Genomic DNA, 57671 nt, shown 5'->3' with positions numbered 1-57671 from the left:
GACGGCGACAGCTCCAACAACCGCGGCGGCAGCCAGCACGAGCGGTCCGGCAACGCCGACTACGACGACCCGATGTTCCGCGGCGACTTCAAGGGCCTGATCGAGAGGCTCGACTACATCAAGGGCCTGGGCTTCTCCGCGGTGTGGATCACCCCGGTGGTGCTGAACCGGTCGGACTACGACTTCCACGGCTACCACGGCTGGGACTTCTACCGGGTCGACCCCCGCCTCGAATCGGCGGGCGCCTCGTACCAGGACCTGATCAACGCGGCGCACGCCAAGGGCATGAAGATCTACCAGGACGTGGTCTACAACCACTCCTCGCGCTGGGGCGCCAAGGGGCTGTTCGTGCCCACCGCCTACGGGGTCCGGGACGAGCAGTGGAGCTGGCTGTACGACGAGCCCAACGAGGACTTCGCCTACGACGGGCTGACCGTGGAGCCCAAGTCGGGGAAGTCGTACTGGAACGGCGACCTGTGGTCCACCCAGGAGCCCAGCGGCAACACCTGCGTGGACTGGGGCAAGCCCACCCCGCACACCAGCCCGGAGGGTTACCGGATCTACAACTGCCAGTGGCCGAGCCCGACCTCGGAGATGTTCCCCGAGGAGTACTACCACCAGTGCTGGATCGGCAACTGGGAGGGCGAGGACTCCCGCAGCTGCTGGCTGCACGACGACCTGGCGGACTTCAACACCGAGAACCCCGCCGTGCAGAACTATTTGATCGGCGCCTACAACAGGTACATCGACATGGGCGTGGACGGCTTCCGGGTGGACACCGCGGTGCACGTCCCCCGGGTGATCTGGACCCGGCACTTCCTGCCGGCCATCGAGCAGCGGGTCACCCAGCGCTTCGGCGCGGAGAAGGCGCGCAACTTCTTCGTGTTCGGCGAGGTCGCGGCGTTCGTCAACGACAAGTGGAACCGCGGCTCGGTCAATCACTCGGCGCAGTTCTTCACCTGGCAGCCCCGGGCGCAGTACAGCGCGGACGACGCGACGGCGGCGCTGGAGGAGTACGAGCACGAGAACGGGCTGGGCCCGGCCGGGCAGCCGGTCTCGGCCAACGCCTTCCTGGACGGCAACAGCTACCGCACGCCGGACCACAGCCGGTTCTCCGGCATGCACATCATCGACATGCGGATGCACATGAACTTCGGTGACGCCCGCAACGCCTTCCACAACGGAAAGGACTCCGACGACTCCGTCAACGACGCGACGTACAACGTGGTGTACGTGGACAGCCACGACTTCGGCCCGAACAAGAGCCACGAGCGGTACACCGGCGGCACCGACGCCTGGGCGGAGAACATGTCGCTGATGTGGACCTTCCGCGGCATCCCGACGCTGTACTACGGCTCCGAGACCGAGTTCCGGAAAGGCGCGCAGATCGACTGCGGTCCGAGCTGCCCGCTGGAGACCACCGGGCGCGCCTACTACGGCGACGAGATCGCCGGCAGCGTCACGGCCTCCGGCTTCGGCACGGTCGCCGAGGCGAGCGGCCCGGTCGCGCAGACCCTGCAGAAGCCGCTGGTGAAACACGTGCAGCGGCTCAACCTCATCCGCCGGGAGATCCCCGCCCTGCAGAAGGGGCAGTACTCGACGGAGGGAGTCAGCGGGGAGATGGCGTTCAAGCGCCGCTACACCGACGCGGCAAGCGGCGTGGACAGCTTCGTGCTGGTGACCGTCTCGCACGGGGCGACCTGGTCGGGCATCCCGGACGGAACCTACCGGGACGCGGTCACCGGCGACGTCCGGACCGTGACCGGCGGATCCCTGTCGGTGGGCGCGCCGGGCACCGGCAATCTGCGGGCCTACGTCCTGGACCTGGGCGGGTCGAACGACGCGCCCGGGAAGATCGGTTCGGACGGTCCCTATCTGAGGTAGGCCCCGGCGGCAGGACAGGGCGCGCCGGGGAGTGCCCCGGGGGCGGCGGATGCGCGGATGCGCGGTCCGCCGCCCCCTCTTCTCGGCGACTCGTGCGCCGGGCGTACGCCCCTCTTATGCAACCGGCCAGTATCGGGTAGTGACTGTCGGTCGCTGCCCGTATGCTCTTCTCATGTCCGCAACCCCCGTCCGCGTCCCGTCGCGTCAGGATGCTGCCGCCGCGAACGAGGCGATCCGCCGGTATGTGCGCCTGCACGGCGCCCGGCCCTGGGGTCCCGCCGAGCGCGCGGAGCTGGACCGGCTGCGCACGGCGTGGCTGCAGGCCATGCGGCCCGCAGGCGCCCGCGGATTGGTCCCCGCGGCGGAGGAGACCGAGCGGCGGCCCGAGCCGTCCGCCGCTCCGCCGGCGCCGGCGCGCGGCAGCCGGCGCACGGTGCGTCCGGCGGCGTCGCGGACCCGTCCGCAGCGCGCCCGGCGCCGGCGCGCGAAACTGGCCGGGCCCCGCGTCCGGGTCGCCCGCGCCGCCCGCCGGGCGCTGCCCGCCCGGAAGACCTGACACCGGCGGCACGATCCGGCGCGCACCCGGCGCGTCGCCGGCCGTCGTGCGCTCGGCCGTCCGGCGGGACGCGGAGAACGGTTCCCGGCCGGATCCGCCGTACTCCTAGGATGGCCGGATGAGTGACCTGGAGAACGGCCGTGCACCGGGTGAAGCTCTGGACGTGCTGCGGCGTGTCTTCGGCTACGACTCCTTCCGCGGCGAACAGCAGGAGATCATCGAGCACGTGGCCGCCGGCGGCGACGCGCTGGTCCTGATGCCCACCGGCGGCGGGAAGTCGCTGTGCTACCAGATTCCCTCGCTCGTCCGTAAGGGCACCGGGGTGGTGATCTCCCCGCTCATCGCCCTCATGCAGGACCAGGTCGACGCGCTGCGCGCGCTGGGCGTGCGGGCGGGTTTCCTCAACTCCACGCAGGACTTCGACGAGCGCCGCGTCACGGAGGCCCAGTTCGCCGCCGGGGAGCTGGACCTGCTCTACCTCGCCCCCGAGCGCCTGCGCTCGGACGCCACCCCCCGGCTGCTGGACCGCGGGGACGTGGCGCTGTTCGCGATCGACGAGGCGCACTGCGTGGCCCAGTGGGGGCACGACTTCCGGCCCGACTACCTCATGCTGTCGGCGCTGGCCGAGCGCTGGCCCGACGTGCCGCGGATCGCGCTGACCGCGACGGCCACCGAGGCGACCCACACCGAGATCGCCTCCCGGCTGAAGCTCCAGGACGCCCGCCACTTCGTCGCCGACTTCGACCGGCCCAACATCCAGTACCGCATCGTGCCCAAGCAGGAGCCGAAGAAGCAGCTGCTGGACCTGCTGCGCTCGGAACACGCCGGCGACGCGGGCATCGTGTACTGCCTGTCGCGGTCCTCGGTGGAGAAGACGGCCGAGTTCCTCACCCGCAGCGGCATCGAGGCGCTGCCGTACCACGCGGGGCTGGACGCCCGCACCCGCGCCGCGCACCAGTCGCGGTTCCTGCGCGAGGACGGGCTGGTGGTGGTGGCCACCATCGCGTTCGGCATGGGCATCGACAAGCCCGACGTCCGCTTCGTCGCGCACCTGGACCTGCCCAAGTCGGTCGAGGGCTACTACCAGGAGACCGGCCGCGCGGGCCGGGACGGGCTGCCCTCCACCGCCTGGCTCGCCTACGGGCTCCAGGACGTGGTGCAGCAGCGCAAGATGATCGAGGGCTCCGAGGGCGACGACGCGCACCGGCGCCGGCTCGGTGCCCATCTGGACGCCATGCTGGCGCTGTGCGAGACCGTCGAGTGCCGGCGGGGCCGGCTGCTGGCCTACTTCGGGCAGCGCGGGCGGGCCGCGGACCGCTGCGGCAACTGCGACACCTGCCTGACCCCGCCCGAGACCTGGGACGGCACGGTCGCCGCGCAGAAGGTGCTGTCGGCCGTGGTGCGGCTGCACCGGGAGCGCCGCCAGAAGTTCGGAGCGGGGCACATCATCGACATCCTGACCGGCAGGAAGACCGCCAAGGTCATCCAGCACGATCATGACGCGCTGAGCGTCTTCGGTGTCGGCGCGGACCTGCGGGAGACCGAGTGGCGGGGCGTGGTGCGGCAGCTGCTCGCCCAGGGCCTGCTGGCCGTCGAGGGCGAGTACGGCACGCTCTCGCTCACCGATGCCGCCGGGGAGGTCCTGCGGGGCGACCGCGAGGTTCCGCTGCGCAAGGAGCCCGAGCGGGCGAAGAAGCCGGCGAGGACGGCGGGCGGTGCGGCATCCGGAACCGGCCGCCGGGCAGCCCCGGTGGAGCTCCCGGAGGAGGCCCTGCCGGTGTTCGAGCGGCTCCGCGCGTGGCGGGCGGCGACGGCGCGCGAACAGGGCGTGCCCGCCTACGTGATCTTCCACGACGCGACCCTGCGGGAGATCGCCGTGTCCGCCCCGGCGGCCATGGAGCAGCTCGCCGCCGTCAACGGCGTCGGCGAGAACAAGCTGGCCAAGTACGGTCAGCGGATCCTCGACCTGCTCGCCGGGCCCCCGGAGGGGGCGGCGGAGCGGAGTTCGCCGGAGACGACACCGGAGACCGCGTCCGAGACGGGGACGGCCCCCGCGCCGGACGCGGAATGGCCCGAGGAGCCGGACTGGGCGGACGAACCGGAATGGAGTGAGGAGCACGGGCCCGGAGAGCCGGAGGAGACCGTCGGGCCCGGCCGGGACGGCGACGGGCTGTCCGCCGCCGTTCCGGCCGGAGAGGGCTCCTGACAGGCTCGTCAGCCGAGCATCAAGCCGTGCACGCTCAGGATCTGTACAGCCGGCAGCACGAAGGTGGTTCCGCCGCTTATGCAGCTGCCGGAGCCGCCGACGACGACACCGACGAGCCGGCCGGACGCCAGGACGGCACCCCGGCTGTACGGGTCCGGGCACATGGTCGTCCGGATCAGCCCGTAGACGGTGCCTTGGGGGTAGTTGACCGTCTGGTTCAGGGCCTGCACGGTGCCACAGAGCCAGCCGGTCGACGACCCGAACCGGCAGACCTGCTGGCCCACCGCAGGGTTGATCACCTGGTTGACCGTGATGACGGTGCCGCCGGCGTTGATCTCCGGAGGGTAGGTGAAGTCCGAGCTGGTGTAGCGGATGAGCGTGTAGGCGGGCGTCGTCGTGACGGTGACCGCCACCGGCACGGTCTGCTGGGAGTCGGCGAACCACTGGGTGCCCACCTGCCCGCAGCCCGAGGGCATCGCGGCGTAGTTCCGCGCACCGCCGCGGGCGTTGAAGCTCACCGCGCACCAGCCACCCGCGGTGTACAGGACATCACCGCCGCGGATGGGGGTGGAAGCCGGTGCGGGCCGGCTGGTGTCGGCGGCGGGGGCCGCGTCGGCCGCCGCGGCGGCGGGAGCGGCGGCGAGCCCGAGCGCCGCGAGCACGGCGCACATCAGCCCCACCAGTACGGCACGGGCGCGGTGCCTCCCCGCCGCGGGCTGTCGTGAGCTGTGCGGTTGCGAGGGGTGCGGGGGAGTTCCAGGTCTCATGTGCCCTCCGTGGGGATGTGGTGCGGCCGGGGGTCACCCGGCCGCGGGGCTCCGTCGGGGTGGTGGAGCGGTCTTCTCGCTCGGCAGACGCGTTCCGGCACATCGTGTGCCGCGATGCCGCCGTCAGTGGCCGACACGCAGTCCGGCCATCGACAGGACCGGAGTGATGCGCAGGTAGGAGGTGGTGCCGCCGGTGGCGCAGGTGCCGGAGCCGCCGACGATGATGCCGACGGCGGAGCTGCCCTGGAAGGCCGGGCCGCCCGCGTCGCCGGGCTCGGAGCAGATGTCCGAGCGGAAGTCGTGGTCAGGGTCGACCGGCGGGATGCCCGGGCCGAGGAGGGCACCGCACCGGTGGCCGGTCGCACCGCCGACGTGGCAGATCCGCGTCGAGGATGCCGGTTCCCGGGCGTCCTCGATGCGCACCACCCGGCCGTCGGCGTTCACCTCGCTGGGGTAGGTCAGGGACGTGTTGGTGTAGGTGATCAGGGAGTAGTTGCGGGTGGGGAACCACGACCGGGTGGTGGTGCCGACGGGGATCCTTCGCTCCGGGTCCGCGAACCAGGTGGTTCCCGGCGCACCGCAGAAGCCGGGCAGGATGCCGAAGTGACGCGCACCGTCGGTCGCGTTGAAGCCGAGCGTGCAGCGGTGCCCGCTGCCGCTGTGCAGCACGTCTCCCCCGCGCAGGACCGTCACCTCCGNGGCCCGGCCGGGGCCGAGGTGAGGACGAGCGCTGCGAGCAGGCCGGCCACGGCACCCGCCAGAGCCGCGCGCAGGCGCCGTCCGGCGCGCGGGGACGCAGGCCGGACGGGCGGGACGGGCGGCACGGGACGAGTGCCGGCGGTGGTGCGTCGGGGTCTCACAGGCGCCTCCGGGGGTGGGGCGGCCGGGCGCTGCCGGCCGGACGGTGCCCGCCATTGTGGAAGACCGCTTCCCTTGATCAGAAGACCACCGAGAGGCACAACTCCGTTACGGGTCAAGCGAGTTGTTGCCGGAGGCAAGGTCGCTCCCGGCTCGGCGGCCGGGTGTGCCGTTGTTCCGGCACCGCCCCGGCCGCCGGACCGGCACGCTGCGCCGGGAACCGGTGCCCTCCGGATCCCCGTCTGCGGATCGGCCGTCCGGATGCGGGCCGGGGCTGCATAACCGCGCCCGCAGGGGAGACCCGGACCGAGGACATACCGGAGCATATTGCCGGACCAACGCACGAAAGGACGTGAGTGACGTGAAGGTCGCCTTTCTCGCGGCGCCGGAGGGCGTGGAGCAGATCGAGCTGACCGACCCCTGGGAGGCGGTGACCGGAGCCGGCGGCACGGCCCGGCTGGTGTCCACCGAGGGGGGCAGCATCCAGGCGTTCCATCACCTGGACAAGGCCGGCACCTTCCCGGTGGACCAGACCGTCACCGAGGCCTCGGTCCCGGAGTACGACGGGCTGGTGCTGCCCGGCGGCGTGGCCAACCCCGACTTCCTGCGGATGAACGAGCGGGCCGTGGCGTTCGTGAAGGAGTTCTGCGAGGCGGGCAAGCCGGTCGCGGCGATCTGCCACGCGCCCTGGACGCTGGTCGAGGCCGACGTGGTGCGCGGCCGCACCCTCACCTCGTTCCCGAGCCTGCGCACCGACATCCGCAATGCCGGCGGCACCTGGGTGGACCAGCAGGTACAGATCTGCGAGGCCGGCCGGTTCACCCTGATCACGAGCCGCAGGCCGGACGACCTCAAGGCCTTCGACGAGGCGTTCCTGCGGGAGTTCTCCAAGGTTTCGGCCTGACCCCTCCGGCCACCTGACGGCCCCGCCCGGCCGCGCGCCACCGGACCCCGGCGGCGCGCGGCCGGTTCTTCGGCCGGCCGATCCGGTGCGCCGCGGCGGGGACCGCCCACCGCCGGTGACCCGCGCACCGGCGCACAACGGGTGAGCATCCGAGCGCCCGCCATGCCCACTGCTGCCCCCATTCGGCGGACAGTACGATCACCGCGGCTGCCGGTTTCCGCCGGCGGCCCATTCATCGAGGGCGAGGGCAAGGCGATATGCAGCGTCATCAGCTGGTGGGCGGACTCCTGGCGGCGGTCGTCGGGGCGACCGCGCTCACGGGGTGCGGCCTGGAGGAAGAACTCGGGCTGGACGACGGCGCGACCCCTCAGTCGCCGTCCGCGCCGTCGGGCACCGTCGGGGATCTTCCCGGTCTGCCGACTCCCGCGGAGGCCACGGAACAGCTCTCCGCGCTGAAGGTGGCCCCGCCCGGCTCGATGGCGGGCTACTCCCGGGAGGAGTTCCCGCACTGGGCGAGCCAGGACGGCTGCTCCGTCCGGCAGACCGTGCTCCTGCGGGACGGCGAGAACGTCGAGGTCAACGACGACTGCCAGCCGGTGGCCGGTGAGTGGTACAGCGCCTTCGACGGCGTCACGCTGACGGACGCCTCCGACATCGACATCGACCACATCGTGCCGCTGGCCAACGCCTGGCGTTCCGGGGCGGACTCCTGGGACCGCGAGCGGCGCCGGGAGTTCGCCAACGATCTGGAGAACCCGCAGCTCATAGCCGTCAGCGCCCGGTCGAACCGGGAGAAGGGTGACCAGTCGCCCGACCAGTGGGAGCCGGTCGAGGAGTACTGGTGCACCTACGCTCTCGCCTGGACCGGCGTGAAGCACGCCTACGGGCTGTCCGTCACCGAGGACGAGCATGAGCGGCTGGGCGAGATGATCGGTACCTGCGCCTCCTGACGCGGGGGTCACAGAGGCAGGACCATCTCCGGCTCACGCCCTCCCGGGGCCGGCGGGCAGGGGGTGGTCCTTCCGGTCGCCCGGAAGCCGCGGCGCCGGTAGAAGGCAACGGCCCGCGCGTTGCTCTCGTGCACCTCCAGCAGCATGCGGCCGGCGCCCCGCTCGGCGCGCGCCCAGTCCAGGACGGCGTCCAGCAGCAGGCCGGCCACTCCGGGGCTTCCTGCCCGTCGGGCAGACGCGCCCCGCCGGACGCCCGTCACAGCCTGGGACGGTAGTTCTCCGCCTTGTCGAGGATCGCGGTGAAGCGCTCCCACTGGGCCGCGGCCTCCGCCGTGGGCCCTACGGTGAAGTCCTCCGGGTCGAGAAAGTCCAGACGCTCCCGCGTGGCCGGGTCCAGATCCCGCCACGCCGCCTCATCCTGCGGTGACCGAGCCACAGTCGTCGCACACCCAGTTGCCGTTGTTCAGTCGTCTTCCGTTCTCCGAGCCGCACGAAGGACACTCCACGGGCCCGCCCCCTCACGCCGCACCAGCTTCCCGGAGGATCAGACTGTAGCGCGCCGGGGGCTGCCCGGGGCAGCCCCGTGTACGGCGTGCCGGTGCGCGCCCGCACCCCCGGTCATCCGGGAAAGTGCGGGCGCGCGGCGGTCGGCGTCACCTCACGCGGGTCACCCGGGCCCCGATCCCGGGCTCGGTCAGCTCCTCACCGAGCACCACGGGGACTTCCACCCGGCCGGCGCCACTGCCGACGGTGAGGCTGCCCACCTCGGTACCGGAGTCCGCGCGTCCGGGGATCTCCTCGCCGCCCTCGGTGAGCCGCAGCCTGACCTCCAGACCCGGCCAGCCGACCGCCTCGACGTCCTCCGTCAGCACCACGGGGGTGCGGCCGCCCAGGCCGTCGTCCACATGGCCGACGACCTGGCCGGCACTCAGCACCCCGGCCGTCAGCAGCTGTTCCTGAGCGAACCGGATCAGCTGGTCGCTCGCGGTCAGGGCACCCGTCAGGATCGAGTTGTCCGAGGGGTGCGGCGGCTGGGACAGCACGGCGCCGATGATGAGCTGGGTGGTGCCCTCCACCTCCCGCTCGGCGGCGAACAGCAGATTGCCGCCGGCCGCGGTCGTGGTGCCGGTCTTGATGCCGACGACGCCGTTGAGCGGCACCAGGTGGTTCCAGTTCCCGTGCTGCCGGCCCCGGCTGTCCTCGTAGCTGGGCATTCTGACGACCTGCCGGAACAGCGGGTCCTTCATCGCCTCCCGGGCCAGCAGCACCTGGTCCTCCGCGGTACTGACCGTCTCGGCCGACAGTCCGCTCGGGTCGGTGTAGGTGGTGTTCTTCATGCCCAGCTCGGCCGCCGTGGCGTTCATCTTCCCGACGAACTCCTCCTCCGACCCGGCGTCCCAGCGGGCCAGCAGCCGGGCGATGTTGTTGCCCGAAGCGATCATGATGGCCTGGACGGCCTCCCGCTGGCTGATGGTGTCACCGGCCCGGACCTCCACGGTGGACTCGCCGACATCGCTCAGCGCCGCCTCGTCCTCGGCCAGCTGATCGACCGGGATCTCCACACCGTCCTCGCCGTCGAGCACGGGATGGTCGCGCAGGATGATGTAGGCGGTCATGGTCTTCGCCACGCTGGCGATGGGCACCGGCTCCTGCTCGCCGAACGTCCCGAAGGACCCCAGGCCGGACACCTCCAGCGCGGCCTGACCACCGGCCGGCCACGGCACCTGCGGGGCCTCGCCCTCGAAGGTGTAGGTCCCGGCAGCTGTCAGCTCGAACTCCGGAGCGGGCAGCGGCCGCAGCAGCTGTGCCACCACAAAGGCGATCATGAGCAGGACGACGAGCGGCGTCCAGATCTTGACCCGGCGCAGGAAGATCCGAAGCGGGGTGGGCGGCGGGGCGGGCTTGTTCGTCAGCTCGGCGAGCAGATCGAGCGGCGCGCGTTCCGTCTCCGGCTCCGCAGGCGCGGCGGGGCCCGGCCGCGCGGGCGCCGGAGCAGCGGGACCGCGAGCGGCGGCGATCTCCTCGTCCGTCTTCAGCGCGACGAACTTGCTGGTCGCGGCGACGCCCTCGCCCTGCCCGGCCGGCTCGCGGGGGAGCTTCAAGGCGGCGGTGGGCCGATCCACCGCCGCGGATCCGCCGTCCTTGCCGGCGTCGTCCTTGCCGGCGTCGTCCGTTGCCGAGCGGGGCAGCTTCAGGGCGGTCGTGGGCTGATCCACCGCCCGCCCGGCCGAGGGCCGGTCCTCGTCGACGGCCGCGCCACCGGGGCCGTCCACGGGGTCGTCATCGAGGCCGTCCTCGGGGCCGTCCTTGCCCGAGCGGCCCCCGGAGGGAGGCAGCTTCAGTGCCGTGGTGGGCTGGTCCACCGCCTTCGCGGCGGTCGCGGCGCCGTCCTCGCTCTTCCCGGCCTCCGGCCCCTCCCCCGGATCGTCCGCCTGCACCGGCTCCGGCTCCGGCTCCGGCTCCGGCTCCGGCTCCGGCTCCGGCTCCGGCTCCGGGGATGCTCCCTGCCGTGAGGCCGCCTCCTCGTCGCGGGCCGGTGCGGCGTCGCGGACCGCAGCAGCGTCGCTCGCCGCCGTGCCCGCCGCTCCGGCTTTGCCGGCGCTCCCGCTGCCCCCAGCGTTCACGGAGGCGGCGGACGACTCGTCCTCGGGCCCCTCCGGCGTCTTCACGGGCTTCCCCGCGGGCTCCGGGGCGGACGGCTCCGCCCCGGCGGGCTTCTTCTTCGCCGGCGGGTCCTCCTCGTCCCCCGGGTCGGCATCCGGCTCGCCGGCGCTCACGGAGGCGCCGCGAGTGTCCGCGCCGGCGATCCTCGGGTCGGGGACGCCCGGCCGGGCCCGGCCCGGCTTCTTCCCCGGCTTCTTCTTCCCCGGCTCTTCCTCCGGCTCAGCTTCGTCGAGGCTGTCGGGCTCTTCTGCCCGCCGCTCCTTGGCAGGGGCACTGCCGGACTCGCGGCTCTCCGCCGACCCACGGGGCCGCGGCTCCTCTCCGTCCTGCTCCCCGCCCGACGGGGCAGCGGCACGGGCACCGTCCTCCACGTCGGTGTCGTGAGGCTCGCCCTCGCGCTTCCCGCCTGTGTCCTCGCGCGGCTCGTCGGCCCGGCTTTCACGAGCTTCCGTGTCCTGGGGAACCTTTTCCGGCCCTCCGGACGTCTTCTCCGATGACTCCGCCCCCAACTCCTGCTCCCGATCCCGTTCCGAAATGTCCGGGGCCTTGCCCACCACCCGCGTCTCCTCACCACTCGTCATCCGTGCGCCGCACGCGGTACCAGTCTGCCGGTTCAGGAGCACCGCCTCCGCGCACACCGGATGCGGCGGAATCGCACCGCCGGTCCGAAGAACGAGAACGACATATCTACGGGTTCCCTTACAAAAGGATCACGCACTCTCGACAGAACAATGTGAGAGGGGTCACCCTGTCTGTCATCCACGCGGGGAGGCATGGATGAGCAGGAGTCGTAGAACCATTCCGGAGGAGTTGCTGCTTCTGGCTCTGGACCCGACCACGGGTACCACAGCACAGCCGCAGTCGCTCGACCTCGGCCTGGCCGGGGCCCAGCTCGTCGAGCTGGCTCTCGCAGGACGGATAGCCCCGGACGGGGATCGCATCGCCGTGGTACTTCCACGGCCTACCGGAGACCCGACGCTGGACAGCGCCCTGGAGCTGCTCCGCCGTCGGGGCAGCCCGGTACGCGCGGTCAACTGGATAGGCGGGCCCCGGCTGGGGCTGCGCCAGACGTACCTCACGCACCTGGAACGCTGCGGCATGGTCCACGCCGTGGAGAACCAGATGTGCGGGGTGCTTCCGACGACCCGGTACCAGGCGACAGAAACCGCGGTGAGCCGCCAGATCAGAGCCAGGCTGGACACCGCCATACGAACCGGCACGCCACCGGACGCGCGGACAGCGGCACTGGCCGCGCTCGCCCACGCGGTCGGTCTGGGCAAGCATCTCTATCCCGGGAACGAGGGCCGTTCCTCGCGTTCCCGGCTGCGGGATCTCATCCGGCACGACCCGATGGGCGGACTGGTGGCCCATGCCGTGATGGATGTCCAGAACGGCGTCGCCGGACAGCAACGCCGCGCGGCGGCCAGTGCGCGCGGTCGCAAGCAGGCGCACACCACGGCGCCCGCGCCGATCGGGTCGGCCCAGCCTGTTCCCGACCAGAGCAGGCGCCGGGGAGTCGCCCGGACCATGGTCCGGACCTCCGTGTCGTCGCACTAGACCGCACCGGGAGCCGCACAGCGCAACGGGGTGCGGTGGCGGCCGTCGCGTGACGGCCTCCACCGCACCCCTTGCCCGCGTTCCGGCACCCTCTGTGGTCATTTCGCAGCGCGCGGACACCGGGAGATGGCAGGCTGCTTGGCAGGAGTCGTACCGACCAGTTTCCGGAGGTGCACAGTCCGTGGCGGGCAATGTCAATCCCACCGTCCGGCGGCGCAGGCTCGGCCAGGAGTTGCGCCGCCTGCGGGAGGACCGCGGCATGACGGCCGAGGAGGTCGCCGACCGGCTGCTGGTCTCCCAGTCCAAGATCAGCAGACTCGAGAACGGGCGCCGCAGCATCAGCCAGCGCGATGTCCGGGACCTGTGCCGGGTCTACGAGGTCGAGGACAAGCGGCTGGTCGAGTCCCTCATGCAGATGGCGAAGGAGTCCCGGCAGCAGGGCTGGTGGCACGCCTTCGCCGAGCTGTCCCCGACCTACAGCGTCTACATCGGGCTGGAGATGGACGCGTCGTCACTGCGGGTCTACGAACCCCAGGTGGTCCCGGGGCTGCTCCAGACCCCGGCGTACGCCGCCGCGGTGATCTCCGGCGCTCTTCCGGAGGTCGCCCCGGAGGAAGTGGCCAGCAGGGTTCAGGTGCGGTTACGGCGCCAGCAGCGCCTCAGCGACACCAGGAATCCGCTGCGGCTGTGGGCGGTGGTGGACGAGGCGGCGCTGTGGCGGGCCGTCGGCGGCCACGACACCATGACCGAGCAGCTGAAGCACCTCGTGGAGGTTTCCCGGCTGCCGCACGTCACACTCCAGGTGATGCCGTTCTCCGCCGGCGCGCACCCCGGCGTGAACGGCCAGTATTCGATAATGGAGTTCCCGGAGACCACCGATTCGACGGTCGTCTACCTGGAGGGCATCACCAGTGATCTCTATCTGGAGAAGCCGCACGAGGTGCAGAACTACAGCGTCATGTACGAGCACCTGCGGGCCCAGGCGCTCAGCCCCGAGCAGACCAGGGACCGCATCACGGTGATCGCCGAGGAGCACCTCAATTCCTGAGCTTCCCCGCCCTCCCGGAACCGGGCGAACGGAGAACCATACACCCGGTGACGCAGTCGAATGCGTGAGTTGCTGAGGCGTCATTCGGTCGGGTGAAACTGCGCGTCGGGAGTCGTTGCGGGCTAGTACGGTCGCCCCCGACACATCGCAGAGAGCCGGAGCAGCTATGGCCATTGAGCACAGAATGACCACCGACTGGATCAAGTCGTCCCACTCCGCGGGGAACGGTGCGTGCGTGGAGGTGAGGTCTCCGGAGGCGGGAGCCCTCGCCGTGCGCGACTCGAAGAAGCCGGCCGGGCCGCGGCTGGGCTTCCCCGCGGCGGCGTGGTCGCGGTTCGTGGGAGCGGTGGACCAAGGTCGCCTCGACCGCTCCTGAGCGGGCTCCGCCGCGCGGCGTCCGCGCCGCGCGGCACTTCGCTCCCCGTCCGGGGATCAGGCCCTCGGATAGCGTTCCAGCCAGCCCGCCACCGAGCCTCCGGGACTGTGCAGGGCCGGGCCCTGGGTGATCTCCATGGCGAAGTCGTCGGCCAGTTCCAGGATGGTGGCCCGCCCCTCCAGCTCGGCCAGCCAGCCGGGCGGCAGTGCCGTCTCGCCGTGCAGGGCGCCCAGCAGGTTCCCGCAGACGGACCCGGTGGAGTCGGAGTCCCCACCGTGGTTGACCGCGAGCAGCAGCCCGTGCCGGATGTCCTGGGCCACCAGCGCGCAGTACACCCCGATGGCCAGTGCCTCCTCCGCGGTCCAGCCCTCGCCCAGCGCCTCCACCCGCTCCGCACCGGGGAGCCCCTGCCGCACCGCGCCCAGCGCCTGTCGCAGGGCGTGGGTGGTCTCCTCGTGGCCGGGATGGACCGCCAGCAGCGCCAGTGCCTTCTGCACCGCCGTGTCCAGGCCGTCGCCGCGCACCAGTGCGTGCACGATCACCGCGAACGCTCCGGCCGCCAGCCGCCCGGTGGGGTGGCCGTGGGTCTGGACGGCGCACTCGACACCGAGCTGGAACACCAGCTGCGGGTCCCAGCCGACCAGCAGCCCGAACGGTGCCGAGCGCATCACTGTTCCGCAGCCCTTGGAGTCCGGGTTCTTGGGCCTGTCCACGGTGCCCATCACCGGATCTCCCAGACCGCTCAGGCAGGCCCGGCCGGGGGCCCGCCGGGCGTAGAGCCACTCCTGGCGGGCCAGCCATCCGTCCTCGGCCCGCCGCTCGTCGGGGCCCCAGTCCTTCTGGGTGACGTACCAGCGACGGTAGGCGGCGTGCACGTCGGTCGGGGGGTGCCAGGCACCGGTGTCGCGCCGCACGTGGGCGCGGATGAGCCCGTCCACGGTGAACAGCGTCATCTGGGTGTCGTCGGTGACCGCGCCGCGCCGGCCGTAGGCGGGCACGTAGTCGGTGATGCCGTGCGGGCCGTGCTGTTCACGGATCTCCTCCAGGGTGTCGAACTCGACGCCCGCGCCCAGCGCGTCACCGATCGCCCCGCCCAGCAGGCAGCCGCGCACCCGGCTGCGGAAGTCCTGCTGCTCGGCGCGGCCCCACAGGCCGCCGCCACCCGCGCTCACTCCTGTATCCCGGCGATCGGCAGCAGTTCGGGAAGGTGTCCGTCGGCAGCCAGGGCTGACTCCTTTCTCTCGGCGGATACCTCGCCGTAGCAGGTCGTGCGCAGCCGGGACGGGCGGCCCGCCGCCTCGGCGATGGCGCGCAGTTCCGCGACGGATCTGTGGGAGCCGTAGGAGGAGCCCGCCATCCGGGAGATGGTCTCCTCCATGAGCGTGCCGCCCAGGTCGTTGGCGCCGGAGCGGAGCATCTCGGCGGCGCCCTCGGCGCCCAGCTTCACCCAGCTGGTCTGGATGTTGGTGATGTAGGGGTGGAGCAGCAGCCTCGCCATGGCCGTGACGGCCCGGTTGTCACGCGCGGTGGGGCCGGGGCGGGCGATGCCGGCCAGATAGACGGGGGCGTTGGTGTGGATGAAGGGCAGGGTGACGAACTCGGTGAAGCCCGCCACGCCCTTGTCCAGGTTGTCCCGCTGCATGCGGGCGAGGGTCCGCAGGTGTCCCAGCCAGTGACGCGGCTGGTCCACGTGCCCGTACATCATGGTGGAGGAGGAGCGCAGGCCCAGTTCGTGCGCCGTGGAAATGACGTCGATCCAGGTGGCGGCGGGCAGCTTGCCCTTGGTCAGTACCCAGCGGACCTCGTCGTCGAGGATCTCGGCGGCGGTCCCGGGAACCGAGTCCAGGCCGGCCTCCTTGGCGGCGGTCAGCCAGTCGCGCACGGACATCCCGGTGCGGGAGGCGCCGTTGACGATCTCCATCGGGGAGAAGGCGTGCACATGCATGCCGGGCACCCGCTGCTTCACCGCGCGCGCGATGTCGAAGTAGGCGGTGCCCGGCAGGTCGGGATGGATGCCGCCCTGCATGCAGACCTCGACGGCCCCCACCTGCCAGGCCTGTTCGGCGCGGTCGGCGACCTGGTCCAGGGAGAGGGTGTAGGCGTCGGCGTCGGTGCGGCGCTGGGCGAAGGCGCAGAACCGGCAGCCGGTGTAGCAGACGTTGGTGAAGTTGATGTTGCGGGTGACGACGAACGTCACCTCGTCGCCGACGGTGTCCCGGCGCAGCGCGTCCGCGGTGCGGCACAGGGCGTCCAGGGCGGGGCCGTCGGCGTGCAGGAGCACCAGGGCCTGCTCGTCGGTCAGCTTCCGCGGGTCGTCGGCGGCCGTCGACAGGGCGGCGCGGACCTCGGCGTCGAGCCGTTGTCCGGGACGGGCGGCGGGTGAGGGGATCATGCCGGGGGCCGCCTGCGCGCGGACCTCGGCCCAGTCGCCGTAGACCTCGTCGAAGTCCTCGCGCCGGTCCCCGGTGCGGCCCTCGGTGTCGACGGTGCGGTGCAGGTCGGTGCGGCCGGTGGCGGTCATCGGCTCGTCCGGCTCCTGCCAGGGCAGCCCGCGGGGAACGGCGTCCTCGCGGGCCAGTCCGGTGACCGGGTCGGCCAGGGCCCGCACGTGCGGCAGCAGCCGGGGGTCCAGCCACGGCTCGCCGCGCCGTACGAACTCGGGGTAGACGGTGAGCCGTTCGCGCAGCTCGAAACCGGCTTCGGCGGTGCGCCGGGCCAGCTCGTCGATCTGCGGCCAGGGCCGCTCGGGGTTGACGTGGTCGGGAGTGAGGGGGGAGACGCCGCCCCAGTCGTCGATGCCGGCGCCGATGAGCAGCGCGTACTCGTTCTCCACCAGGTTGGGCGGGGCCTGCAGCCGGGCGGAGGGGCCCAGCAGCAGCCGGGCGACGGCGACGGTGGCGGCCAGTTCCTCCAGCTCGGCATCGGGCATGCCCCGCATCGCCGTGTCCGGCTTGGCCCGGAAGTTCTGCACGATGACTTCCTGGATGCCGTGGTAGGCCCGGGCGGTGCGGCGCAGCTCGAACAGCGCGTCGGCCCGTTCGGCGTAGTTCTCGCCGATCCCGATGAGGATGCCGGTGGTGAACGGCACGGACGAGCGCCCGGCGTCCTGCAGCACGCGCAGGCGCACGGCGGGCTCCTTGTCGGGGGAGCCGTGATGCGGACCCCCGGGCTCGGACCACAGGCGGGTGGCGGTGGTCTCCAGCATCATGCCCATCGAGGGCGCGACCGGCTTGAGCCGCTGGAAGTCGCTCCAGGTCAGCACGCCGGGATTGAGATGGGGCAGCAGCCCGGTCTCCTCCAGAACCCGGATCGCCATCGCCCGGACGTACGCCAGGGTGTCGTCGTAGCCCTCGGCGGCCAGCCACTCCCGGGCCTCGGGCCAGCGGTCCTCGGGGCGGTCCCCGAGGGTGAAGAGCGCCTCCTTGCAGCCGAGCTCCGCGCCCCGGCGGGCGACGGAGAGCACCTCGCCCGGGGACAGGTACATGCCGTGGCCGGCGGCCCGCAGCTTGCCGGGAACGGTGACGAAGGTGCAGTAGTGGCAGCGGTCCCGGCACAGCCGGGTGAGCGGGATGAACACCTTTTTCGAGTAGGTGATCACCCCGGGCCGGCCGGCCTGGTCCAGCCCGGCGTCCCGGACCCTGGCCGCCGCGGCCGTCAGGGCCAGGAGGTCGTCGCCCCGGGCCCGCAGCAGCACCTCGGCCTCGGCGGCGTCCAGCGCCACGCCGTCCCGGGCCCGGCGCAGCGCGCGCCGCATCGCGTTCGCCGTCGGTCCCTGCGCGCTCGTCGTCATCCTTCGAGGATACGAGCGCGAGATGTCCGCTTCCCGGACACCCGGCACTTCTGTTCTCAGCGCCTATGTCATGTTCCGGGGCATTGGGTCAAGTCGGTTCAATGACCGACCGGCGCCCTAACGCTTTCGTCCGTGACAGTGCAGACTGGCCCCTGGCACGAAGCGTGAGCCTGTCAGGGCTCCGCCAAGAAGCATGAGAAAGAGCATCAGAAGCAGGGGACACCATGGCCGTTGGTGAGGGGTCGACGGGCCGGCAACAGCCTGCCCTGAACTTCGCCGTGCTCGGTTCGGTACGGGTCCGGTGCGAGGACCGCTGGCTGCCCACCGGCTCTCCGCAGCAGCAGGCGCTGCTCGCCGCGCTGCTGCTGCGCGGCGGCCGCACGGCCACCGCCCAGGAACTCGTCGACGCCGTGTGGGGCGAGGACTCACCGCAGCAGGTGCTGGCCGCGCTGCGCACCTATGCCTCGCGGCTGCGCAAGGCGCTGGGTTCCCGGGCCGGGATGCTGGTGAGCGTGTCCGGCGGCTACGCGCTGCGACTGGGGCCCGACGACGTCCTGGACACCGACCGGGTGGCCGAGCTGTCCCGGCAGGCGGAGAAAGCCACTGCGGCCGGCGACCTGCCGCGGGCGCGCGAACTGTACGGGAAGGCGCTGGCCCTGTGGGACGGCGAGGCGCTCAGCGGCGTCCCGGGCCCGGGAGCCGGCCTGCACCGCACCCGGCTGGAGGAGCAGCGCCTGCGGCTGCTGGAGCAGCGCCTGGAGATCGGCCTGGAGGCCGGGTACCACGCCGAGTGCGTCTCCGAGCTGACCGCGCTCACCACCCTCCACCCGATGCGGGAGCGGCTGCGGGAGCTGCTGATGCTCGCGCTGTACCGCTGCGGCCGGCAGGCGGAGGCCCTCGCGGTCTACGCCGACGCCCGGCGCGTCCTGTCCGAGGAGCTCGGTGTGGACCCCCGGCACGAGCTGTCCGAGCTGCAGCAGCGCATCCTGGAGGGCGACGAGAGCCTGTCGTGGGACGGCGAGCGCGCCGCAGCCCCCGCGGCCTCCGTCGTGCGTCCCGCACAGCTGCCGGCCGCCGTGCCGGACTTCACCGGGCGTGCCGCCTTCGTCAAGGAACTGGGAGCCGAGCTGGCCTCCGAGGACGGCTCGGTGATGGCGCTGTCCGCGGTGGCCGGCATCGGGGGAGTCGGCAAGACGACGCTGGCCGTGCAGGTGGCGCACGCCGTCCGCGAGCACTTCCCCGACGGCCAGCTCTATGTCGACCTGCAGGGCGCCGGCCCGGCGCCGGCCGAGCCGGAGTCGGTGCTGGGCTCCTTCCTGCGTGCCCTGGGCACGGCGGACACCGCGATCCCCGACGGCGTGCCCGAGCGGGCCGCGCTGTACCGCTCGCTGCTGGACGACCGCCGGGTGCTGGCCCTGCTGGACAACGCGCGCGACGCCGCCCAGGTGCGGCCGCTGCTGCCGGGCACCCCCGGCTGCGCGGTCCTTGTCACCAGCCGCAACCGGATGGTCGACCTGGCCGGGGCCCACCTGGTGGACCTGGACGTGATGAGCCCGGAGGAGGCGCTGACGCTGTTCACCCGGATCGTGGGTGCGGAGCGGGTCGGTGCCGAGCGGGACGCCGCCATGGACGTGGTGGCGGCCTGCGGGTTCCTGCCGCTGGCGATCCGCATCGCGGCCGCCCGGCTGGCCGCCCGCCGCACCTGGACGGTGTCGGTGCTGGCCCGCAAGCTCAGCGACGAGCGGCGCCGGCTGGACGTGCTCCAGGCCGGGGACCAGACCGTCAAGGCGACCTTCGAGCTGGGATACGGCCAGCTGGAGCCCGAGCAGGCCCGCGCCTTCCGGCTGCTGGGCCTGGCCGAGGGACCGGACCTCTCGCTCGACGCGGCGGCGGCGCTGCTGGACCGCGGCCCGGAGACCGCCGAGGACCTGCTGGAGTCGCTGGTCGACACCTCCCTGCTGGAGTCGGCGGCGCCCGGCCGCTACCGCTTCCACGACCTGGTGCGGCTGTTCGCCCGGGCCTGCGCGGAGCGCGACGAGCAGCCCCCGGGCGAGCGTGCCGCGGCGCTGTCCCGGCTGCTGGACTTCTACCTGGCCACGGCGACCGAGGTCTTCGCGCTGGAGCGGCCCGGGGAGAACATGGCGGAGCACGTGCAGCCCACCCGCTACCCCGGGCTGGCCTTCGCCACCAGCGCGGCGGCCCTGGACTGGCTCTTCCTGGAGGCCGACTGCCTGCTGGCCTGCGTCCGACAGGCCACCGCGGGCGGCGCCCTGCGGCACGCCGCCGACCTGCTGCTGATGATCCGCGACCTGGACGAGTCCGGGGCGCACTCCCGGCAGTACCAGAACGTCGCAGTGGCGGTGCTGGAGGCCGCGCAGAAGGCGGGCGACCAGGTGGCCGAGGGCCGGGTGCGGGTCGCCCTCACCCATTCCTACGGGCTGTCCGCGCGCTTCGACGAGGCCGACGAGCAGGCCACGCGGGGCCTGGAGCTCGGTCTGGCCGCCGGGGACCCGCTGAGCAGCAGCCACGCCCCCAACCTGGGGGGTGTCATCGCCCACTACCGGGGGGCCTTCGAGGACTCCAGGCGCCTGCTGGAGTACGCGCTGGCCGCCTTCCGCCGGGACGGCAACCGGGCCGGGGAGGCGAGCTCGCTCAGCAACCTGTCCCGCGTGGAGTCGGGCCTGGGCCGGACGGAGAGGGCCGTCGAGCTGGCCGGGAGCGCCGTCGCCCTGTACCGGGAGCTCGGCTCGACGCTGCGCCTGGCCAACGGCCGCTACGCCCTGGGCGTGGCCCTGGGGCAGCACGGCCGGAACGCGGAGGCGCTGGAGGAGTTCGCCGCGGCGCTGTCCATCTTCCGGGAGAACCGGCAGCGGCTGTGGGAAGGCATGACCTACTTCCGGATGGCGGAGGCCCAGCTCGCCCTGGACGTCCCGGCCGAGGCGGCCGCCCTGGCCGAACGGGCGCTCACCGAGCTGCGCGACATCGGGGACGACTGGCGCCGGGGCATCGTGCTCACGGTCCTGGGGCGCGCCCTGAACGGCACCGGGCAGTCCGGGCGGGCGCGGGTCTGCTGGGAGCAGGCCCTGGCCTCCTTCGAGGAGCTGGGCCGGCCCGAGGCCGCCGAGGTGCGCGACCTGCTGGCCGGCGCGGGCGTGGGCGTCTGACGGACCGCCCGGCCGTGCCCACGGGCGAAGGGCCCGACTGTCGGTCCCCCTGGATAGATTGCCGAAGCGGTTGCCGGGGCTCGTTCAGCGAACGTTTATCCCCGGCTGCCAGGCTCCCTTCAGCAACCACCGACTACGGGGGGCTGACGGGTGAACGGCAGGGCCGGCCGAGGGTCACGGGGGAATCAGCGGAGGTCCTGCCGTCATCCGTCAGTTGCTCAGCACAGGAGTTGACCATGAGCAAGATCAGCCCGCAGGACTCTCACATCACCGATGAGCCCACTCCGCAGGACAGCCACATCACCAGCAGCCCGAAGAAGCCCAAGCCGCAGGACTCGCACATCACCGGAGCACCGGAGAGCCCCAAGCCGCAGGACTCGCACATCACCGGTGACGGAGCCAGGTAGACCGTCCGCCGGCCCGGGCCGGGCCGGAAACCGGCTGTGGCAGCCATCAGCGCCGCCACAGCCGGTTTTTGCCGCCCGGATCGGGGCATGGGCTCAATGGCGAGCCGTTCGGGGGCAGTTCGCCGCTCGGGACCGGAGACTGCGGGCCGGCCGAGGTCTGCTGCCTCGTGGACGCGCACCGCCGTGCCTCACCCGGCACCACGCGATCCGATCGTTTTCAGCCACAATCGGCAGCGGATCCGTCCGGCGCACGCGACCCGCGCTCCGGGCGCCCGCTCCTCAAGGAGCCCCTCATGACCCGTGCCAGAACTCTGCTGACTGCCTGTGCCCTCGCGGCCGGGCTGGTGGCGGGAACCGCCGCCACCGCCAGTGCCTCGGACAGATGTGGCAGCTTCCTGCCGTTCGGTGACACCCACGTGACGGGCGGCACCACGCCGCAGGACACTCACGTGACGGGCGGCAGCCCCGAGGACACCCACCTCACCGGCGGCAGCCCCGAGGACACGCACGTGACCGGCGGCACCACGCCGCAGGACACCCACGTGACGGGCGGCAGCCCCGAGGACACGCACGTGACCGGCGGCACCACGCCGCAGGACACCCACGTGACGGGCACCACCCGGTAGGCAGTCCACGGGCCACCCTGTGACGGCGGGCCCGGCAGCACCTCACAGAGGGCTGCCGGGCCCGTCGTCCGTCGTTTATGGATCGTTTATCGGCGTCCTCCATGCTGAGGAACGTCAGCCGCTCTCGTGGGGGGAAGCGGCAGACGAGGGGGGACGTCTGCTCGGCCGGCGGGGGCACGCCGAGCGGACAGGGGAAGGAAGCCTGCCCGGCGGGGGGGACACCGGGCAGGCCCGCTGCAGACCGGTCCGGACGACGCGGAGGGGGCGTCGTCCGGGCCGGTTCGCACCCCCGCCACCGGACGCGGCCCGCCTCCCCGGGTACGGAAGCCGGCGCCGGACCGAGGCAGCCGGAGGTCACGGCAGATGGACCGTCACCAGCAGCGGACGGTGATCCGAACCCGCCGGCCCCAGCAGCTCGAAGCCGGTGAAGGCCACGTCGCGGGCCCCGAAGATCCAGTCCACACGGTCCGGCGGGTCCTGTCCCGGCCGGGTGGGCTCCTGCGGGTCCCCCGCCTCCTCCTGCGCGCTGCGGAAACCGGCGTCGAGCACCGTGTCCACCTCGGCCGAGCCGGGAGCCGCGTTGAAGTCCCCGGCCAGAACGGTGGACGGGTCCACGTCACCGTGCAGCAGCGCCTCCAGTTGCCGCAGCCGGGTGTCCCGGGCGCCGTCACCGTGCTGCAGGTGCGTCGTGACGACCCGGCTGGTCAGTCCCGACTCCAGCCGGACGGTGGCAGCCGCCCAGGAGCGGCCCTCCGAGCCTCCGGCCCGCGGCAGCCGCACCGCCTCGGAACCGCCTACCGGCAGCCCGGTGAGGATCAGGTTGCCCGAGTGCCGGCCGTCCGCCGGGGCCCAGACCGTCCGCACATCCAGCCGCCGCTCCAGCCAGGCCCGCAGATCGAGACCTCCGTGGCCCGGCAGGCCGCGCGGCACCTCCTGAAGCACGACGACATGCGCGCCCGAGTCCCGGATGACCTCCAGCACCCGGTCCGGCACCGGCTCGCCGTCCTCGTCCGCCGCCAGGCGCACGTTCCACGACAGCAGCCGGAAGGAGTCCGGCCCGGTCGCCGTCGGCAGCGGCTCCGGTCCGCCGCGCGCGGCGTCCGCCAGCGGCGGGACGGCCAGTGCCACGGTTGCCAGTGCCACCGGCAGCAACGCTCCCGTGGTGGGGCGGGCCGGGTGCCGTACCCGCAGCGATGCCCAGCCCAGCAGGACGGCCGCGGCCACCGGCAGCAGCCACAGACCCAGTTCGTAGGGCAGCGCCACCAGCAGGTAGCCGAGGCCGCAGCCGAGCCCGGCCAGGCCCAGCTCGGTCAGCGGCTGGTGCCCGCCGCCGGACGGTGCTCCCCGGGCGGGGGTCAGGGCCCGCGCCAGCACGGCGGGCAGCGCCGCGGCCGCCGCGGTGGCCGCGACCGCGGCGAGCACCCCGGTGGTCAGCAGGAGCAGCGTCACCCCGGCCACCAGCACCGCGGGGGTGCCCCGCGGCCCGCCGGGCGGCCCCGGCTGCGCCAGCACGGCCAGGCCCAGCACCAGCCCGGCACCGAGCCACAGTCCGGCTGCGGTCTGCGACATCCCGCTCTGAGCGGACAGGTATCCCGGCGAGACGATGACCACCCCGTACAGGGCCAGAGCGGGGCCCAGCAGCGCCAGCTGTCCCGGTCGCAGCCGGCTGCGGGGCGGCACGGCCGCCCGGTCCTGGTGCTGGGCATAGGCCGGCACCGCCAGAGCCGCGACGAGCACCACCGCCCACGCCCAGCCCAGGAAGCCGCCCCGCCACAGCGGGTCCCACAGGTCCAGCACCAGCCGCATCGCGAGGTCCACGGCCACCGCGAGGGTCACCGCCCGCGCCGTGCGGGCCGGGCCGTCCTCGGTGAAGGCCACCGAACGGCGGACCGCCGGCACCAGCGCGGCCAGCGACAGCGCCGCCGCCGCCCCCAGCACGAGGGGACTGCGGGCGGCCGGGACCTGCGCCACCAGCAGCACGGCCGCCAGGCCGCCCACGGCACACGTCACGGCCCGGCGCAGCCCGACCCACCACACCAGCGGCCCGGCCAGTCCCGGCGCGGCGAGGCAGGCGACGGTCACCACCGTGGCCCACGGCCCGCCGTCACGGGCCGCCACCGCCGACAGCAACGGGCCCAGGGCCCGCAGCAGTTCCAGCGCGGCCAGTGCCGTGACGGCCACCAGCACAGCGGGCGGTAAACGCAGGTCGGAAGGGGGACGCGAGAGCGAGGCGAAGCGCGGGGCGGGCGTCATGAGGGCACATTAGCGGCCCCGGCGGTTCCCGCGTGCGGCGCAGGTGCGTCACGCGTACGGTCGAAGGAGAGGTACGTCGACCGATGCCTGGGTGGTGGGCCTTCGATGCTGCGGAACGTCCTCGGTGCGCTGATCGCACTCGCCGGCGCGGTGCTCGCCGTGGCCAGCCCTTTCCTGGCCTGGTACGGCGCCCGGCCGGGGCGCCAGTACGCGCTCACGGAGCTGTTCACCCCCGGCGGCCCGGGGCAGAGTCCGGCCGCCCTCTTCGCCGGGCTGTTCCCGGTGATGGCGGTGGCCGCGCTGGTCGCACTGGCCGGCGTCGTCCTGGGCTCGCGGCTGCTGCCGGCCCTGGCCGGCCTGGCGGTGCTGGGCATCACGGTGCTGTGGGCGGTCCGGATGTACCTGCCGGCGGACAGCCTGACGCTCGGCGGCGACGGCGTGGCCGAGGGTGTCCTGGCCGCACTGGCCGGCGGGGTGCTGCTGCTCCTGGCGGCCACGGTGATGCGCGGACGCAGGGGCTGGTCCCGCTCGCACTCCTTCACCGCCCCGCCTCCGGCGACGGGACCGCCGGGCCGCGACGAGCCCCCGGAGGACTACTGGGCGGCGGGCGATGCCCCGACCACGCGGGCCGCGCCGTCCCCGTACGGCGAGCCGTACCCCGGCGGACAGCCGGACGACCCGTACCGCGATCCGCACGCCGGCGCGTACCACGATCCGTACGGCCGGCCGCGGCACGACGGGGGCCAGGAGCCGCCCCCCGGGGAACCGGGGCCCGCACCGCCCGGCGGACCCCCGCCGGACCGGCCGCACCCGTATCCGCACGAGCCCACACCCGACCGGCCCCATCCGTACCCGACCGAGCCGCCGCCGGACCGGCCCTCCCCGGACCGGCCCTCCCCGGACCGGCCGCCGCCGGACCGGCCGCCGCCGGACCGGCCGCCGCCCGGCTACGGGCCCCCGCCCGGCCGCGGCCTGCGGTGAGACCGGAAGGCCCCCGCCCGGGGGCACCGCGTGGCGGTCAGGACGCCTGACGGGTTCCGCGCGCGGCGTCCAGCGCGTAGACACAGCGGTCCTTGCTGCAGGCGAAGACCATGCCGTCGGCGGCTGCGGGAGTGCCGGTGATCGCCCCGCCGGTCTCCAGCTTCCAGCTCAGCCTGCCGCTGACCGCGTCCACCGTGTAGAGGCAGTGATCCTCGGAACCGAAATGCAGCCGGCCCCCGGCCACGGCCGGCGAGCCGGTGATGGCCCCGCCGGCGGCGAACCGCCAGCGCGGGGCACCGCTGACCGCGTCCAGCGTGTACATCGCCCCGCCGCTGCCCAGGTGCACCAGGCCGGCCGCCACCACCACCGGCTCGACGGACTGCCGCGCCTCGGTGGCGACGCGCCAGCGGTCGTCGCCGGTGGCGGGGTCCAGGGCATAGACCGTGCCGAGATAGTCGGCGAAGTAGACCCCGCCCGCCCGCTCCCGGGACGGTACGTACGTGGGCGGACACAGGACGGCGGCCGGGGCGTCGAACCGCCAGCGCTCCGACCCGGTGGCCGCGTCCAGTGCCAGCACCCGCGAGCCGGCGCAGACGAAGAGCCCGCCGTCCTCACCGCCCGCCACCCGCACCGGCACCCCGCCGGTCCCCGAGGAGTCACCGACGGCCACGGGACGGCCCCACAGCTCGTTGCCGGTGCGGGCCTCCAGGGCGTACAGAAGACCGTCGCCCCAGGTGTAGACCGTCCCGTCGTGGATGACCGGGCCCGCGTCCTCCGTCTCGAAGTCGGTCTGCGCGCCGGACAGCTCCCACAGCTGCTCCCCGCTGCCCGCCTCCCACGCCTGCACCCCGCCGCCGCGGGTGGCGGTGACGACCGTGCCGCGCGCGGCCCGCAGGGCGTAGACCCAGGCGTCGGTGGCCACCCGCCAGCTGTCGGTGCCGTCGGTGGCGTCCAGCGCGTGGAGGCCGGTGCCGTCGGAGGCGATCACCCGGCCCCCGCTCAGCGCCATCGACCAGGCCACCTCCCGGGTCTTGAACTGCCTGCGGCCACTGGTCGCGTCCAGGGCGTGCACCTCGAAGGAGGTGACGTAGAGCAGTCCCTCCCGCACCACCGGGGAACCCCACAGGTCGTTGGACATCCGGAACCGCCACGGCCGCCAGCGGGCCGGTGCGGCGGGGGGCGCCGGGGAGGGGTCCATGGCGGGCGCCTCACCCGGCTGCCGGGCCCACTCGGGTGTGTGCGGGGCGGGGGCCCGGTCCCTGCGGAGCTCCCCGCGGCGGGGGCCTGGGCCGATGGGCACGCCGGAGCCGGGCAGCAGGACGGTCTCCCGGGCCCCCGGCGGGGCGGCGGGCGCGGGCCCGGCGGAGGGGGGCGGGGGGACGGTCGCCGCGGGGGCAGGGGCGCCGACGGGCACCGGCGGCACGGCGGGCACGCGCGGGGGCGCCGGAGGAGGCGGTAGCGGTCCGGACGCCGGAGCGGAGGCGGCGGCGGACCGCTCCGCGCGCTCCGGGGCCGGCGGGGCGGACGGCGGCGGGACGGCCGGCCGCGGAGGACTGCCGGAGCGGCCGGAGCGGCGCCAGCCGATGAGAGCCACCGCGCCGGGCGGCAGCCACGCCGAGGCGGTGCCGCCGTCGTCGCCGGAGGCGAACAGGTGCGGGGCGAGCTGGGCCTGCAGGTCGGCCGGTGTGGGCCGCTCCTCCGGCGCGTGCTTCATCATCTGCTCGATGAACGGCCGCAGCTCCGGCGGCAGGCCCTCCAGGTCGGGCCCCTCCCGCAGCAGCATGAAGACGGTCTCCACCGGGTTCGCGCCGTGGTAGGGGGCATGGCCGGTGGCCGCGTAGACGAGCGTGGAGGCGAGCGAGAAGACATCGCTCGCGCCCGTCACCCCCCGGGAGTCCCTGGCCTGCTCGGGTGACATGTACGCGGGAGTGCCGACGGCGACGTTCGTCATGGTCAGCCGGGTGTTGGAGACCCCGGAGGCGATGCCGAAGTCGATCACCCGGGGCCCGTCCTCGTCGACCAGGACGTTGGACGGCTTCAGGTCCCGGTGCACCAGCCCGGCGCCGTGGATCGACTGCAGCGCCTCGGCGATGCCGGCCGCCAGCCAGCGCACGGCCTGGGGCGGCAGCGGACCGCACTCGGTGACGATCTCCTCCAGCGAGGGCGCCGGGACGTAGGCCGTCGCCAGCCAGGGCACGGCGGCCCGGGGATCGGCGTCGACGACGGCAGCGGTGTAGAAGCCGCTGACCGCGCGGGCCGCCTCCACCTCACGGGTGAAACGCACCCGGAACAGCTGGTCCTCGGCGAGCTCGGTGCGCACCGTCTTGATCGCCACCCGCCGGCCGGAGGCGGACCGGGCCAGGTAGACGAGACCCATACCCCCGGAGCCGAGCCGTCCGAGAACTTCGAACGGCCCGATCCTGCGCGGATCGTGCTGCGTCAGCTGCTCCACTGTGTCTGCCACCTCCCCGTGAGGGCGCCCCTGCGCACCGCCCCCGGTGCAGCATCTCATTGTCGCAGCAGGCGGACGCGGCGGGCCGCTGATTCGTCCCGGCCGCGCCGCGCCCGCCCTCCGTCACCCGTGTCGACCATGCCTGAACCCGTTCGGATGCGGCCGGATCGCGCGAAGATCACGCGTCGATAAGCTGACGGCATGACAGGACAAGTAACGACCGTGGACGGCCGGGTGGCCGGACGGCGCGGTCAGGCGACACGGCAGAAACTCCTGGACCACCTCGGCAAGATGCTGGGGTCGTCCCCCTACCGGGACGTCAAGGTCATCGACGTCGCCCGCAAGGCGGGCACGTCCCCGGCGACGTTCTACCAGTACTTCCCCGACGTCGAGGCCGCGGTGCTGGAGCTCGCGGACGACGTGGTCCGCGACAGCGCCGAGCTCACCCCCCTGGTCGCCGGCCGCTCCTGGGCAGGCAAGGGGGGCAAGGACAGCGCCGAGGAACTGGTCGAGGCCTTCCTCGCCTTCCGGCGCCGGCACGACGCGATTCTGCGGGTGATCGAACTCGGCGCGGCCGAGGGCGACCGCCGGTTCGTTCGGATCCGCACCAAGGTGCACGGCGCGGTGGTGAAACCCCTGGCCGAGTCCATCGAGGAACTGCGCGCCAAGGGACGGGTGGACCCGGAGGTGGTGCCGGCGGCCGTCGCCGGCGCGCTGGTCACCATGCTCTCCTCAGCCGCGGAGCAGTCCAAGAGCCTCCAGGCCCTCGGGGTCAAGCAGACCGACCTGCGGCCCAGCCTCGCCCTGCTGGTCCACCTCGGAGTGACCGGCCGGAAACCGGCGAAGTGACACCGGCGGGCCGCGGACGGCCGGCCCCTGTCACCGGTCCTTCCGCGCCGCCCTCGCTCTCCCTGCTCTCCTCTTCTCTCCGCGGCCCCCGCCGGGGACCGCGTCTTCCCTCCCGCACGCCTTCTCGTCACCGCATCCGCTGCCGCGTCGTGCCGGTGCTCCCGTCCCGCGCCCGGGGGCCTTCGCGACGCGCCCGGTCGCCCGCCGGTTCACAGCCAGCCGCGGCGCTGGGCCTGGAGGGCCAGCTGGAAGCGGGAACCCGCCCCGGCCTGCGCCATCAGCAGTTCCATGCGACGGAAGAACGTCCGTCGGCTCACCCCGAGTTCGCGCACGATCTGGCTGTCCGGGGCACCCGCGGCCAGCATCGCCAGAATCCGCCGCTCGGCCGGTCCGGGACGGGTGGCCGCGCTGCTGCCGGTGGCCTGCGGCACCGGCAGCGGCAGCGCCCGGTCCCAGCACGCCTCGAACAGGGCCCGCAGGGCGGTCAGCAGCGCGCCGGGGCGCACCGCCAGCAGACCGCGGCAGGCGTCGTCACCGTCCGCCGGCGGCCCCGCCACGAAGGCGACCCGGTCGTCTATCAGCGTCAGCCACACCGGAAGACCCGGGAGTGTCCGCGCCTGCTCGCCCGCGGCCATCCGGGGCTCCACGGCGCCGGACAGGTGACCGGGCCGGTCGAACGCGGCTTGCGCGTAGACGGTCCGGTGCCGGACCCCGCGTCGCATCAGGGACACCGCGGTGGCCGTCCCGAGCTCCCCGCGCCACACCGGGGGCTGGTTGTCCAGGCACAGCACCTCGTCCTCGGCGGCGGTGAGGGCGGCGGCCAGCCGCCGCTCGGCGTCCTCGCCGGTGAGCTCCTCGGCAGCCGTGCCGTCGCCGGCCGCGGGGTGCCGCCTGCGGTAGCGCTCGTACGCCGCGGTGACAGCGGCCTGAGCCTCCTTCAGGCGCAGGGCGGACCGCCGGGAGAGCAGTTCCAGGGCCGTGCCGGGCGGCACAGGGATGAGCGTGCGGGCGCCGGCCGGGCTTACGGCGGCCAGCCCGAGGGCGATCAGCCGGCGGTCCTCGGCGGCCCGGGAAGCACCGTCCGGCTCCGCGCCTCCACCGGGGTCACCGCCGGGGTCCGCGGGGGCGGACAGCAGCCGCAGATAGCGGGATATCTCGGGCTCCGTCAGGCCCAGTGCGGCCAGATGGCCGGCCAGGGTGTCGTCCTCCATCAACCGGCACCTTAGTGCCGTCGGCCCCGCAGTGTCACCAGGCGTATGCGCCCCGCGATAGAACGAATGATCCATCACTTCCCTGTCGATTCCGGAGGAATCAGTGGCGCACCGTCCCCGGCGGCGGCTCGTGACCAGGGCTGTCGGCCCCGTGGCGATACTGGCGGGGACCGCGGTCCTGGCCGGCGCGGTCCCCAGCATGGCGCAGCCCGCTCCCGTATCCGGCGAGGCATTCGCCGACGGCATCTACCTGATCGAGCTCGCCGAGCCGCCCGTCGCGGGTTACGAGGGCGAACTGCCCGGCCTGGCGGCGACACGCCCCGAGGACGGAGAGCGGCTCGACGCCGACTCCCCCGAGGCGCTGGCCTACCAGGAGCATCTGGCGGAGCAGCGCGACGGCGTGCTGGCCGGCCTGCCCGGAGTGGACCCGCTCTACACCTACGAGGTGACGTTCAACGGCTTCGCGGCCGAACTGACCGCCGCCGAGGCCCGGGAGCTGGCCGCCTCGGGCGAGGTCGCCGCCGTGGTGCCCAACGAGGAACTGGAGCTGACCTCCTACGACACCACCGACTTCCTGGGGCTCAGCGGTCCGGACGGCGTCTGGCAGGAGCACTTCGGCGGCCACGCGCGGGCGGGCGAGGGAGTCGTCATCGGCATCGTGGACACCGGAATCGCAGCCGAGCACCCGTCGTTCGCCCCGCTGCCCGAACCGCGGCCGGACGCCGGAGTGATCGCGGACAAGTGGCAGGGCAGCTGCGAACAGGGCCTGGAGGAGCCGGTCAGCTGCAACAACAAGCTGATCGGTGCCGCCTGGTTCGCCGCGGCCAACGACAACATCTCCGACATCGAGGTCGCCTCGCCGCGGGACGTCAACGGACACGGCTCGCACGTCGCCGCGATCGCCGCGGGCAACCAGGGCGTCGAGGCGACGGTGGACGGCCGGAGCTTCGGCACCGTCTCCGGTGCCGCCCCCGCCGCCCGGCTGGCGATGTACAAGGCGTGCTGGGTGCCGGCCGACGCCACCCGGGGGAGCTGCTTCTCCGCCGACACCGTGGCGGCGATCGAGCGGGCGACCGCGGACGGCGTGGACGTCCTGAACTACTCGATCTCGGGAGCCACCGACTCGGTGGTCAACCCGGTGGAGACGGCGTTCTTCCACGCCGCGGAGGCCGGGGTCTTCGTGGCGACCTCCGCCGGCAACAACGGCGCCGGCGCCAACCCCTCGGTGAGCCACAACGCTCCGTGGACCACCGGGGTGGCCAACTCCACCCACGGCTGGACCTCCGAGGCATCGGTCACCCTGGGGAACGGCGAGACCTACACCGGCGCCGGCACCGGCGAGGCGGTGCCCGAGGCGCCGCTGGTGCACGCCGCCGACGCCGGGCTGCCGGGCGCCGACCCGCAGGAGCTCCTGGACTGCTACCCGGGCACGCTGGACCCGGCCGAGGTCACCGGCAAGATCGTCGCCTGCCGGCGGCTGACGCTGGCCAGGGTGGAGAAGTCGGCAACGGTGAAGGCGGCCGGTGGCGTCGGCATGGTGCTCTACAACTCCGCCGCCCACTCGCTGGAGCCCGACCTGCACCCGCTGCCCACCGTGCACGTGGACCACCTGGACGGCGCGGAGATCCTCGCCTACCTGGAGCAGACCGCCGCGCCCACCGCTGAGCTGACGGAGCATCAGGGGCTGCGGCTGCCCGCCCCGGCGATGGCCGCCAGTTCCTCCTACGGCCCGGACCTGGCCAGTGGCGGCGACCTGCTGCGTCCGGATGTCACGGCCCCCGGCACCAACGTGCTGGCCGCCGTCCCGGCCAACGCCCGCAACCGGGGCCGGGACTTCGACGTGAAGGGCGGCACCTCGATGTCCGCGCCGCACGTCGCAGGCGCCGCGGCGCTGCTGATCTCCGCCCATCCGGACTGGTCGCCGATGGCGGTCAAGTCGGCGCTGATGACGACGGCCCACCAGCAGGACAGCACGGGCGGGCCGATCCGCCGCGAGGGGGTGCCCGCCACCCCCTTCCACTACGGGGCCGGGCACATCGAACCCGCCCGGTCGTTCTCCCCGGGGCTGGTCTACGACTCCGGTCCCGACGACTGGCGCGCGTACATCTGCGCCATCGGCCAGCGGCAGCCGGTGCCGGACGGCTCGGACTCCTGCGCGGGCGTCCCGGCGATCCCCGCCTTCGACCTCAACTACGCGTCGGTTTCCGTAGGTTCACTCTCCGGCACCACGACTGTGACCCGCACGGTGACCAATGTGGCCGCCGTCGCGGGCACCTACCGGGTGACCGTGGAGGCCCCTCCGGGCATCGAGGTGAGCGTCACCCCGCAGGTGCTCTCACCGGCCCCCGGCGACTCGGCGACCTGGACTGTGACCTTGCGGAACACCGGTGCCGCCGCGGGCACCACCGCCTTCGGGGCCCTGACCTGGTCCGACGAGCACGGGCACGAGGTGCGCAGCCCGATCGCGGTGCGCCCGGCCGGCTGAGACCCACGGCCGCCGTCACGGCCCGCCGCCGGTTCCTCCGGCGGCGGGCCGCCTGCGTATGCTGCTGAGCATGCCCATGCCCGAGATATCAGCGCCCGTCCACGTCATCGGTGGCGGTCCGGGCGGCCTGGCCACCGCGGCGGCCCTGCGGCAGCGCGGTGTCAGGGCCGTCGTCGTGGAGAAGGCCGGCGATGTCGGAGCCTCCTGGCGCGGACACTACGACCGGCTGCGGCTGCACACCACCCGCCGCTGGTCGGAACTGCCCGGGATGCCCATCCCCCGTTCGGCCGGCCGCTGGGTGAGCCGGGACGACTTCGTCCGCTACCTGGAGGACTACACCCGGCACCACCGGATCGAACTGGCCGCGGGCGTCGAGGTGTTCCGCGTCGAACAGGACACCGGGGGCGACGGCTGGCTGCTGCTCGCCAACGGCGGCCGGCGGATGCGGGCCCCGGCCGTGGTGGTGGCCACCGGCTGGAACCACACCCCGTACGTGCCCGACTGGCCCGGCCGCGAGAGCTGGACCGGGGAACTGCTGCACGCGCGCGAGTACCGCTGTCCCGAACCCTTCGCGGGCAAGGACGTTCTGGTCGTCGGGGTGGGCAACACCGGCGCGGAGATCGCCGCGGACCTGGCCGCCGGCGGCGCGGACCGGGTCCGCCTCGCCGTCCGCACCCCGCCGCACATCGTGCGACGCTCCACCCTCGGCTGGCCCGCGCAGGCCACCGGCATCCTGGTCCGGCGGCTGCCGGTCCCCGTGGTGGACCGGACGGCCCGCCCGCTGGCCGCGCTCATACCCGACCTGACCCGCTACGGCCTGCCCCGCCCGGACACCGGGCTGTACTCACGGGTGCGCCAGGGCGCCATCCCGGTACAGGACGCCGGGCTGATCCGTGCCGTGCGCCGGCGGCAGGTCGAACCGGTCGGCGCCGTGGAGTCGTTCGAGGGCGACAAGGTGCTGCTCGCCGGCGGGGAGGCCGTCACACCGGACGTGGTGATCGCCGCGACCGGCTACCGCCGGGGCCTGGAACCGCTCGTCGGCCACCTCGGAGTGCTCGACGACCGGGGCACACCGCTCGCGCACGGCCGGCGGACCCATCCCGAAGCCCCCGGGCTGTACTTCACCGGGTTCACCAACCCCATCAGCGGCATGCTGCGCGAACTGGCCCGGGACGCACCCCGGATCGCCACCGCCATCGCCCAGGGGGCACGCGGCTGAACGCCCCTCCCTCGGGGGAGGGGGCTCGCGCCTGCGATGCGCACTCGCCAAGGCGGACGCCTTGGCGTCCCCTCGCGACGCATGCATCTCATCCCAGGGTCATCAGGTCGGCACAGTACGTCAATACCTGGCCGGAACTTTTCGCCCGACAGGCGCTCCGTCGGGGACCGGGCAGTCCAGTTCGCACCAGACACACTTCCCGTCCCCCTCCGGCTGCCAGCCCCAGCGGTCCGCCAGGATCTCCACCAGCTCCAGGCCACGGCCGCTGGTCGCCTCCTGGCGCGCGGCGCGGCGCCGCGGCAGCCGCGTGCTGTGGTCGGCGACCTCGAGCCGGACCGCCGGCAGCCCATCCCCGGGGCCCGGCAGAACCAGCCGCACCACCCCGGGACGGCCGGTGTGCACCACCGCGTTGGTGACCAGCTCCGAGACGAGCAGGACCAGGGTGTCGGTCCGGTGCCGCTCCAGCACCGGGCAGGCACCGAACTGAGCCCGCGCCCAGTTCCGGGCGCGCCTCACCTCGGTGGGCTCCGGTCCGAACTTCCACTGCCTGCGTAGCACCTGCACGTCCACCGTCCGACCGCACTCTCCGTAACCCCGCAGTCGCACAGCATGGTTGACGGCAGGGCCGCCAACAAGCACTTCGGGCATATTCCGGCGCAAAGGAGTACGTCTTCCGACTGCTGTGCGAGACCTTGGGGCACCGCCGGCCACGCAGCGTGGCTTCCCGGGGGAGCCGGGAGGCGCAAAGAGGTGTCAGGGAGCGCTCCGGGCGGACAGCGGCTGCGCGGCGTCGTCCGAGGCGGCCTCCAGATCCGGGAAGCAGTCGAACAGCCGCCGCACCCCCAGCGCCGCGAGTACCCGGTTGACGTGCGACCCGTCCTCCGCGCCCTTGGCGGGCAGGATCAGCCGCAGCCGGCCGGCGCACGACCTCATCAGCCGGCGCGAGGCGATGAGCACTCCCACCCCGCTGGAATCGCAGAACTGGACCTCGGACAGGTCGAGTACCAAGTGGCGGCGGCCGTCGGCCACCGCCGCGTGCACGTGCTGGCGCACGGCCGGAGACGTCACGAGGTCGAGTTCGCCGCTGACCCGCAGGACGGCCCACTCCCCCCGCTGTTCTGCCAGCACATTCAACGACACGTGTGGGTGGTCCTTTCGGGTCCGCCGGGCCGGGTGACACGGCCCACTCTATGTGCGGGCTTCCCAGTTTCCGGCCGGGCACGCCTCCTGCGGCACCGCCCCCCGGCCGCGTCCGGCACATCCGGCCACACCCGGGCCGCGGTCCGGTGGCGATTTGCGGCCATCCGCACACGAATCGTCCGCCCGGAGGCGGGTGGCGGGGGCGCACCACCGGCGTCCGCCCCCTTACATTTGATCCTGCCGGCTCCCCCGGGGGCTTCCCGGGGCACGGCCGGCCGGACACATCCCGTTGCGGTGACGCCTGGGGGGCCGGATGGCGCACGAGACGCCGAGACACTGGGACCACTCGATGCGCCGGCGGCTCCAGGAGGGGGAGACCGCCGCGCTCGCGGAGCTGTACGACCGCTTCGCGTCCCTGGCGCACGGCATCGCCCAGCGGGTGCTGGACGACGACGAGGCCGTCGCCCGGGTGGTCACGGAGGTCTTCGCCCGGGCCTGGCAGGCACCCGGAGAGTTCGACGCCGACGAGGGCCCGCTGCGGTCGTGGATCGCCGCCGAGGCGCACCGGCAGGCGGTGCGGCAGGTACGCCTGGAGCACGGCGGGGCTCCCCCGGAGGAACTGGCCGGCAAGCTGCGCGCCGCCTCCACCGCGGCCCGCGCCGACTACATCGTGACGGCCATGCCCGCGCCGCTGCGCGAGGCACTGGCACTCGCGCGCTTCCAGCGCCTGGACCTCCGGCAGCTGGCCGGACGGCTGGGGATCACCGAGCCGGAGGCGGCACGCCGGCTGCGGCTCGGCCTCCAACTGCTGTCCTCTGCCGCCCGGTATCCGGTGGAGGAAGAGGGCACAGCCGCGTGAACGCCGGCCCCGCCGGGTGCGGCAGCCCCGGGGAGTGCGACGGGAGCGGGCCCGGACAGGAGGACGACCCCGGGCACCCGGAGCTGACGACCCTGCTGGGGGCGTGGGCGCTGGGCGTCTGCCCGCCCGGCCGGGCACCGGCCCTGCGGGAGCACCTGGACCGGTGCGCCCCCTGCGCGGCCGAGGCGGCGCGCCTGGGCGACGCCGTGCCGCTGCTGGAACCCGGGCACAGCCTGGACCTCATGCCGGACCTGCGGCCCCGGGTCCTGGACGACTGCCTCGCCCGGCGCCCCGCCCTGCGCCCCCTGCCGTCCTGGGCTGCCCCCCTCGACGCGGAGGCGGCCCGGCTGGACGCCCTGCTCGACGACATGGACGAGGAGGAGTGGCGCGCACCGGTGCCGCTGCGCTGGTACGAGAACGACCGTCCGGCCCACCGGACCACCACGGTGGCGGGCGTGCTGGACCACCTGTCGGAAGGGGACGCCGTGCTGGCCCGGAGCCTGCGGCTGCCGAAGCGGCCGGGCGGCCCCGCCGGGGAGGCCCGGTCACGCTGGCGGGAACAGACCCGTGCCCTGGTGCGGGCGTCTGCCGGGGCCGGGCGCGGCCGGCGCCGGCTGCCCCACCGTCCGGCGGACGCCCCGCCCGGCCGGGCCCGGCGTGGCATCTCCGTAGCGGACGCCTTCCTGGACCGCGCTTTCGCCTGCTGGACGCACGCCGGCGACATCGCCGAAGCCGTCGACTACCCCTGCGAGCAGCCGCTCGACGGGCATCTGCGGCTGCTGGTGGACCGCACCGCCCGCCGCCTGCCGGACGCCGTGGCGGGGCGACGCCGGGCCGGCCTGGCGTCGTTCACGGGACGGCCCACTGCCGCGGGACGGCCGGGGCGCACCCTCCACCTGGAGGTCGAGGGCCCCGGCGGCGGCCACTGGTACGTGCCGCTGGACTCCCCTGCCGCACTGGTCTCCCGCTCCGCCGCCCGGCATGCCGTCGCCCACGTGGCGCTGGAGGACGTGGCGTTCTGCAGGCTGGCCGCGGGCCGCATCGCCCCGCAGGACGCGGCGGTGGGCCAGGAGGGCGATCCGGCGGCCATCCACGACGTCCTCTTCGCCACCGCCGCCCTCTCCACCCCCCTGACCGGAGCCGGGGGCCGGGGCGGGGTCAGGAGAAGATGACCGTGCGGTGGCCGTTGAGCAGCACGCGGCGCTCGCTGTGCCACTTCACGGCACGGGCAAGGGCCTGGCACTCCACGTCGCGGCCGACCGCGACCAGCTGCCCGGGGCTCAGCGCGTGCCCGACCCGCTCCACCTCCTGCTCGATGATCGGGCCCTCGTCCAGCTCCGCCGTCACGTAGTGCGCGGTGGCGCCGATCAGCTTCACGCCGCGGGCGTGCGCCTGATGGTATGGCTTGGCGCCCTTGAAGCTCGGCAGGAAGGAGTGGTGGATGTTGATGATCCGGCCTGCCAGTTCCCGGCACAGGTCGTCGGAGATCACCTGCATGTAGCGCGCGAGCACCACCAGCTCCGCACCGGTGTCCTTCACCAGCCGCAGCAGCTCCGCCTCGGCCTCGGCCTTGGTGCCGGGGGTCACCGGGATGTGGTGGAAGGGCACGTCGTAGGAGGCGGCCAGCTCGGCGAAGTCCGTGTGGTTGGAGACCACCGCGGCGATCTCCACCGGCAGCGCGCCGATCCGGGTCCGGAACAGCAGGTCGTTGAGGCAGTGGCCGAATTTGCTGACCATCAGCACGACGCGCATGGGGTGCTCGGTGGAGTGCAGCTCCCAGTCCATCCGGAAGGAGTCCCCGATGGCGGCGAAGCTGGCCCGCAGCTTCTCCGCCGTGGTCGGCTCGACCGCGGAGAAGTGCACCCGCATGAAGAACCGCCCCGTGTCATGGGCGCAGAACTGCTGGCTGTCCTCGATGTTGCAGCCGGTCATGAAGAGATAGCTGGACACGGCGTGCACGATGCCCGGCTTGTCCGGACACGACAGGGTGAGCACGTACTCGTCGCGGGAGGCGGCGGAGGTCGGGGCAGTCATGGTCCACAGAGTGGCACACGTCGGGGAAGGCCAGGGAACCGTTACACGGAGTGGACAGTGGAGGCCAGCTCGCCCAGGGAGCGCGGCGGGGCATCCGGGTCGTCGCCGTCGCTGACCGCGAGCCGCACGTGCGCCTCGCGCGCCGCCCGGACCGCGTCCGGCCAGCCCGGGTGCCGCATGAAGTCGGCGACCGGGGCGTCGGCGCCGACCTGGTGCATGATGCGCAGCACCCGCAGGACGGCCACGTCGATCAGCGCGGCCTCCTCGGCGTCCCGGAAGATCGTGCCGACGTACTTCTCCGCCGACCAGTTGTCCAGCCAGGTGTCCTCCACCAGGCGGTAGACGGCGTCGGTGACGTCGCCGTAGCCCGGTCGTCCCGCCAGCCAGCACTCCTGGTGGAAGACCGGGTCGGAGAGCATGTGCAGCGCGGAGCGCACGTTCGCGCGCCAGCGCCACCAGGGCATGTCGTTGTGCGGCATGCCGCCCATGGTGGGGGAACGACGGCCGCCACGGGAAGACCTTTCCGGAGCTTGCACGGAATGGATCGTACGTGCCCTGCTCCTAGAGCTGACCCGGGGCCCGCTCCGGGAGGCCGTGCTCGCGCGCGGTGGGGTTCCACAGCTCGGCCGCCCGCTCCTTCGCGGCGGTGGCCTCCCCGCTGGCCCGGTTGGCGGCGGCCAGGCTCTCGGTGTGCTGTGCCTGCCCGCCGCGGCACATCCGCCGCCGGTTCTCCCGCACCTCGTCGGCCCAGGCCGCGTAGTAGTCGTCCGCGTCGGCGGACGCCTCCCACGCCTCGACCAGCGCCGCGGTCAGCTCCTCGCTGTCCGGCAGCGCGTCCAGCTCCAGCTCGTCCAGCCGGGTGACCAGGCTGTTGCGCTGATCTGCCGCTTCACGCAGGTCCTCGCCGGCCTTCTTCAGCTTGTCGCAGGACTTGATGTTCTCCACCGAGCGGATCACCGCGTCCCGGCTGTCGTTGCTGTCCTCCAGCAGCGTGGACAGCGCCTGCGCCTGTTCGGCCGCCACCTGGGCGGTGTCCTCGGCGTCCTCGCCGTCCTGCGTGTCCTCGGCGTCCTGGCCGCCCCCGGCGTCGTCGCCGGCGTCCACCGGGCCGGCGCCCTCCGGGTCCTTTGGCGGCACGGCGTTGCCGTCGCCGCCGCCGCCGATCGCCGCGCCGAGTGCCAGGCCGACGACGAGACAGCCGGCCACCACCGAACCGATGAGCACCGCCGGGGAACGCCTGCCGCCTCCCGCGGCCGCGGCCGCCCGGCGCGCCTCGGCCCGGCCGCCGGGCCGGGGAGCGGCGGGGGCGGACGGCTGCCCGGACCGGAAGAGCTGGTCGAAGTCCCCGGGAACCGGCGCCATGGCCCGGGTCTCCTCGACCCCCGCCTCGGGCGGCGGCCCCTGCCGCGGGGAGACAGTCCGCAGCCGGGTCGTCGACTCCGGATCGATGGCCGGCATCTGCGCGGTGGCTTCCGCGTCCGCCGGTCCGCCCCCGTACGGCGGCGGACCGTGGTCCGTCACCGGGGGAATCATCCGGGTGGCGGCCTCGTCATGACTGCCGGCTCCCGGAAACGGCGGCGGACCCTGGTCCGTCACCGGGGGAATCATCCGGGTGGCGGCCTCGTCATGACTGCCGGCTCCCGGAAACGGCGGCGGACCGTGGTCCGTCACCGGGGGAATCATCCGGGTGGCGGCCTCGTCATGACTGCCGGCTCCCGGAAACGGCGGCGGACCCTGGTCCGTCACCGGGGGAATCATCCGGGTGGCGGCCTCGTCATGACTGCCGGCTCCCGGAAACGGCGGCGGACCGTGGTCCGTCACCGGGGGAATCATCCGGGTGGCGGCCTCGTCATGACTGCCGGCTCCCGGAAACGGCGGCGGACCCTGGTCCGTCACCGGGGGAATCATCCGGGTGGCGGCCTCGTCATGACTGCCGGCTCCCGGAAACGGCGGCGGACCGTGGTCCGTCACCGGGGGAATCATCTGCGTCGCCGCCTCGTCACCGGGCGGCACGGCCGGCGGGCCCGGCGGGGGCTCGGGGGTGGTCTGCCGGGGCAGCGCGGGGACCGGGACGGTGGACTCGAACGAGGCCGGCCCCGTCCCCTGGCCGCCGTGCCCGTCCCGGACCGGGGCGAAGAGCTGGGTGGGGGCCTGGTCGGGGGGGACCCGCGGGGCCGGGGGCCTGGATGGTATGGCCTCCCCCGGCGGCGACGGCGCGGGAGAGGACCAGGACTGCCCGGCGGACGCGTCGGAACCGGCGGGCGGCCCGGGCAGGTCCTGGCCGCCCGGCCCCCAGTGCGGCGTCCAGGGCCGGCCGGCCGAGGGCGCGCCGGGGCCGGTCCGCTCTCCCCGCGCGTCCCACGGCCCGCCGTCCGGCGGCAGCACCACGCCCTCGCGCGGCTCGTCGTCGCGTCCGCTGTGGCTCGTCACCGGGGGCACCTCGTTCACTCGACCCGTCAACCCGATCGCCGGGCCACGCTACCCGCTTCTCCCGGGCCCGGAAAACGGCGGGCAGTTGGTCACCGGTCAGCCCGGGGCCGGCCTCGCCGGCAGAAGGTCCCAGCGTTCGGTGAACTCCCGCACCACGGGCTCCTTGCGGTGCGGTGCCAGCTTGCCGCGGAACTCCTCGAAGTACTCCGTTCCACGGCGGGAGCGCAGTCCGGCGAGCAGTCCGGCCGCCTCTCCGGCGGTGTGGCAGGCGTGGTCCAGCTCACCCTCCTGCAGCCGTCCGCCGGCCAGCAGCAGCAGCCCGATGGCGCGCCGCCGCACCCGCCCCTGGGGGTGCCCCTCCAGCGCCTGTGCCGCGCACCGCTGCGCGGCGCGACCCTGCTCCAGATCGCGGTGGCAGTGGGCCAGCTCGTCCGAGAGGTAGGCCCCGTCGAAGTGCGCTATCCAGTGTGGGTCGTCCCCGTCCGGCGGCTCGGCACGCTCCAGCGCTCCCTGCGCCCGGGCGGCGACCCGGTCGCAGGTCTCCCGGTCGCCCAGCTGCGCGTGTCCGCGCGCCTCGGCGGCCAGGAACAGCGCCTCGGCCCGCGGGGGGACCCGGCCGCGGGTGCCCTCCTGGGCGGCCCGGGCAAGCTGGATGACCTCCCGCGGGTTGCCCAGCTCGGCCGCGAGATGGCTCATCCCGGCGGCCAGCACGTAGCCGCCGAAGCCGCGGTCGCCCGCGGCCTGGGCGAGGCGCAGCGCCTGGATGTAGTACCGCTGGGCCAGCCCGGGCAGCCCGCAGTCCACGGCCATGTATCCGGCCAGCTCGGTCAGCCGGGCGGTGGCGCCGAACAGGTCCCGGCCCACCGCCTCCCGGTAGCTGCCGGCCAGCAGCCCGGCGACCACGCTGTTGAGGTAGTGCACCACTACCGGGCGCACGTGCCCGGCGCCCCAGCGGCGGTCCAGGTCCACCAGCGCCACGGTGGTGGCGCGGACGGCGGCCACGTCGGCCGGGCCCACCCGCGGCCCGGAGCCGCGGGCCACCTCGGCGTCCGGTGGCGTGATCAGCCAGTCCCGGCTGGGCTCGACCAGCGCGGCGGGTGCCACGTTGGAGCCGGCCGCGCCGTACATGCCGGCGCCGGCGCCGTTCAACTCGCGGCGTGCGATGTCGGAGCGCCACAGCTCCACCGCCTGCTCCAGCCCCTCGGCGAGCCCGGCGGCGAAGCGCAGCCCGGCCGCGGAGGCCAGCTGCCGGGAGTCTCCCATGCCGATCTCGTCGGGTGTGACGGTCCGGCCGAGCTTGCGGCCCAGCGCCTCCGCGATCACCGCCGGCGCCCGTCCGCGCGGCTGCTGACCGCGGATCCAGCGGGCCACGGATGTCTTGTCGTAGCGGAAGTCCAGTCCACGTTCGGCGGCGCACATGTTGACGCGGCGAGCCAGTCCCGCGTTCGAGCACCCCGCCTCCCGTATCAAGGACAGCAGCCGTTCGTTGGGCTGGCGGGTGATCAATGGTCTGGCGGCAGTCATCGTCGACCTCCCGGTAGGCGGGCGTCCAGGACACTGCCCGGACCGTCGCGGTCTCATCCCGGATGCCCCGGATGCCCCGGCCGATGCGCCGATGCGCCCCGTATGCGGTTCCGTACCCGTGCGTGCGTGCCTCCCCCGGGGTACGGCGACGGAACGGGAGGGGGCGCGGGGGCGGCGTCTACGCTGAGGTGCATGACGACCGACGGGGATCACGCGCGAGGCATGGGAGCAACAGCCGGTACGGCCGCTCCGGGACCGCACTCCGGGGCCGGGACCGGGCCGGCGGTCCCGGCGGTGCGGATACGCGGGCTGTGGAAGCGTTTCGGCGAACAGGTCGCGGTGGCCGGCATCGATCTGGACCTGCCGGCCGGGCACTTCATCGGCCTGGTGGGTCCCAACGGGGCCGGCAAGACGACCACGCTGTCGATGATCACCGGCCTGCTGCGCCCGGACGGCGGGCAGGTGGAGGTCGCCGGGCGGGACGTGTGGCGCGACCCGATGGACGTCAAGTCACGCATCGGAGTGCTGCCCGAAGGGCTGCGCCTGTTCGAGCGGCTGTCCGGCCGCGAGCTGCTGACGTATCTGGGGCGGCTGCGCGGCCTGCCGGCCGCCGAGGTGGACCGGCGCACGGACCAGTTGCTGGACGTCCTGGACCTGTCGGCCGCCCAGCACAAGCTGGTGGTGGACTACTCGACCGGCATGCGGAAGAAGACCGGGCTGGCCGCCGCGCTGCTCCACAACCCTGAGGTGCTCTTCCTCGACGAGCCCTTCGAGGGCGTGGACCCCGTCTCCACCCAGACGATCAGAACCGTTCTGGAGCACTACACCGCCTCGGGTGCCACCGTGGTCTTCTCCAGCCACGTCATGGAGCTGGTGGAGTCGCTGTGCGACTGGGTCGCGGTGATCGCCGCCGGCCGCATCCGGGCCCACGGCCCGCTCGCCGAGGTGCGCGGGAACGCCGCCTCCCTGCAGGCCGCCTTCCTGGAGCTGGTGGGAGCACGCGGCAACCCGGCCGGGCAGCAGCTCGACTGGCTGGGCGGCGGTGCCCGGTGAGCGCGGAAAGCCCGGTGGCATTGCCGGCCGGTCAGTCCCTTGTCCCCGGGGGCCCGGCGGCGACGGCGCGGGTCCCCGCGTCGGTGCTGACGGCCACCTTCGTGCGGCTGAAGCTGTCGCTGCTGCGCAACGGCCTGCGCCAGTCCGCCGGCCGGTCGGCCGCCTTCATCGGCGGTCTCGTCGCCGCCGTCGTCTTCGGCGCACTGGGCCTGCTGGGGCTGCTGGCCTTGCGCGGCAGTGAGCACGCGGCGACCGTCTCCCTGGTGACCGTCGCGCTGATCGTTCTCACCTGGGCGTTCGTCCCGCTCTTCGTCGGCGGCTCGGACGAGACGCTGGACCCGGGGCGGCTGGTCATGCTGCCGCTGCGGCCCCGGGCACTGGTCATCGCCCAGCTGACCTCCTCCCTGGTGGGCGTGGGACCGCTGTTCACCCTGCTGCTGGTGCTCGGCGCGGGGCTGGCCACCGCCCGGGGCACGTCCGGCACCGTCGCGGCGGTGCTTGCGGTGCCCCTGGTGGTCCTGGTGTGCACGACGCTGTCGCGTGCCCTGGCCGCGGCCAACGCCCGGCTGCTGTCCAGCCGCAGGGGGCGCGACCTGGCGGTCTTCAGCGGCCTGGTGGTCGCCTTCGGCATCCAGGGCATCAACATGCTGATGTCGCGGCTGGGCGGCGAGAACGGCATGGCCCCGCTGGAGACGGTGGCCGGTGTGGTCCGCTGGCTGCCCCCGGTCTCGGCCCTCGAAGCGGTACGGGCCGCCGGGGAAGGGTCCTGGCCGGCCGCCGTGGCCGGTCTGGCCGCCACCGCGGCGGCGCTGTGGCTGCTGCTGTGGTGGTGGCAGCGCGCCCTGGACCGGCTGATGACGGCCAGGGACGCCTCCACGCTGATGGCCTCCCCGGCGGCCCGCCCGGGCGGCGACCGGGGGCCGGCCTCGCTGTTTCCTCCCAACCGCACCGGCACCGTGATGCTGCGGTCGCTGCGCTACGCGTGGCGGGACCCGAAGACCAAGATGAGCTGGGCCACCGCCCTGGGCATGGGGCTGCTGCTGCCGGTGGTGTTCGCGGTGCAGGGCAACACCAGCGTCTACCACGCGTGCTGGGCGGCCGGCCTGCTCGGCCTGCTGATGTACAACCAGTTCGGCCAGGACTACAGCGGCTTCTGGCTGGTCCTCCAGACGATCGGCACGTCGCGCGACGCCTACGCGGAACTGCGCGCCCGGGCGCTGGCCCTCGCCCTGGTCGCGGTTCCGTACACCGTCACCGTGGTGGGCGTCTCGGCCGCGGTGCTCGGCGACTGGGGGTCGCTGCCCGACGCTCTGGGGCTGGCCCTGGCCCTGCTCGGGACGCTCGCCGGGCTCGGAGCACTGGCCTCGGCGCGCTTCCCCTACTCGATCCCGGAGAACGACGCGATGAAGAACGTCGCCCCGGGTCAGGGAGTGGTGGCCTGGGCCGGCCTCTTCGGCGGAATGCTGGCGGGCGCACTGCTGTGCGGGCCGGTCATCGCCCTGACCGTCTGGCTCAACGCCACCGGAAGCGGCTGGGTGTGGACGGTGCTTCCGCTGGGGGCCGGATACGGGCTGCTGGTGACCTGGGCCGGGCTGCGGCTGGCCGCCCGGATGAGCGCCGCACGGCTCCCGGAGATCCTGACGGCGGTCAGCCGCGGCTGACCGCCGTCAGGGCACACCATGCGGGCGTCAGAGTTCGGAGACGTCGATCACCAGGTCGTCGGCCGGTGCGTCGAACTCCACCGGGACATCGAAGTCGCTCAGATCCAGCGTGAAGGTCTCCCCGTCCGACGTGCCGGTGATATGGAGGGGGTAGGGCTCTCCCTCGGTGGCCACCAGCACGGTCGAGGTGTCTCCGCGGATGTCCTCCTCCACGATGCCGATGACCGGGATGCCCTTGTGCACCGACTCCTCGCCCTTGGTCACCGAGAGGAAGACGCCCACCGGCTCCAGGTCGCCGAGCAGGTTGTCCAGGTCGCATATCTCGGCGACATCGGCGAGGTCGGCGTCGTCCGTCGTGCCGTAGAGGTACTTACCGTCCATGAACTCGGCCACCTGGGCGCCCTCCTCACCTCCCAGGCCGGCCTTCCAGAACTCCGCGTCCGGCCTCATCCAGACCTCGTCACCACGCCGGAGGACCTCGATGGTGCCCTGCCCCTCGAAGCCGATCTCACCGGCGCAGTCGCCGTTGCTGTCGATGTGGATGTCGAGATCCACCATGCCGTCGTCCGTCTCGCCCGTGCCGGTCAGACGCAGCGCCTCCGCGTCGAGGAGCGCCTGGGAGGCCGCCCGGGAGATCTCCTTGGCCGGCAGTTCCGCCGTCCCCGGCTCCTCCGGTTCGTCCTCCTCGGGCTCTTCCTCCTGCCCCTGGTCCTCCGGCGTCGTCTCGGGCCGCTCGCGTTCCTTGCCCAGCGCGTCGAGCGTTCCTCCGCTTCCACAGGCCGAAAGCGCCAGTGCGACCGCGGCAGCGACAGCCGTCGCCCGGATGCGCGATGTCATCAGGTTCCCCCGTCGTGCGTGTACCGATACACGCCTCATACTGCCGCAGGCATCCGGTCAGGCGGGCACCGCCTCCCGCAGGAAGCCTCCGACGATCTCCCGCCAGGCCTCGGGCTGGTCGTGGTGCACCAGGTGCCCGGCGTCGGGGATGTCCGCGTAGCGCCCGTGCGGCAGCACCCGCACCATCTCCTGGGCTTCCGCGCGGCCGAGCTCCCCGTCCAGCCCGCGCAGCACCAGCGCCGGGCAGCGGACCAGCGCCAGCTCGTCCCAGTGGGCGTCGTGCACCCAGCTCTCACGGGCCATCAGCATCTGCCGGCGGGAGAACACCGGCCGCCAGCCGTCGGACCGTTCGGCCATCACCTCGGCGAAGAACTCGCCCCGCGACGGGCGCGGCCGGTCCAGCAGCGGATCCTCCTCACCGAACCAGCGCCGGACATCGGCCGGCGTCGCGAAGGGCAGCGGCCACGAGGCGAACCACTGCTCCCACTCCTGCTGGGAGCGCGCACCCAGCGCAGACGCGCGCATGTCGCAGATCACCAGGGCCCTGACGAGGTCCGGGTGCCGGGCGGCGAGCTGCCACGCCGTCAGCGCTCCCATCGAATGGCCGATGAGAACGGCCGGGGCCAGGTCCAGCTGCTCGATCGCGGCCGCCGCGTCGGCGACGAACGCGTCCCGGTCGTAGGGGCCGTCGGAGGGCTTGTCGCTCCGGCCGTGCCCGCGCTGGTCCAGGGCGATCGCGCGGTGACGGGCGGACAGCCAGCGCGCGGCACCCGCCCAGTGCGACGCGCGGCCCATCAGTCCGTGCAGCAGGAGCGCTCCCGGGCGCCGGGATCCCTCCGGGTCGTCCGCTCTCCCACGGCCGCCGCGCCCCGCCCGCTTGCCCGGCTCGCCGTATTCCCAGGCGACCAGCCGGATCCCGCCCTGCCCCGTCACATCGACGCGTCGCACCATGGATGCTCCAACCCCCTTCCTTCGGGCCCTTCTGTTCCCCCGTCAGACACGGACCACGGTATCGAATCCATATTCGAACACTGCAGGGTCTGCCCCAACTTCCCTCCTTCGAGTGACCTCGTTCAGGGGTTGGCCGCGTCCGCTCCGGGGAGACAGCTATCGGGAGGGAACGACCCTGAGAGCTCGGGGCTCCGGGTCGCCCAAGGGGGCCAGGTGCGGGCCGGCCGGGTGCTGCGGCCGGCCCGCCCCGGCCCCGGGAAGCCCGCCCCCTCCGCTTCCGGTCAGCCCTTGGCCACGAAGACATGCATGGCGACCCCCGGATCCAGCTCGGCCGCCTCGCCGCCGCTGCCCACCTGCACACCGCCGCCGGCGCCCGGGGTCACGCTCACCGAGGAGCCCGGCCGCACCCCCGCCCGCCGCAGCGTGTGCATCACCTGGGCATCGGTCTGGATCGGCTCGCCGATGCGGCGCACGATCACCGTCTTCCCACCATCGGTCTCCAGGTCCGTCAGGGCCACCATGCCCTCTTCGAGGAACGGGTCGGGCTCTCCCTTCTCCCCCAGCTCCGCCAGACCGGGGATCGGGTTACCGTACGGCGACTCCGTCGGATGGTCCAGCAGTTCCAGCACCCGGCGTTCCACGGCCTCGCTCATCACGTGCTCCCAGCGGCACGCCTCCGCGTGCACGTGCTCCCACTCCAGGCCGATCACGTCGACCAGCAGGCACTCCGCGAGACGGTGCTTGCGCATCACCCGCTGGGCCAGCCGGCGGCCCTCCTCGGTCAGCTCCAGCTGGCGGCTGCCGCCGATGACCAGCAGGCCGTCCCGCTCCATCCGGGCCACTGTCTGGCTGACCGTCGGCCCGCTCTGCTCCAGCCGTTCGGCGATGCGGGCACGCATCGGGACCACGCCCTCCTCCTCCAGCTCCAGGATGGTGCGGAGGTACATCTCCGTGGTGTCGATCAATCCGGACATACAAGCCCCTCGATGTGTCGTGCGGTGGCCCTGGCCTCAATTCTCACCCATGCCGGGGACAACCGGCCCCGGCGTACCACGCCCGGCACCGCGCTCCTCCGTGTCCGCACGCCCTGTTGACAGCGGATTGGTCCGGACCGCACGGTGACCGGGCGACCGCACCCGACCACCGAGGGGCCCCCGACACATGAGCGAGAGCACGCTCGCCGGCCAGTACTTCGACGCCGTCCTCGACCTGCTGCGACGGGTCCGGCAGGAGGAGTCCGCCGCCATCGCCCGGGCCGGCGCCCTCGTGGCCGGCACCGTCGCCGCGGGAGGCCGGCTGTTCGCCACCGGCGCCGGGCATTCCGCCCTCCCGGCCCAGGACATCGTCTACCGGGCCGGCGGGCTGGCGCTGATGAACCTGCTCCCGGTCCCGGGGGCCACCGGTGTGGACACCGTCCCGGCCACCCTGGGCAGCGCCCTGGAGCACGCCTCCGGGCTCGCCCGGGCCGTCCTGGACAGCTCCCCCGCGCGGGAAGGCGACCTGCTGGTCGTCGTCTCGCTCTCCGGACGCAACACCCTGCCGGTCGAGATGGCCTCCCACGCCCGTTCCCTCGGCCTCACCGTGGTGGGCGTCACCTCCGTCGCCTACTCCCGTGCCACCGGCTCGCGCCATCCCTCGGGCACCTTCCTGAAGGACCACTGCGACCTCGTCCTGGACAACAAGATCGGCACCGGGGACGCGGAGCTGACCCACCCCGGCGTCGGCGCGCCCTTCGCACCGGCCTCCACCGTCGTCGTCTCCGCCCTCCTCCAGGCGGTCATGGCCGAGGCCGCCGGGGCACTGGCCGCCCGTGGCATCGCCCCGCCGATGCTGCGCTCGGGCAACGTCGACGGCGGACCGGAGTGGAACGAGAAGGTGGTCAGCGAGCACGCGGAGCGGATCCTGTGGCGCCGCTGAGATCCACCGCCGCCGCCAGCCGCAGCGCCACGTCCTCCCCGTAGGCCGCGTCCGCCCGGTCGAAGCCCGGACGGCCCGCCCCGCGCAGGAACGTCACCACGCCCAGGCTGCGGCCCCGGCTGCGCAGCACCACGCACAGCGCGTGCTCCGCCTCCGTGGGCCACTTGTGCTGCACCGCCCAGTCCGAGCGGGAGACCCCGCCGGTGGCCCGTACCGGCACCTCCCGGTCCAGCGCCTGCAGCGCCGGGTGGCCGGGCCGGTAGCGGACCGGCACCCCGCCGCTCCCGCGGACCCCGCCGTCCCCGCCGTCGGTCCCGGGACTCCCGGCGAACCGCAGCAGCCGCGGACCGCCGCCCGCCGCGCCGGGCCGGACCAGATCCAGCAGCGCGTGCTCGGCGAAGCCGGGCAGCGCGAACTCCAGGTGCAGCGAGACGGCCTCCAGCGGGTCCTCGCACTCGGCCCCGGCCCGCGCCGCCCGGCTCAGCTGGCTGTCGCGGAACCGTCGCCGGGCCTCCCGGCGCGCCTCGGTCCGGGCGCGTGTCACGTCCTGGAACACCCAGGCGACCCCGAGCGGTGCCGGTTCGGTGGACAACGGCGACTCCAGACGGAGGAAACCGCTGAGCCAGCAGCGCCGCGGCCCGCCCGGCAGCCCGCCCCTGGTCTCCCCCAGCTGGTCCTCGTGCGAGCCGTCGTCCAGCAGCGTCGCCCACACCTCCACCGGCTCCCGCGGGCCCCGGCCGGCCAGGGCGTCCTCCAGCATGCTCTCCAGCTCTTCCAGGCCGGTGCCGAAGAACTCGCCCAGCGGCTCACCCAGCATGTCCACCGGGGCGACCGCCAGGCCGCTCGCCGCCCGGTCGTTCACCGCCACGGTCCGCAGGTCGGCGTCGACGACGACCACGCCCCAGCACGACTCCGACACCAGCGCCCGGCTGAGCGCGAGGTTGCGCTCCATGTCGAGCTGGGCGTGCACCTCCCCGAAGGCGCAGTAGACCCCGGCCGGCTCCCCGTCCGGCCCCGCCACCGCGGTGGCCTGGGCGCGCACCAGCACCCGGCTGCCGTCGTGCCGGAGCATCCCGAACTCGTGCACGTTCCGGACCGGCCGGTCCTCCCCCGTCCGGCGCGGCGCACGCAGCAGCCGGGCACCGATGTCGGCGGCGTCGGCCTCCCGGACCGCCCAGCCCGCCAGCCCGCCGCGGCCCACGGCGTCGGCCCGGCGCCAGCCCAGCAGACGCTCGGCACCCTGGTTCCAGTGCGTGACCCGCCCCTCGGCGTCCAGCGCGAAGAGGCCGACGTCCATGCCGTCCAGCAGCGCGGCGAGCAGCCGTTCGTCCGCGGCCCCGGGAAGCGGGCCCGGCCCCGGCTCGGTGACGGGCGTGTAATGCGCCTCGGAGTGAGTGGTCACCTGGTACCCCCAGCAGGACTCCGCGCGCGCCGTCGCACGCGCCGGACCATTCAACTCCATAGTGACACCGGTCACATGGACTTCCACCCGATCGTCGCCGGGTTCCGGCGATTGTTGCCGTGCCGATATTCCCTTGCGCGTGCCCGGCGGAGGGTCGTAGCGTTTCGGGTACACGAGAAGGGAGGTGGTTCGGCAGATGTATGACAACCGGACGCGTGAGGTGACTGCGGCCTAGCGGCCGTCGTTCCGCTCAGCGCGGCGCCGGCTCCGCCGGCCAATTCCCAGCAGTCACCCGACCCGCGGGCCGCCGGTACGTCCGGCCGGCTCCCCGGCGCGCCAGGCGCACCGGGGACCAAGGCCCGCGGGTCGACCGCTTTCCCGGGCGGCCCGTCAGGGGCAGAGCCGCTCCACCTGCCAGCCCGCCCCGTCCCGCCGGTACCGCAGCCGGTCGTGCAGGCGGTTCTCCCGCCCCTGCCAGAACTCCACGGCCTCCGGCACCACCCGGTAGCCGCCCCACTGCGGCGGCGCCGGCACGTCCTCGCCCTCCGGGTAGCGGGCGGCGAGATCGGCGTAGAGGCGGTCGAGATTCTCCCGGGAGGAGACCGTCGAGGACTGCTCGCTGGCCCAGGCACCCAGCTGGGAGCCGTGCGGCCGGGTGCGGAAGTACGCCGCGGTCTCGTCCCGGCCGGTGCGCTCCGCCGTACCCGAGACGATCACCTGGCGGGCGATGCCGTGCCAGGGGAACAGCAGCGAGACCCGCGGGTTGGCCCCGATGTCCAGCCCCTTGCGGGAGCCGTAGTTCGTGTAGAAGACGAAACCCCGCACGTCGAACTGCTTGAGCAGGACAGTACGCGAGGAGGGACGGCCCCCGGCGTCGGCGGTGGAGAGCACCATGGCGTTCGGCTCGTGCAGCCCGCTGCCGACCGCCTGAGCGAACCACCGGTCGAACTGGAGGTACGGGTCGGCGGCCAGGTCCCGCTCCAGGAGCCCGGCGCTGCGGTACCTGGCCCGCATGGCCGCCGGGTCGATCTCGGCCCGGGCGGCGTCGGCGCCGTCCACGCTGCCGGGAGGGCCTCCCGGGGTGCCGCCGGGGGGCCCGGACGGCCGGCCGGTGCGCGGGTCGGAGGAGGAGCGGTCGGCGGGAGTGTTGTCGGCTTGGGACACCCGCTCATCTTGCAGCATGCGGCTGACAGAAGGGGCACGCACCGTGTTTTGCGTCTCGTGCCCTGTGGCACGCGGTGCCTCCGCCGCTAAGGTGACGGCGGACCGTCCCGCGCCGGACCGCCACCGCCGCCGGTTCTGTGACGGGCGCAACGGGGTGACCACCCGCGGCGCGGGGCATCCCAGAGTCACAGCCGGCCCACGGCGCGATACCACAGCGTCACGGCCGGTCAGCATCCTGCCGAACCTGAGCACAAGGAGCCGCCTGATGTCCGACTTCGTACCCGGACTCGAAGGAGTCGTCGCGTTCGAGACGGAGATCGCCGAACCCGACAAGGAAGGCGGCGCTCTCCGTTATCGCGGCGTGGACATCGAGGACCTGGTCGGCAAGGTCTCCTTCGGCAACGTCTGGGGCCTGCTGGTCGACGGTTCGTTCAACCCGGGACTGCCGCCGGCCGAGCCGTTCCCCATCCCCGTGCACTCCGGTGACATCCGGGTGGACGTCCAGGCAGCGCTGGCCATGCTCGCTCCGGTGTGGGGCCTCAAACCGCTGCTGGACATCGACGCCGAGCAGGCCCGTGACGACCTGGCCCGGGCCGCGGTGATGGCCCTCAGCTACGTGGCCCAGTCGGCCCGCGGCCAGGGGCTGCCGATGGTGCCCCAGCAGGAGATCGACAAGGCCGGGAGTGTCGTGGAACGCTTCATGCGGCGCTGGCGCGGCGAGCCCGACCCCAAGCACGTGGCCGCGGTGGACGCCTACTGGACCTCTGCCGCCGAGCACGGGATGAACGCCTCCACGTTCACCGCCCGGGTGATCGCCTCGACCGGCGCGGACGTCGCCGCGGCCCTCTCCGGCGCCGTCGGCGCGATGTCGGGACCGCTGCACGGCGGCGCACCGTCCCGCGTGCTGCACATGATCGAGGAGATCGAGCGTTCCGGCGACGCGACGGCCTACGTCAAGCAGCAGCTCGACAAGGGCGAGCGGCTGATGGGCTTCGGCCACCGGGTGTACCGCGCGGAGGACCCGCGGGCGCGGGTGCTGCGCCGGACCGCCAGGGAACTGGGCGCACCGCGCTTCGAGGTCGCCGAGGCGCTGGAGCGGGCGGCCCTGGAGGAGCTGCACAACCGCCGGCCGGACCGGGTGCTGGCCACCAACGTCGAGTTCTGGGCGGCGATCGTGCTGGACTTCGCGGAGGTCCCGGCGCACATGTTCACCTCGATGTTCACCTGCGCCCGGACCGCGGGCTGGTCGGCGCACATCCTGGAGCAGAAGCGCACCGGCCGGCTGGTGCGGCCCTCGGCCCGCTACACCGGGCCGGCGGCGCGCAGCCCGCGCGAGATCGACGGCTACCGCGACGACGTGTGACACGCGGCCGTGCCCGACGGCTCCGGGGCGGGCCCGGAGCCGTCGGGCACGGGCCGGTCCACTGCTGACATCGCGGCTCCTGTGGGGGGGTGGTGGGGGTCACCAGCAGCGGCGCCTGGGCCGGAAGCCCGGCTCGAAGCGGCACATGTAGCCGGTGTCGTCGCGGCGGCGGACGCCGCATGTCCGGTACTGCTCGTGCAGCACGGCGAGGGCGTCCCGGTCCAGCTCGATGCCGAGCCCGGGCCCGTCCGGGAGCGCCACGGCTCCGCCGCTGATGCGCAGCGAGCCGGGCGCGATCACGTCCTGGCCGTCCTGCCAGGGGGTGTGCGTGTCGCAGGCGTGCGTGAGGTTCGGGGTGGCGGCAGCGAGGTGGGTCATGGCCGCCAGGCTGATGCCCAGGTGCGTGTTGGAGTGCATGGACAGCTCCAGGCCGAACGTCTCGCACAGCGCGGCGACCTGGGTGGAACGCAGCAGCCCGCCCCAGTAGTGATGGTCGGTCAGCAGTACCCCGACCGCCCGCCGCGCGATGGCCGGCGGCAGGTGTTCGTGGGTGACGACGCACATGTTGGTGGCCAGCGGCATCGACACCTGGGCGGCGACCTCGGCCATGCCCTCGATGTCCGGGGTGGGGTCCTCCAGGTACTCCAGCACCCCGTCGAGGGCCTTGCCGACTCGGACGGAGGTCTGCGGCGTCCAGGCCACATTGGGGTCGAGCCGCAGCGGCAGCCCGGGGAAGGCGTCGCGCAGGGCGAGGACGGTGTCGATCTCGTCGTCCGGCGGCAGCACGCCGCCCTTGAGCTTGACCGACTCGAAGCCGTACTCCCCCACGAGCATCCGGGCCTGGGCGACGATGCCCTCCGGGTCCAGGGCCTGTCCGAATCTGTCCTCCGTCCCGCCCGGGTGACCGGCCCACTTGTAGAACAGGTAGGCGCTGTAGGGCACTTCCTGGCGCACGGGCCCGCCCAGCAGGTCGGCGACGCGCACCCCGGCGGCCTTGGCCCGGATGTCGAGGCAGGCCACCTCGAAGGGGGAGAAGACCGCGTCCACGGTCTTCTGGTTGCTGCCGGCGCCGGTCAGCCCGTGCTGGTCGGTGAAGACGTCGGTGCCCACGCTCGCCGCCACCCGCGCGTACTGCGCGTGGTGGCCGTGCACCTCGACACCGACCAGTTCCCTGGCCGCGGCGCACAGCCGGTCCAGGTGGGAGAGGTCGCCGTAGGTCTCGCCGAGCCCGGTGATGCCCTCGTCGCTGATCACTTCGACGATCCCGCGCAACGCCCACGGTTCGTGCACTCCGGTGGCGTTGAGCAGCGGTGGGTCCCGGAAGGCGACCGGGGTGATGCGGATCTCGCGAATGAGCACGCAGGATTCCTTTCACATACATGAAAGCAAGCCATTCCCGTGAACGACCCTTCACGGTAGGAGCGCCCCGCCCCATCGTCAAGGCCCTGAACAAACTCTGCGATCACATACATGAACCGCGACGGCAAGCCGCACCACCTCACCAACCCGTCCCACCACCCGCGGGCCACACCGGACAGGGGTTTCGGCGATCCGAGGAGGACCGGTCCGCCGATCAGCGACGTCCTGACGGCTCCGGAGCGCAATGGTCTCCTGGAGAGCGTGGCCGCTCTCCGGGCGTGAGGCCATAGCGGTCGACCGGAGTGAGGAGGGAGGGGCCCACCGGAGCGCCCCTCCCACTTTCGGAAAAGGGGCGGAAAGTTTCGTCTTCAAATGACCTGGCGGCCGTTCTCGGTGTCCGGGTGGTCCGGGGGGAGGCGGAAGGCGGGAAATCGGGCGGGACGTCACCGGAAACCGCTTTCCCGGCGGCCGCCGATCCGCGCCTTCCGCCCCTTTTCCGGTCCTTCACACCTCCAGCGCGGCGGCCAGCACCTCCGCGAGATGCCGGGCGCGGTAGCCGCCGAGCTGGTCGAGCTGGGTGCGGCAGGAATAGCCGTCGGCCAGCAGCTCGGTACCGGGGGCGGCGGCGCGGACCGCGGGCAGCAGTTCGTCCTCGGCGCAGGCCACGGACACCTCGTAGTGCCCCTTCTCGAAGCCGAAATTGCCCGCGAGACCGCAGCAGCCCGCCGACAGCGCGCCGGTGAGGCCGGCCGCCTCCCGCAGTCGGCGGTCGGCGGCGTCGCCGATGACGGCGTGCTGGTGGCAGTGGGTCTGCCCGGCCACCGGGCGGTCGATCCGCGGCGGCGTCCAGTGCGGTGCGCGGTCCTCCAGGGTCTGGGCGAAGGTGCGCACGAGTCCGGCCAGCCGGTGGGCGCGCGGGTCCTCCGGCAGCAGGTCGGGCAGGTCGGTGCGCAGGGCCGCGGCGCAGGGCGGTTCGAGCACGGCGACCGGCACCTTCGCGTCCAGTGCCGGCTCCATCCGGTCCAGGGTACGGCGCATCACCGCGCGGGCGCGGTCGAGCTGGCCGGTCGTGACATAGGTGAGGCCGCAGCAGACCCTTCCGGCCGGGAGGGCGGGCCGCAGCCCGGCCGCCCGGAAGACTCTCCAGGCGGCCTCCCCCGCTTCCGGGGAGAGGTGGTTGGTGAAGGTGTCGGGGAAGAGCACCGTGTCCGCCGCGGACAGGCCGGTCGCGCCGCCACGGCGGCCGGTTCCCCCGGTGATGCGGCGGATCAGGGTGGTCAGCGGGGTGCGGGCGAGCGGGGGGATGGCGCGCTGGGGGGCGATGCCGCCCAGCCGCTTGGCGAGCGCCGCCAGCGGCGGGACGCGGGCGGCGAGGTTGGCAGCCGGGGCCAGATGGAGCGCGGAGACCAGGTGCAGCCAGTCCGGGAGCCGGCCCATGGCGTAGTGGGAGGCCGGTCGCGGGCGGCCCGCGTAGTGGTGGTGCAGGAACTCCGCCTTGTAGGTGGCCATGTCCACCCCGACCGGGCAGTCGCTGCGGCAGCCCTTGCAGGACAGGCACAGGTCGAGGGCCTCGCGGACCTCCGGGGACCGCCAGCCGTCCGTGATCACCTCACCGGCCAGCATCTCGTGCAGCAGCCGGGCCCGGCCGCGCGTGGAGTGCTGCTCCTGGCCGGTGGCGCGGAAGGACGGGCACATCACGTGGGTGCCCGCGGTGGTGTTGCGGCACTTGGCGACGCCGACGCAGCGCCGTACGGCGGCGGAGAAGTCCCCGTTGTCGTGGGGGTAGGCGAAGGTGACCGGCGGCCGGTCGGGGAGCGAGGCGAAGCGCAGGTTCTCGTCCAGCCGGGCGGGCCGGGCCAGCACGCCGGGGTTGAGCATGCCGTCCGGGTCCCAGGCGTCCTTGAATCTGCCGAAGAGCGCGGTCAGTTGTGGGCCGTACATGCGGGTCAGCAGCTCGGAGCGGGCCAGTCCGTCGCCGTGCTCGCCGGAGAGCGAACCGCCGTGCGAGACCACGAGGTCGGCCAGCTCGGCGGAGAAGTCCCGGTAGCGGGCGATGCCCTGACCGGTCAGCAGATCGAAGTCGATGCGGATGTGGATGCAGCCGTCGCCGAAGTGCCCGTACGGCAGGCCCCGCAGCCCGTGATCGCGCAGCAGCCCGCGGAACTCCCGCAGATAGGCGCCCAGCCGGGCGGGCGGCACCGCGCAGTCCTCCCAGCCCGGCCACGCCTCGCTGCCGTCGGGCATCCGGGTGGCCGTACCGGAGGCGTCCTCCCGGATGCGCCACAGCACGCGTTGCCCGGCCGGGTCGGTGACCAGCGCCTGGCCGGTGCTGACGCCGTCGGCCGCGGCCACCGCGCACAGCTCCCGGGCCCGGGCCCGGGCCTGCTCCGGGGACGCGCCGCCGATCTCGGCGAACAGCCAGGCGCCGCCCCGCGGCAGGGATGCCCGGGCCGTCTCGCCCACCAGGTCGTCGGCCATGCCCTCCAGGGTGAGCGGCCGGCGCGGCAGCAGGCCGGGCGCGGCCTCGGCCGCCGCGCTCTCGTCCGGGTACCCGAGCACCGCCAGCACCCGCGCGCCGGGGGCGGGCACCAGCCGCACGGTCGCCTCGGTGAGCACGCCGAGCGTGCCCTCGCTGCCGGTGTAGGCCCGCGCCCAGTCCCGGCCCTTCTCCGGCAGCAGTTCGTCCAGAGCGTAGCCGGAGATCCGGCGCGGCAGCTCGGGGTAGCCGGTGCGCAGCAGCTCCAGATGGCCGCCGGTCAGCTCCCCGACGGCCTCCCGCAGCGGCCCGGGCACGTCGTGGCCGCCGCGGGCCAGCCGGGCGCGCTGCCCCCGGGCGGTGAGGACGTCCAGTGCCTCGACGTTGTCGGCGGTGGTCCCCCAGGCGACCGAGTGGGCACCGCAGGCGTTGTTGCCGATCATGCCGCCGAGGGTGCAGCGGCTGTGGGTGGAGGGGTCCGGGCCGAAGGTGAGACCGTGCCGGGCCGCACGGGCGCGCAGTGTGTCGCACACCACACCGGGCTGCACGACAGCGGTGGCGGCATCCGGGTCCAGGGTCAGGACGCGGTTCATGTGGCGGGTGAAGTCGAGCACCACACCGGTGCCGGTGGCCTGTCCGGCGATGCTGGTGCCGCCGCCGCGGGCCACCACCGGGGCGCCGTGCTCCCGGCACACCGCCAGCGCGGCGGCCACGTCCTCGGCATCCAGCGGCGCGACCACCCCTGCGGGGATCCGCCGGTAGTTGGACGCGTCCATGGTCATCAGTGCCCGGCTCGCGGCGTCGAACTCCACCGCTCCGCGCACCCGCGACCGCAGCGCGGCGGCCAGCTCGGTCATGTCCGTCACCTGTGCCATGGCTCCAAGCCTGCACCCTCGGCGGGCGGGAATCCGGGCACCGGCGCGCCCCCGGCTCGTGTGACGTGGAGCAAAACAATGGTTTTACCCAAGACGACAGACCCAAAGCGATCGCGAACTCACCTATAGTGTTCCCGAATTGAACAGGGGAGCGGCTCTTTCGAAACGCTCCTTCTGCCCCAACCGTCCATAAGGACTCCGACTTATGACAGCGCACACCCCTCCGGCGCGCCGACGGACGGAGCGACCCCCGCTGCGGCATTCCGCGCTTGTCCTGCTGATTTCACTGTCCGTCACCGGAGCTGCCTGGCTCGGCGCGGTGTACGTCACACCGACGGCCTATCAGGTCCCCATGGCCTGGGGCGCCGGGGCCGCCGCCCTCCTGCTGTGCGCGGCCGCGGTCGTCGCGGCTCACGGCATCGAGAGCTCGCGCCTGCTGCGCGGTGAGATCGACCGGATGGCGCAGGACGCCCACCGGCTGGCCCACGAGACCGTCCCCGGCCTCGTGGAACGGCTGCGCGACGGGGCCTCCCCCGAGACCGCTCTGGCCGGCACCCCGGATCACGACAGCGACTCCTGCCGGACCCTTCTGCGCATCGTCGCCGAGGAGATCGGCCGCGGGGAGAGCAGCCGTGCCGCGGCCATGTCCGCCTGCGCCAACGCCGCCGGCCGCATGCAGGCCCAGACCACCAGCATGCTCGCCGACCTGCGCGAGATGGAGCACCGGCACACCGACGAGGAGGTCCTCGGTGACCTGCTGCACCTGGACCACCGCACCGCCCAGGCCGGCCGCATCGCCGACAGCATCGCGGTGCTGACCGGCGCCCGCTCCGGCCGTCGCTGGGCCAAGCCCATCGTCATGGAGAGCATCCTGCGCGGGGCGATGGGCCGCATCGGCGGCTACCAGCGGATCCGCCTGCACTCCGCCAGCAACCTGGCGATCGCCGGGCACGCGGCCGAGGGTGTCATGCACGCCCTCGCCGAGCTGCTGGACAACGCCTGTAACTTCTCGCCCCCCACGGCAGAGGTCCACGTGTACGTGGAGGAGGTCCCGGCCGGTGCGATCATCACGATCGAGGACAGCGGCCTGGTCATGAGCGAGGTCGCGCTGCGGCGCGCCGAGCGGGCGGTGTCCGCCGAGCCGCTGGACCTGACGAACCTGTCCGGTACCCGCCTCGGCCTCGCCGTCGTCGGCTGCCTGGCCCGCAAGCACGGGCTGTCGGTCTCGTTCCGGCCGTCCGCCCGCGGCGGCACCGGCGCGCTGGTGATGATCCCTCAGGAGCTCATCACCCGACCTCAGCGCGCCACCGCACCGCCGGTGCCGCAGGCCCAGCCGGCCGCGGTGCCCGCTCCGCGCCGGGCCGTCGCCGACGGACCGGCCGCGCAGCCGGAGCCCGCCGCGCCCGCACCGGCCGTGGC

47 protein-coding genes (1 of these 47 running past the window's edge) are annotated in these 57671 nt (G+C 73.7%); 23 read left to right on the top strand and 24 right to left on the bottom strand.

The features are described from left to right. From ABD299_RS11370 to recQ, 3 genes are all read left to right on the top strand, one after another. On the top strand, nt 1–1884 hold the 3' portion of the coding sequence (locus ABD299_RS11370; RefSeq protein WP_344261113.1) for a carbohydrate binding domain-containing protein. Its footprint begins 1167 nt before the window's first position; 1884 of the gene's 3051 nt are visible here — the last part of the coding sequence; its start codon lies off the left edge, out of view; its stop codon occupies nt 1882–1884. A 172-nt stretch (nt 1885–2056) separates the two neighbouring features. Further along, nucleotides 2057–2440, top strand: coding sequence for a hypothetical protein (locus ABD299_RS11365; protein ID WP_344261111.1), 384 nt, complete (start codon nt 2057–2059; stop codon nt 2438–2440). A gap of 118 nt (nt 2441–2558) precedes the next feature. Beyond that, nucleotides 2559–4646: a DNA helicase RecQ gene (gene recQ / locus ABD299_RS11360; protein WP_344261108.1), complete on the top strand. Its 2088-nt coding sequence runs from the start codon at nt 2559–2561 to the stop codon at nt 4644–4646. Nucleotides 4647–4654: 8 nt separating this feature from the next. Here the strand turns inward: recQ and ABD299_RS11355 are convergent, their stop codons facing one another. Next, complete coding sequence (locus ABD299_RS11355; RefSeq protein WP_344261106.1) at nt 4655–5413, bottom strand: S1 family peptidase; 759 nt, start codon at nt 5411–5413, stop codon at nt 4655–4657. Nucleotides 5414–5536: 123 nt separating this feature from the next. Next, nucleotides 5537–6082, bottom strand: a complete 546-nt coding sequence (locus ABD299_RS11350) for a S1 family peptidase (RefSeq protein ID WP_344261104.1) — start codon at nt 6080–6082, stop codon at nt 5537–5539. Nucleotides 6083–6632: 550 nt separating this feature from the next. Here ABD299_RS11350 and ABD299_RS11345 point away from each other — a divergent pair. After that, nucleotides 6633–7175 (top strand): type 1 glutamine amidotransferase domain-containing protein, encoded by a 543-nt coding sequence (locus ABD299_RS11345; RefSeq protein WP_344261230.1) that lies wholly within the window; start codon nt 6633–6635, stop codon nt 7173–7175. Between the two features lie 257 nt (nt 7176–7432). Then, the gene (locus ABD299_RS11340; protein WP_344261102.1) at nt 7433–8125 is read left to right on the top strand and encodes an HNH endonuclease family protein; all 693 of its coding nucleotides are present in this window, start codon (nt 7433–7435) and stop codon (nt 8123–8125) included. A gap of 8 nt (nt 8126–8133) precedes the next feature. On the opposite strand, the gene ABD299_RS11335 is transcribed toward ABD299_RS11340, so the two are convergent. From ABD299_RS11335 to ABD299_RS11325, 4 genes are all read right to left on the bottom strand, one after another. After that, a complete protein-coding gene (locus tag ABD299_RS11335; protein WP_344261101.1) occupies nt 8134–8334 on the bottom strand; it encodes a GNAT family N-acetyltransferase in 201 nt (66 codons plus the stop codon). Nucleotides 8335–8381: 47 nt separating this feature from the next. Continuing rightward, the gene (locus ABD299_RS11330; RefSeq protein ID WP_344261100.1) at nt 8382–8561 is read right to left on the bottom strand and encodes a hypothetical protein; all 180 of its coding nucleotides are present in this window, start codon (nt 8559–8561) and stop codon (nt 8382–8384) included. Then, nucleotides 8539–8631: a hypothetical protein gene (locus ABD299_RS25135; RefSeq protein ID WP_425581312.1), complete on the bottom strand. Its 93-nt coding sequence runs from the start codon at nt 8629–8631 to the stop codon at nt 8539–8541. Before ABD299_RS25135 ends, ABD299_RS11330 begins: the two co-directional genes overlap by 23 nt. 147 nt (nt 8632–8778) lie before the next feature. After that, the gene (locus tag ABD299_RS11325; RefSeq protein ID WP_344261099.1) at nt 8779–11370 is read right to left on the bottom strand and encodes a D-alanyl-D-alanine carboxypeptidase; all 2592 of its coding nucleotides are present in this window, start codon (nt 11368–11370) and stop codon (nt 8779–8781) included. A gap of 196 nt (nt 11371–11566) precedes the next feature. On the opposite strand from ABD299_RS11325, the gene ABD299_RS11320 reads away from it, so the two are divergent. From ABD299_RS11320 to ABD299_RS11310, 3 genes are all read left to right on the top strand, one after another. Then, nucleotides 11567–12346: a GOLPH3/VPS74 family protein gene (locus ABD299_RS11320; RefSeq protein WP_344261098.1), complete on the top strand. Its 780-nt coding sequence runs from the start codon at nt 11567–11569 to the stop codon at nt 12344–12346. A 181-nt stretch (nt 12347–12527) separates the two neighbouring features. Next, nucleotides 12528–13394 carry a helix-turn-helix domain-containing protein gene (locus ABD299_RS11315; RefSeq protein WP_344261096.1) on the top strand — a complete coding sequence of 289 codons (867 nt, stop codon included), beginning with the start codon at nt 12528–12530 and terminating at the stop codon, nt 13392–13394. A 166-nt stretch (nt 13395–13560) separates the two neighbouring features. Continuing rightward, complete coding sequence (locus tag ABD299_RS11310) at nt 13561–13770, top strand: DUF397 domain-containing protein (protein WP_344261093.1); 210 nt, start codon at nt 13561–13563, stop codon at nt 13768–13770. A gap of 56 nt (nt 13771–13826) precedes the next feature. On the opposite strand, the gene ABD299_RS11305 is transcribed toward ABD299_RS11310, so the two are convergent. Both ABD299_RS11305 and ABD299_RS11300 read right to left on the bottom strand, forming a co-directional pair. Continuing rightward, entirely contained in the window at nt 13827–14942 is a 1116-nt protein-coding gene (locus ABD299_RS11305) for an ADP-ribosylglycohydrolase family protein (protein ID WP_344261091.1), read from the bottom strand. Continuing rightward, nucleotides 14939–17560: a bifunctional FO biosynthesis protein CofGH gene (locus tag ABD299_RS11300; RefSeq protein WP_344261089.1), complete on the bottom strand. Its 2622-nt coding sequence runs from the start codon at nt 17558–17560 to the stop codon at nt 14939–14941. The genes ABD299_RS11305 and ABD299_RS11300 overlap by 4 nt, the downstream gene beginning before the upstream one ends. 224 nt (nt 17561–17784) lie before the next feature. On the opposite strand from ABD299_RS11300, the gene afsR reads away from it, so the two are divergent. From afsR to ABD299_RS11285, 3 genes are all read left to right on the top strand, one after another. Beyond that, entirely contained in the window at nt 17785–20724 is a 2940-nt protein-coding gene (gene afsR / locus ABD299_RS11295) for an SARP-family global regulator AfsR (RefSeq protein ID WP_344261087.1), read from the top strand. Nucleotides 20725–20960: 236 nt separating this feature from the next. Beyond that, entirely contained in the window at nt 20961–21131 is a 171-nt protein-coding gene (locus ABD299_RS11290; RefSeq protein WP_344261085.1) for a hypothetical protein, read from the top strand. A gap of 293 nt (nt 21132–21424) precedes the next feature. Then, entirely contained in the window at nt 21425–21757 is a 333-nt protein-coding gene (locus ABD299_RS11285; RefSeq protein WP_344261083.1) for a hypothetical protein, read from the top strand. A gap of 354 nt (nt 21758–22111) precedes the next feature. On the opposite strand, the gene ABD299_RS11280 is transcribed toward ABD299_RS11285, so the two are convergent. Further along, nucleotides 22112–24010, bottom strand: coding sequence for an endonuclease/exonuclease/phosphatase family protein (locus ABD299_RS11280; RefSeq protein ID WP_344261081.1), 1899 nt, complete (start codon nt 24008–24010; stop codon nt 22112–22114). 105 nt (nt 24011–24115) lie between these two features. Between ABD299_RS11280 and ABD299_RS11275 the strand changes: the two genes are divergently transcribed. Then, a complete protein-coding gene (locus tag ABD299_RS11275; RefSeq protein WP_344261079.1) occupies nt 24116–24991 on the top strand; it encodes a hypothetical protein in 876 nt (291 codons plus the stop codon). Nucleotides 24992–25028: 37 nt separating this feature from the next. On the opposite strand, the gene afsK is transcribed toward ABD299_RS11275, so the two are convergent. Further along, nucleotides 25029–27503, bottom strand: a complete 2475-nt coding sequence (gene afsK, locus ABD299_RS11270) for an outer membrane protein assembly factor BamB family protein (RefSeq protein ID WP_344261078.1) — start codon at nt 27501–27503, stop codon at nt 25029–25031. Between the two features lie 141 nt (nt 27504–27644). On the opposite strand from afsK, the gene ABD299_RS11265 reads away from it, so the two are divergent. Next, entirely contained in the window at nt 27645–28292 is a 648-nt protein-coding gene (locus tag ABD299_RS11265; RefSeq protein ID WP_344261076.1) for a TetR family transcriptional regulator, read from the top strand. A 209-nt stretch (nt 28293–28501) separates the two neighbouring features. Here ABD299_RS11265 and ABD299_RS11260 read toward each other — a convergent pair whose 3' ends face one another. Then, nucleotides 28502–29503, bottom strand: a complete 1002-nt coding sequence (locus ABD299_RS11260) for a LuxR family transcriptional regulator (RefSeq protein WP_344261074.1) — start codon at nt 29501–29503, stop codon at nt 28502–28504. Nucleotides 29504–29606: 103 nt separating this feature from the next. Here ABD299_RS11260 and ABD299_RS11255 point away from each other — a divergent pair, with 103 nt between their 5' ends. Both ABD299_RS11255 and ABD299_RS11250 read left to right on the top strand, forming a co-directional pair. After that, nucleotides 29607–31988, top strand: a complete 2382-nt coding sequence (locus ABD299_RS11255; RefSeq protein ID WP_344261072.1) for a S8 family peptidase — start codon at nt 29607–29609, stop codon at nt 31986–31988. A gap of 76 nt (nt 31989–32064) precedes the next feature. After that, nucleotides 32065–33207: a flavin-containing monooxygenase gene (locus tag ABD299_RS11250; RefSeq protein ID WP_425581311.1), complete on the top strand. Its 1143-nt coding sequence runs from the start codon at nt 32065–32067 to the stop codon at nt 33205–33207. Nucleotides 33208–33327: 120 nt separating this feature from the next. Here the strand turns inward: ABD299_RS11250 and ABD299_RS11245 are convergent, their stop codons facing one another. Beyond that, entirely contained in the window at nt 33328–33777 is a 450-nt protein-coding gene (locus tag ABD299_RS11245) for an ATP-binding protein (RefSeq protein ID WP_344261068.1), read from the bottom strand. Between the two features lie 183 nt (nt 33778–33960). Continuing rightward, entirely contained in the window at nt 33961–34347 is a 387-nt protein-coding gene (locus tag ABD299_RS11240; protein ID WP_344261066.1) for an STAS domain-containing protein, read from the bottom strand. Nucleotides 34348–34660: 313 nt separating this feature from the next. On the opposite strand from ABD299_RS11240, the gene ABD299_RS11235 reads away from it, so the two are divergent. Together ABD299_RS11235 and ABD299_RS11230 are read left to right on the top strand one after the other, a co-directional pair. After that, complete coding sequence (locus tag ABD299_RS11235; protein ID WP_344261064.1) at nt 34661–35206, top strand: RNA polymerase sigma factor; 546 nt, start codon at nt 34661–34663, stop codon at nt 35204–35206. Continuing rightward, complete coding sequence (locus ABD299_RS11230; protein ID WP_344261062.1) at nt 35203–36378, top strand: zf-HC2 domain-containing protein; 1176 nt, start codon at nt 35203–35205, stop codon at nt 36376–36378. Before ABD299_RS11235 ends, ABD299_RS11230 begins: the two co-directional genes overlap by 4 nt. Here ABD299_RS11230 and purU read toward each other — a convergent pair. The 4 genes from purU to ABD299_RS11210 all read right to left on the bottom strand — a co-directional run bounded on the left by purU (nt 36365) and on the right by ABD299_RS11210 (nt 41194). Beyond that, the gene (purU, locus tag ABD299_RS11225; protein WP_344261060.1) at nt 36365–37240 is read right to left on the bottom strand and encodes a formyltetrahydrofolate deformylase; all 876 of its coding nucleotides are present in this window, start codon (nt 37238–37240) and stop codon (nt 36365–36367) included. The genes ABD299_RS11230 and purU overlap by 14 nt on opposite strands. Before the next feature lie 41 nt (nt 37241–37281). After that, nucleotides 37282–37728 carry an SCO4402 family protein gene (locus ABD299_RS11220; RefSeq protein WP_344261228.1) on the bottom strand — a complete coding sequence of 149 codons (447 nt, stop codon included), beginning with the start codon at nt 37726–37728 and terminating at the stop codon, nt 37282–37284. A 73-nt stretch (nt 37729–37801) separates the two neighbouring features. After that, nucleotides 37802–39670: a hypothetical protein gene (locus tag ABD299_RS11215; protein WP_344261058.1), complete on the bottom strand. Its 1869-nt coding sequence runs from the start codon at nt 39668–39670 to the stop codon at nt 37802–37804. A 96-nt stretch (nt 39671–39766) separates the two neighbouring features. Further along, nucleotides 39767–41194, bottom strand: a complete 1428-nt coding sequence (locus ABD299_RS11210; protein WP_344261056.1) for an NsdA family TPR-like regulatory protein — start codon at nt 41192–41194, stop codon at nt 39767–39769. A gap of 192 nt (nt 41195–41386) precedes the next feature. Here ABD299_RS11210 and ABD299_RS11205 point away from each other — a divergent pair, with 192 nt between their 5' ends. Then, complete coding sequence (locus tag ABD299_RS11205; RefSeq protein WP_425581310.1) at nt 41387–42247, top strand: ABC transporter ATP-binding protein; 861 nt, start codon at nt 41387–41389, stop codon at nt 42245–42247. A 14-nt stretch (nt 42248–42261) separates the two neighbouring features. Further along, nucleotides 42262–43908 carry a transporter gene (locus tag ABD299_RS11200; protein WP_425581309.1) on the top strand — a complete coding sequence of 549 codons (1647 nt, stop codon included), beginning with the start codon at nt 42262–42264 and terminating at the stop codon, nt 43906–43908. A 27-nt stretch (nt 43909–43935) separates the two neighbouring features. Here the strand turns inward: ABD299_RS11200 and ABD299_RS11195 are convergent, their stop codons facing one another. The 3 genes from ABD299_RS11195 to ABD299_RS11185 all read right to left on the bottom strand — a co-directional run bounded on the left by ABD299_RS11195 (nt 43936) and on the right by ABD299_RS11185 (nt 46670). Beyond that, complete coding sequence (locus ABD299_RS11195; RefSeq protein WP_344261055.1) at nt 43936–44745, bottom strand: hypothetical protein; 810 nt, start codon at nt 44743–44745, stop codon at nt 43936–43938. 57 nt (nt 44746–44802) lie between these two features. Continuing rightward, entirely contained in the window at nt 44803–45696 is an 894-nt protein-coding gene (locus ABD299_RS11190) for an alpha/beta fold hydrolase (protein ID WP_344261053.1), read from the bottom strand. A gap of 281 nt (nt 45697–45977) precedes the next feature. Next, the gene (locus ABD299_RS11185; RefSeq protein WP_344261051.1) at nt 45978–46670 is read right to left on the bottom strand and encodes an iron-dependent transcriptional repressor DtxR; all 693 of its coding nucleotides are present in this window, start codon (nt 46668–46670) and stop codon (nt 45978–45980) included. A 187-nt stretch (nt 46671–46857) separates the two neighbouring features. On the opposite strand from ABD299_RS11185, the gene ABD299_RS11180 reads away from it, so the two are divergent. Beyond that, on the top strand, nt 46858–47613 hold the full coding sequence (locus ABD299_RS11180; protein ID WP_344261049.1) for an SIS domain-containing protein: 756 nt from the start codon (nt 46858–46860) through the stop codon (nt 47611–47613). Here ABD299_RS11180 and ABD299_RS11175 read toward each other — a convergent pair. Together ABD299_RS11175 and pdxH are read right to left on the bottom strand one after the other, a co-directional pair. Then, the gene (locus tag ABD299_RS11175) at nt 47576–49075 is read right to left on the bottom strand and encodes a PAS domain-containing protein (RefSeq protein ID WP_425581314.1); all 1500 of its coding nucleotides are present in this window, start codon (nt 49073–49075) and stop codon (nt 47576–47578) included. The genes ABD299_RS11180 and ABD299_RS11175 overlap by 38 nt on opposite strands. A gap of 330 nt (nt 49076–49405) precedes the next feature. Next, nucleotides 49406–50029, bottom strand: coding sequence for a pyridoxamine 5'-phosphate oxidase (gene pdxH, locus ABD299_RS11170; protein WP_344261222.1), 624 nt, complete (start codon nt 50027–50029; stop codon nt 49406–49408). Between the two features lie 415 nt (nt 50030–50444). Between pdxH and ABD299_RS11165 the strand changes: the two genes are divergently transcribed. Then, nucleotides 50445–51542 carry a citrate synthase 2 gene (locus ABD299_RS11165; RefSeq protein WP_344261046.1) on the top strand — a complete coding sequence of 366 codons (1098 nt, stop codon included), beginning with the start codon at nt 50445–50447 and terminating at the stop codon, nt 51540–51542. A 99-nt stretch (nt 51543–51641) separates the two neighbouring features. On the opposite strand, the gene ABD299_RS11160 is transcribed toward ABD299_RS11165, so the two are convergent. Then, nucleotides 51642–52901: a glucarate dehydratase family protein gene (locus ABD299_RS11160; protein WP_344261044.1), complete on the bottom strand. Its 1260-nt coding sequence runs from the start codon at nt 52899–52901 to the stop codon at nt 51642–51644. Between the two features lie 111 nt (nt 52902–53012). On the opposite strand from ABD299_RS11160, the gene ABD299_RS11155 reads away from it, so the two are divergent. Further along, nucleotides 53013–53183 carry a hypothetical protein gene (locus ABD299_RS11155; protein ID WP_344261042.1) on the top strand — a complete coding sequence of 57 codons (171 nt, stop codon included), beginning with the start codon at nt 53013–53015 and terminating at the stop codon, nt 53181–53183. A 222-nt stretch (nt 53184–53405) separates the two neighbouring features. Here the strand turns inward: ABD299_RS11155 and ABD299_RS11150 are convergent, their stop codons facing one another. Further along, entirely contained in the window at nt 53406–56252 is a 2847-nt protein-coding gene (locus tag ABD299_RS11150; protein ID WP_344261040.1) for an FAD-binding and (Fe-S)-binding domain-containing protein, read from the bottom strand. Between the two features lie 205 nt (nt 56253–56457). Between ABD299_RS11150 and ABD299_RS11145 the strand changes: the two genes are divergently transcribed. Continuing rightward, nucleotides 56458–57671, top strand: a 1214-nt coding sequence (locus ABD299_RS11145) for a sensor histidine kinase (protein WP_344261038.1), incomplete at its 3' end; no start/stop codon positions are given.

The sequence above is a fragment of the Streptomyces sodiiphilus genome (assembly GCF_039529215.1).
Classification (GTDB): domain Bacteria; phylum Actinomycetota; class Actinomycetes; order Streptomycetales; family Streptomycetaceae; genus Streptomyces; species Streptomyces sodiiphilus.
Note: the sequence above shows the minus strand (reverse complement) of the source record. Positions and strands in the feature narration are given on the sequence as shown.

Excerpts from the sequence above, each read along its gene's own strand:
- ABD299_RS11185 (WP_344261051.1), bottom strand. The coding sequence starts at position 46,670 with ATGTCCGGATTGATCGACACCACGGAGATGTACCTCCGCACCATCCTG.
- ABD299_RS11195 (WP_344261055.1), bottom strand. The coding sequence starts at position 44,745 with ATGACATCGCGCATCCGGGCGACGGCTGTCGCTGCCGCGGTCGCACTG.
- ABD299_RS11300 (WP_344261089.1), bottom strand. The coding sequence starts at position 17,560 with ATGACGACGAGCGCGCAGGGACCGACGGCGAACGCGATGCGGCGCGCG.
- ABD299_RS11285 (WP_344261083.1), top strand. The coding sequence starts at position 21,425 with ATGACCCGTGCCAGAACTCTGCTGACTGCCTGTGCCCTCGCGGCCGGG.
- ABD299_RS11320 (WP_344261098.1), top strand. The coding sequence starts at position 11,567 with ATGAGCAGGAGTCGTAGAACCATTCCGGAGGAGTTGCTGCTTCTGGCT.
- ABD299_RS11220 (WP_344261228.1), bottom strand. The coding sequence starts at position 37,728 with ATGGGCGGCATGCCGCACAACGACATGCCCTGGTGGCGCTGGCGCGCG.
- ABD299_RS11365 (WP_344261111.1), top strand. The coding sequence starts at position 2,057 with ATGTCCGCAACCCCCGTCCGCGTCCCGTCGCGTCAGGATGCTGCCGCC.
- ABD299_RS11235 (WP_344261064.1), top strand. The coding sequence starts at position 34,661 with ATGGCGCACGAGACGCCGAGACACTGGGACCACTCGATGCGCCGGCGG.
- ABD299_RS11180 (WP_344261049.1), top strand. The coding sequence starts at position 46,858 with ATGAGCGAGAGCACGCTCGCCGGCCAGTACTTCGACGCCGTCCTCGAC.
- purU (WP_344261060.1), bottom strand. The coding sequence starts at position 37,240 with ATGACTGCCCCGACCTCCGCCGCCTCCCGCGACGAGTACGTGCTCACC.
- ABD299_RS11265 (WP_344261076.1), top strand. The coding sequence starts at position 27,645 with ATGACAGGACAAGTAACGACCGTGGACGGCCGGGTGGCCGGACGGCGC.
- ABD299_RS11250 (WP_425581311.1), top strand. The coding sequence starts at position 32,065 with ATGCCCGAGATATCAGCGCCCGTCCACGTCATCGGTGGCGGTCCGGGC.
- ABD299_RS11290 (WP_344261085.1), top strand. The coding sequence starts at position 20,961 with ATGAGCAAGATCAGCCCGCAGGACTCTCACATCACCGATGAGCCCACT.
- afsK (WP_344261078.1), bottom strand. The coding sequence starts at position 27,503 with ATGAGATGCTGCACCGGGGGCGGTGCGCAGGGGCGCCCTCACGGGGAG.
- ABD299_RS11355 (WP_344261106.1), bottom strand. The coding sequence starts at position 5,413 with ATGAGACCTGGAACTCCCCCGCACCCCTCGCAACCGCACAGCTCACGA.
- ABD299_RS11275 (WP_344261079.1), top strand. The coding sequence starts at position 24,116 with ATGCTGCGGAACGTCCTCGGTGCGCTGATCGCACTCGCCGGCGCGGTG.
- pdxH (WP_344261222.1), bottom strand. The coding sequence starts at position 50,029 with ATGCGGGCCAGGTACCGCAGCGCCGGGCTCCTGGAGCGGGACCTGGCC.
- ABD299_RS11155 (WP_344261042.1), top strand. The coding sequence starts at position 53,013 with ATGAACCGCGACGGCAAGCCGCACCACCTCACCAACCCGTCCCACCAC.
- ABD299_RS11175 (WP_425581314.1), bottom strand. The coding sequence starts at position 49,075 with ATGGAGTTGAATGGTCCGGCGCGTGCGACGGCGCGCGCGGAGTCCTGC.
- ABD299_RS11260 (WP_344261074.1), bottom strand. The coding sequence starts at position 29,503 with ATGGAGGACGACACCCTGGCCGGCCATCTGGCCGCACTGGGCCTGACG.
- recQ (WP_344261108.1), top strand. The coding sequence starts at position 2,559 with ATGAGTGACCTGGAGAACGGCCGTGCACCGGGTGAAGCTCTGGACGTG.
- afsR (WP_344261087.1), top strand. The coding sequence starts at position 17,785 with ATGGCCGTTGGTGAGGGGTCGACGGGCCGGCAACAGCCTGCCCTGAAC.
- ABD299_RS11190 (WP_344261053.1), bottom strand. The coding sequence starts at position 45,696 with ATGGTGCGACGCGTCGATGTGACGGGGCAGGGCGGGATCCGGCTGGTC.
- ABD299_RS11280 (WP_344261081.1), bottom strand. The coding sequence starts at position 24,010 with ATGACGCCCGCCCCGCGCTTCGCCTCGCTCTCGCGTCCCCCTTCCGAC.
- ABD299_RS11150 (WP_344261040.1), bottom strand. The coding sequence starts at position 56,252 with ATGGCACAGGTGACGGACATGACCGAGCTGGCCGCCGCGCTGCGGTCG.
- ABD299_RS11210 (WP_344261056.1), bottom strand. The coding sequence starts at position 41,194 with ATGACTGCCGCCAGACCATTGATCACCCGCCAGCCCAACGAACGGCTG.
- ABD299_RS11340 (WP_344261102.1), top strand. The coding sequence starts at position 7,433 with ATGCAGCGTCATCAGCTGGTGGGCGGACTCCTGGCGGCGGTCGTCGGG.
- ABD299_RS11325 (WP_344261099.1), bottom strand. The coding sequence starts at position 11,370 with ATGACGAGTGGTGAGGAGACGCGGGTGGTGGGCAAGGCCCCGGACATT.
- ABD299_RS11165 (WP_344261046.1), top strand. The coding sequence starts at position 50,445 with ATGTCCGACTTCGTACCCGGACTCGAAGGAGTCGTCGCGTTCGAGACG.
- ABD299_RS11205 (WP_425581310.1), top strand. The coding sequence starts at position 41,387 with ATGACGACCGACGGGGATCACGCGCGAGGCATGGGAGCAACAGCCGGT.
- ABD299_RS11310 (WP_344261093.1), top strand. The coding sequence starts at position 13,561 with ATGGCCATTGAGCACAGAATGACCACCGACTGGATCAAGTCGTCCCAC.